This is a genomic window from Bacteroidota bacterium, from assembly GCA_018816945.1.
GTDB lineage: Bacteria > Bacteroidota > Bacteroidia > Bacteroidales.
In genome coordinates this window covers 1-40,503 of the sequence record JAHIVC010000088.1, presented here as the reverse complement: position 1 = coordinate 40,503, position 40,503 = coordinate 1, and the positions used below count along the sequence as shown (strand labels likewise).

Sequence of the window (40,503 nt, the reverse complement as noted above, 5' to 3'; positions counted from 1 at the left end):
TTTCATCATCTTTATTAAAATATTGATAATATACTCTGGTTCCCAAATCTAAAGTAAACATCACTTTTATTTCTGCAGATAGATTATATTCAGTAATTGAATAAGTTGATCTGTTTGCTAATTTATTTTCAGCATTATTAATTATAATATCTTTTCCAGATTCTACCTTATATAACATTTCACTATTAAAAAAAACTTCTCGCTTTATAGTGTCAAGCAGTAAATTCGAATAAAAACATATGCCTTCGTGTAAACTGGCAAATACATAAGTTTTATTTTTTAACTGACGGATGAAATCAATATTTTTGAAATTAAGGTAATTTGTGTTTTTAAAAATGATGTTGTTCTTTAATAAAAAAAATGAAAATCCATCCGTGGCCCACATCCCTTCATCCTCACTTTTACTTAAAATAGAGATGGTCTTACCTTCAAAATTAGAATTACCGTAAAATTTTATAAGGTCAAAGTCGGTAATAATTTTATAAACTCCATTACTCATGGAGGTTATCCAAATATTTCCATCAGCATCCTCCATAATAGATTGCGCCTGTTTAATATCTATTTGATCAAACATCACTTTATCTTTGAAACAAAACACCCCTTTGTCCATTGTTGCAATCCATATTATTCCATTCTTTGCAATCAGCACTGAAGCAACTCTCACCGTCCCCAAATGGATATTAATTTTTTCCAGAATTTCTGTATCCTTAAACAGTATTAATTCTTCTTCATCGTTGAACAAAAGATATTCATACTCCTTATTAGTACATAATCTATTGGTATTTTGAATCTTTTTTATTTGCTTAGTATCAGTATGAAAATTATCCAATGATAATAAATATTGGTTAGTCCAAAGCAGAAATTCTCCTTCTTCTGATTTATTGAAATGCAGTAGGTCTGTTCCTGTCAAATTCTCATTATACAAACTTATTTTTAACACATCTTGATTAGGATGGATAATACAAAAATTATATTGACTATCATATAGATAGATTGTAGAGTCATTGTCTTCGAAAAAATCACGAATAAAAAATGGCAACGCTACCTTCTTTAAAAGCTCAGAATTTTTATTACTGTAAAGTTTATTCTGATAATAATAATTAGCTGTTCCAAATAGATTGAAGAACCAAATCCTACCTGACTTATCCTGTTTAATTCGGATAATTTCATTCTGATCCAAACCATCATCGACATTAAAATGTAGAAATTCTTTACCATCGAATCTGACCACTCCGTCATCTGTGGCGAACCAAATAAAATTATCTCTATCTAGAAAGGAATAATAAATTGTATTAGTAGGCATTCCTTCACGAATTGTATAATTTTTAATTAAAGGGCTTTGCCCAAACAAATAATTTACACAAGTAATAAAAAGAATGAAAATAAAAAAACATCTGGCCACTAAACTATACTTTTTGAGAAGTAATTTATTAATTGTTTGAATTCGTTGATCCTTCGTCTGGATATCGATAGTTTGGTATTGTCATCAATGATAGCAAAACTTCCTTGGTAATTTGAATAGCCCTTTAGGTAGTTCATATTTATAATGAAAGATTTATGTATCCTAAAAAACACAGGTTGATCTAAAATCTTACCAAATTCACCCAACGATTTAGTAGACACAATTTTATCAAGCCCGGATAAATGTATGATGGTATAGTTACCATCAGCCTCCAGATATCGAATTAATTTTACCTCTAAAATTCTAAATCCGGATTGTTCAAAAATCGTAATTTTATCAGTATGTAAAGAAGAATCCTTTAACTGAAGTCTTAAATTGTTTAAAGATTCATTATATAATTGCTTAACTTCTTCTTTATTTTTTCTTAGGACAAGGTAGGAAATTGCTTTATTGACGGATACCTGTAAATCTTCTGAGTTGATGGGTTTTAGCAAATAAGCAATCGCATTTGCTTTAATTGCCTTCAGTGCGAATTCTTGGTATGCTGTCGTAAAGATAACTGCATAATCTTCTGCTGAAATTGTATTTAAAAAAGCAAAACCATCTTCACCTGGCATCTTAATATCCAAAAAGATCAGATCAACTTTATTTTCAGCCAATAATTGTCTGCCAACCTTTGCTGAGTTGGCAATGCCACATAGCATGACATTAGGGCAATTTTGCTTTAACATTATTTCTAATGCCTCGCAAAGATTGCGCTCGTCGTCAATTATAATAGCCTGATATGTGTCCATTATAACAAAGATATTATATTTAATCAAAAATACTTATGTACTGTGTGAATTGCCAACATTAATGATTAAATGGAGGGTTGAAAGTAATCAAAGGTTAAATGTGAAATTCGTTACTAATGGGTTACTTCAAATTTTATTACTCCAAATCCATCTATCCTTATTTTACTCCCTTAAAAGGAACAAATAATATCCGGATGGTGTAATAAAACCTTAAGCAAATTTATTCCCCCTCCCCCTTGCAATATTTTTTACTATTTAGCCTGCTCTTTGGCTAACACACCGTAAACCATAAAAAAGACTTGCAATTCATCCCCACTTCGCTTTTTGGAGGTTTATGGTTTGATTAATGGTTCATTCTGTTCATTTCCGTAAATCGACTCTGTTTCATTTTCATTGACTCTGGTTTGATCGACCAGATTTTTAGTACACAGTAATTGCATTAATTGGCGGAATTATTTCTACCATCGTCTTGAATATTCTTAGGGCTAAATTCCCGAAAATCTTCAGGCCGATTACATCTGGTAAAAAGGGAGATTCTCCTAATTAAGTCCGTATTAACTCCTAGTGAACAGGATTCAAATTCTTTCAATCTATTGTACAAATTTTGAGTATTAAATAATGTATTAATTAAAAATCTTTTTATCATGAGAACAATTTCAAAATGGATCCTTGGTGGATTTTCCGGCAAAGTTGGCACTGTTGTATGCACCAGCATCTTCTGAATTGACGTCATGCGGTTTAATCAAGCAAATATTGGGAACCCAGTTGAGCTAAGGCTGTAACAATAAATCAGATAAGAATTCGGCGGCGGTTGCACAACCGTCGTTTCATAACAAGCAGGCTTTGCCTGCGGGCATCGCTTATTAAAGCAAAAAAATCAACTTCCCGGCTTTAACCAGGCTGCCAATCATTTCACGATTGATGACATCAGCTACAACCTTAATGGCAATATCCGGCAACTTTGGCGCAATAGCGAAAACACCGGAACCAAAGATCCTCAAAATTATGCTTATGGATTTATCGACAAACTCGGTTATTTCCGAAGCGGAAGGCAGATTAAAAAAGGCTTTATCTCAATCGACCTTATTAAATTCCCAAGAAGACCTTTTTGCGACAAAAAGCGAAGGAATTGCGCTAAGCGATCCCGAAGCGTTCCTTCTATCGTGTACAAAAAAACAAAAAAATTTTCATCCACGAACCGGATAATAAATAACCCATAGCGGCTGGGGTCGCGGGGTTTTGGCGCAGATTAGGGCTTCTTGGGAATTTTATAAAGTCTTGACTTTTTCGTCCTTTTGTGTCAAGACAAAAGGACATCATAGATCACAGGGATGGCGTCCCGACTCGCTCTTGGCGAGTTCGGGAAGCCATCCCTGTTAAGCTGAGGCTGTAATAATAAAACAGATAAGGGTTCGGCGGCGGTTGCACCGCCGTCGTTCTATAACAAGCAGGCTTTGTTTGCGGGCATCGCTAGTTAAAGCAAAAAAATCAACTTCCCGGCTCAAGCGGGGCTATCGGGATTCCTGCCTGTACTGCTGTTTAGGCAGGCAGGCGTTCATCTTACAGATTTCAATTCACTATCCCGCATTAACTGCGGGACAGACTGTTTTTGAAATCTGAGTTTCACAAAAAAAGAGGCTACCTATTGATTTAGATAGCCTCCTTGTACAAATTTTAATTGTCAGATATTATTTGTTCGGTTTCATAATAATTTCAACTTCTTTTTGCTTTTTCAACAATGAAAGTTCGCTATTACAAAGGTCTCATCACCACTTCCAACACATTACCTTGTGTCAGTACTTTTTTTGCATAGTCGTGTACAGACTTGGTAGTCAATGCCTTTATTTTTTCTTCATAACCGGTAAGTATGTTTAGGCCATCGTAGTAATAGGCAAAAAGTGTTGTATTCCACCAGCCATTTTCTTTCATATTTTCCTGTATTTTTTTCAGGAAAAACTCTTTAGCTTTGTTCAAATCATCTTCGGAAGGTCCATTTTCTGCAATCTTTTGAATTTCCTTATGTACAATATCTTTTAGCATATCGGCTTTCAAAGGATCGGTGTCGAAATTAACGATCAACCTGAAAGATTTTTCCGGTAATCGTGAAACAGAACTATTAACGGCAATCGAATAGGTGCCGCCTTGTTCTTCCCGGATAGTTTCTGTATAACGAAGCTTGAGTACGTGCTCTAATACGCTCCATTTTATCCGATCATCGAAGGTGAAATCCGATTTGCCTGTCAACGCAACATAAACTGAAGTTCTCGGTGTTTTATTTTCCTTTTTAAAATCATTGATCACCTTGCCTTTAGGCGGGTTTGCACCATGATTAATACTTTTTTCATTTCGTTTAACTGTTGGCAGCGATGCAAGGTATTTTTCAACCAGAGGTTTAATTTCATCGGGGTTTATTTTTCCTACCAGTTGAAGTGTGAAGTTCCCCGGATCAGAGAACCGATCGGTGTATATAGATTTGATTCTTTCAAACGAAACTTTTTCTAATGATTTGGAATTGACGGGTATATTTCTTGGACTATGATTTTTCAGCATCACATTGATGGTATCGAAATATGCTTTTCGAGGATCAGCATCTGCATTTTGATAGTTCGCCTTCTGCCTGTCCATAAAGGTTTTAAACTCGTTGTCATTCCACCGCGGACTGGTAAAATAAAGGTGTATTAGCTGTAACGCTGTTTCCAAATCTTTTGGTGAAGTTTGTCCATTGATGTTTTCAATGTATTCGCCCAAACTAACAGAAACATTCACACGTTTACCTGCAAGCATTTTACTCAGATCGGTTAATGAAAATTCGCCAATTCCCATTTGGGAAACAACTCCGCCAAGAAACATGCCCGACATCACGTCTTCCTGGTTTAATTTTGACAAGCCGCCTTCACTAAAACCACGAATCAGCAGTTCGTCCTCTTTAATATCGGTTGGTTTAAGAATAATTTTCATGCCATTGGAAAGGGTCCATTCCTTGGTTCCAAAATCTTTGTTTTCTTTTGTGGCAGTGATTTTTCCTGCAGGAGGAAGTTTTTCAAGCAGTTTCTTACCGGATAGGTTATCTACATATGCATCAATTTTTGCAGATTTATAATTTGCCAACACATTCTGTATTTCTTTTTCTGTGGGAAGTGTAATATCACTCTTTTCAGGACCGGTTGCAGTTATTATAATATTTTCATCGGTTACATATTTTTTGGCTTCTGCATTAATTTCATCAAGTGTAATCGTGGGGATCATTTCCTTTGCAAACTCATACTCAAATTCTATTCCAGGGCTTGGATTGTTGGTTAGAAAATAGCTCATAATCGGATAGACAATTTCCCGGTTTTTTCTCTTGTCACGATCCATATACCTCGATTCAAGACCTCTGAAATAATTGGCTTTAGCCCTATCAAATTCACCAGCGGTAAAACCATATTGTTTCATTCTTGCCATTTCGGTAAGGAGCGAATTCAACGCCTTTATGCCCTCGTTGGGCTTTGCATAAGCAACACCCATAAATGCATCCTTGGCTCTGGTAAAACCAGTATAAAAGCACATGGCACCCATAAATGGAGCATTATCCGTGCGCGACAATTCACTCATTCGCTGTCCAAACATTGAATTGATGAAGTTTCTGAGATACTGAAGCCTCATATACCCGATGTTCTTATCTTCATCTTTAATATTATTGTGTTTGAAATATATCCTTACTTCAGTGTTGGTTGCCTCCTTGTCGCTTGCGATGCCAATTAGAACTTCCTTGTTATCGGGAATTAAAAAAGATTCTTTTAGTGCCGAGTTTTCAACTTTCGGGATTGTGTTGAATTGTTTTTTCACTTTCAACTCCATGGCATCAACATCAAAATCACCGACCAGAATCAGTGCCTGTAAATCGGGACGATACCATTTGTTGTAGAAATTCCTAATCGTTTCGTACTTAAAATGATTAATAACAGCAGTATCTCCAATTACATTTCGATTGGCATATTTTGAACCTTTATATATGATTGGTGCCAGTTTATTATTAATCCTTTCAGAAGCAGATCCGTACATACGCCATTCTTCGCGAATCACGCCACGCTCAAGATCAATTTCCTGATCCTCAAACGAGATGTAATGTGCCCAATCATGCAAAATCAACAAGGCGGTGTCGATTATTCCTTCCCTTGTTAAAGGTACACTCGATAGCATGTACATGGTTTGTTCAACACCGGTTCCAGCATTCACATTTTCTCCAAATTTCACTCCTATCTTTTCGAGGTAGTCTAATATCCCTTTTTTAGGAAAATTTTTAGTGCCATTAAATGCCATGTGCTCGGTAAAATGGGCCAGGCCATTCTGATTATCATCTTCCTGAATGGCACCAACATTGGTGACTATGTAAAACTCACCTCTATTTTCAGGTAATTTATTAGGAACAAGATAATACTTCATCCCATTATCAAGAACTCCTGTCCTGATTTTAGGATCAAGCTTTACGGGTGCAGAAAGATCGTATTTCTGACCATAACCAGAAACCGTAAAAATTAATAAAAACACTACGATTAAATTGAATAGCTTTCTTTTCATTTTCATAATTATTAGAATTAGGTTAAAAAATATTGGGGAGACTATCTTGCTTTGCTTAATTTATTCCTGAAATCAAATTTAAAAATAAAACCAATCTCTCCTCAGCATTTAACAGGTTTAATTAATTTTTTATAATTTTTTAACTTATGGATGAATCAACATCTATTTATACTTCAAATCACTAATAACCTAATCGTACCATAATGCAAAAATTGCAATCAATCTGTTCGGCTCAGGCTTCGCCTCAATATCACATCTATATTTCAAGCATCTGTGCTTATCGATAAATCTGCTCTTTACGTCTATTTTATTTAATTATCACTTAGTTTTTTACTAGGTTTATGTATTCTATTCTTAAACCAAACTAAAACCCAATTATGAAACTTTTCTTTGCCAACAAAAAGACAATTTGCCTGACATTTGGTCTTTTAATCATGTCCGGCTTCGGGGTAAACCTTTATTCACAGAAAGTCCCAATCGATTTCAACAGCTTTCATGGATATACAAAAACCCAAACTTATCTTAAAGAGGTTGCAAAAAAATATCCCAATATCACGCAATTGGTTGAGATTGGCCGGAGTAATTTTGACCGTCCCATCAGTTTGCTGATTATCTCAAATCAGAAAACGGGAAATACCATCGACCAATTTGTTGAACTCCGCAATACGCGAAAAGAGGGCATAAACAATGTTCCGAAAATGACATCTGATTTGGGTAAGCCGGGCTTCTGGATTTCGGGAGCAACCCATGGTAACGAATATACGGGTACAGAGGTCAGCCTTTACATTATTGATAAATTGGTAAGCGGTTATGGCAATGATGAAAACATCACACGGTTGGTCGACGAACAGGCTTTCTATATCTGTCCCATCGTTAATCCTGATGGCGTTTATAATAGCGTTGAGGTTGGGATTCCGCAACGTTATAATTCAAAATTAAAAGATGATGATAAGGATGGGAAAATTAATGAGGACGGTCCCGATGATTTGAACGGTGACGGATTTTACACCCAATTCCGTTATAAAGATCCCAAAGGTATTTATATCATGGATGACGTTGATCCCCGATTGATGATTCAATTAGGAAAAGATGAAAAAACGACTAAAGAAAGATGGTCGGTGATTCGTGAAGATAAAGACAATGACAATGATGGAAAACGTGGAGAAGATTCAGAATTCGGCATTGACCTGAACCGTAACTTCTCCGAAAAATGGTTTAAAGATGATGGGATGAAAGGCGGACAGGGAGATTATCCTTTCTCGGAACCTGAAACGCGTGCTTTAGCAGAGTTTTTTACTAATCACACTAATATCTTCATGGCTCAGTTTTACCATACCTCAGGTGGTTATACCATCCGCCCATGCGGTACCCAATCGCCCAAAAGTATGCATAAAAATGATGTTGCAGTTTATGATATGGTGATGGGGAAAAAATACCTCGAATTATTAGGGGAAGAAATTCCTAATGCTTATCTGTACCCCGATTCAATTGAATTTTATAAAGAAGAGCTAAAGAAAACCTCGAAAAACAAATATGCAATAGAACGAGGTTACGAATTTACCCGTGGCTGGACCACCAGTTACAATGAAATCTTGGATCAAAATATCCAGTTTGGATTTCAATCAGATTGGGCATTTATGCAATGGGGTGTTTATGCAACCACTACCGAATTATGGAACATCCGCAAAGACATAAAAGGTATCCCCGAGTTTACAGGCGATGATGCCTATATCAAAACCCAACGTGCTATATTAAAATACCAGGACGAAAAGTTCGGAGGAAAATTATTTATCCCATGGAAAAAATACAAACACCCCGAATTGGGCGAAGGAGAAATTGGAGGCTGGATCCCGATGTATGGCAGTAACAATGCATTCCCAGGACAACCATTGATCGATGTATGTGAAACCCATTGGCAATTCGAATTGTTCAGGGCACAGCTCATGCCCAAAGTAGTTATCAAAGAGGCAAGCGCCAGAGTACTTTATTCTGCGAATGCTGCTGAAGCTGAGGCAATGATGAAAGACAATAAGGTCAATATTAAAAAAGGAAAATCGAAAGGAAATTATAAAATTGTGGAAGTAACAGCAACCATTGAAAATATTGGTAAACTTGCCACACAACGTGCCAACGGAGAACAGCTTCCTTTAAACCGCGAAGATGTTGTTTGGCTGATTGGCGATCGGGATAAAGTCACTTTCTTACAAGGAAATGCATATCAAAAAATGGGTGTAATTCAAGGGAAACTTAAAATCCCGGGTTACAGACCCATTCCTCCCCAAGATAATTCACAACAACAAAGATTTTTTGGCATGCCAGCACCAAAAGAACCCAGAGGGGAAACACCTGAAAAGAAAGAAATGGGCTCCACGCGTGAAGTAAAGTGGTTGATTGCCGTTGAAGACAACAGTCCGCTGCAAATCGTAGTGAGTTCACAAAAAGGCGGTACACAAGTAAAATCATTAACCATTAAATAAGGAGGGAAAAATCATGCAAGTAAAATATATTATCGCAAGTATGTTGTTAACAGTCTCTCTTTGTTTAACCGTTAACGCACAGGAAAAAAAACAAACACAGCCCGGTGGCTATCATGGCGAATTGGATTTTGTAATGAGCTGGAAGCATTATTATTCCTACAATGATTGGACCAAGATCATGCACGATATGCAAAAGAAATATCCAAACCTGGCCAGCATCGAAAGTATCGGGAAATCAAGAATGGGAAGAGATCAGTACTTACTTACCATCACGGCCAAAAAAACCGGAAAGGATACCGAAAAACCTGCCATGTGGGTTGATGGTGCGATTCACGGAAATGAAGTAAACGGGATCATGTGCTCACTTTATACAGCCTGGTATTTACTTACCCGTTACGAATACGATCCCTACGTTTATGAAATGTTGAATAGAACCACTTTTTATATCCTGCCCGGATTGAATGTTGACGCGAATGCATCGTATGTCGAGTTCCCGAATACCGAAAATAACCCACGCGAAACTTACCGCCCTGAAGACAATGATGGTGATGGTTTGTACGATGAGGACCAAACAGAAGATGTGGACGGTGATGGTGAATTAACCACCATGTACAAAGAAGATCCGAATGGGATGTTCAAACTTTCAATCGATGGACGCCGTTTTGAAATGATAACCGATAAAGCTGAAAAGGTAATGCGATTTAACCGTATCGGTTCCGAAGGTTTTGATAACGATGGCGATGGAAGCATCAACGAAGATGATTTGGGCGGGCCTGATCCTAACCGGAATTTTCCTTCCGATTGGAATTTACAAGCCGGAAATCCTTATCCCATGTCGGAACCTGAAACCCGCAATGTTTTTGAATTTCAGCTGGCACATCCCAATATTTTTGCCAGTTTCCATTTTCATAATACCGGTAGGTTGATCATGTTTTCAAGACCACCACAAGCCAGAGATAGCAGAACTCCGGAACAAGTGGCACAGGCAAAAACCCGACTCGACCAACAATTGGCCGAACGCCGTAAAGAGAATAAATATGCTCAGGCTTTCGATTACCAGTTTCAAAAAGGATATGAAACCGACATGGAAACCCAAACCAAGATTGTCGAGATGGGAGCGCGCATCCTGAAAAACTATCGTCCCACTCCTTCCGGAGGTCAGGGACAAGCACAAGCCAGCTCATACGAGATGCTGGGCAATTATGCTTACCTCATCGAACTGTGGGGTTCTCCTGTATTTGCTGCCGATAAAAACGATGATGGCCGAATTACGGACGAAGAGTACGTTGAATTTGTAGATATAGAATTGAACGGTGAAGGCTGGATCAATCCTTATCAATTCAATCATCCTGATCTGGGCGAAATATGGATGGGTGGTAGTTTAAAAAAACATATCGGACGCACCCCACCTGCCCGTTACATCGAAATGGAAGCCGAAAAAAATGCCCAGTTCGTGATGTATTGCGCAAGCCAATTTCCGAAGGTTGAAATTGAAAGTATTGAAGTAACCCCTGCGGTTCATAACCTTTTATGGGTGGATGTTATCGTAAAAAACGATAAGGTTTATCCAACGGTTTCCGACCGAACGATAAAACTGGGGGATTATGTAAAGGACAAGATTTTCTTTAATGCTTCCGGAAATATCGAGTTGCTGGAAATCTCGGATGGAAATACAACAATTTCAACCAACACCAGTTCGGCAAAAGCCAAAAGCTCCGGGACAAAAGAAACGGAATTTTTATTGAGAGGTGAAGATTCGCTTAGAATCCGTTATCTGGTAAAAACCAATGGTGCCGCCGGGTGGATTGAGTTTAATACCGAATCGGTGAATGGCGGAAAAGATAATAAACGCATTGAAATAGACTCTAAGTAGGAATAGATATTAGATATTAGATATTAGACGTTAGATTCTAGACAGCTTTTTCTTGTTACTAGTTACTAGTTACTGGTTACTGGTTACTGGTTACTGGTTACTTTTTAATTGTTACTTGAAACTTGAAACTCGAAACTCGAAACTTGAAACTTGAAACTCGAAACTTGAAACTTGAAACTTGAAACTCGAAACTCGAAACTCGAAACTTGAAACTTGAATTGTCTTGAGTCTTGTGTCTTGTATCTTTTGCCTTGTTTCTATTATCATACAGATTCACAAAATTAATTTGGTTGATAATTAAGATGGCATCTCAGTTTGGGGTGTCATCTTTTTTTCTTAAGTTTACTGTGAAAATATTTTGTTTTCATTCTCCCCGCTTAAAAGTTTAAATCATGAGATATGATTGAAATATTTAGGATATACATAAACAAACAAAGGCTGTGATATATAAACCTAAATGGAGGGATAAAGTTCAGTTTATGGCCTTTTCATTAATTGCCGATTCAAAGAAAAATAAAAATTCGATAAATAATATCATCGAACCACCTAATATTTAGACCATGAGAAAATTTCTATTCTTGTCAGTTTTAATCATTCTTGCTTCCTGCAACTCTTCCACAACTAAGAAGGATGTGATGGGTTTATTTGAACCGGTTGAAATCCTGAGGGATCAATGGGGGATCAATCACATTTATGCCAAAAACCAGCACGACCTCTTTTTTGCCCAGGGATATGCTGCTGCCGAAGACCGGCTTTTCCAATTTGAAGTCTGGAGACGGCAGGCTACAGGAACTGTGGCAGAAATTTTGGGAGAACGTGAGTTAAAAAGGGATATCGGCACACGGCTTTTTAAATTCAGGGGAGATATGAATGAGGAAATGAACCATTATCATCCGGATGGGGTAGATATTATAACTGCCTATGCTGATGGTGTAAATGCCTACATAGATGAAATAAGAGCTAATCCGGAACAACTTCCCATCGAGTTTAAAATGCTGAATATCCTTCCCGAAAAATGGACACCCGAAGTTATAATCTCAAGGCACCAGGGACTACTTGGCAACATTGGTTCTGAACTGCAAATTGGACAGGCCGTTGCCAAATTAGGATCAGAACGTGTAAAAGACCTGTATTGGTTTCATCCCAAGAATCCGATCATCGACCTTGATCCGAAGATCAATAAGGAATTATTAACAGACAATATATTGGAGCTTTACAATGCCTACCGCCGAACCTTACGCTTTAGGTCTGAGGATATTGATTCGGCCTATTTAAATTCTTCAGAAGAAATGGCATTTGCGTTAACTGACGATCCAAAAGAAGATCCCTTGTCGATCGGGAGCAATAATTGGGTAGTGAGTGGTGCCCTGATGGAAGATGGTAACACTTATATGGCCAATGACCCTCATCGCACCATTGCTGTTCCTTCACTTCGGTATATGACCCATTTGGTAGCTCCCGGTTGGAATGTCATCGGCGGAGGGGAACCCGAAATTCCGGGTATCTCAATCGGACATAATGAATATGGGGCATGGGGCTTAACAATTTTCAGTACGGATGGTGAAGACCTCTATGTTTATGATCTGAACCCTGCAAACCTGAAACAATATAGCTACAAAGGCTCATGGGAGGAAATGACCTCAATTAATGAAAACATAAAAATAAAAGGAAAGAATGATGTTAAGGTTGAATTATTGTACACAAGGCACGGCCCGGTTACTTATATTGATTCTTTAAACCACAAAGCCTACGCTATCAGATGTGCATGGCTGGAACCGGGTGGTGCGCCATATCTGGCATCTCTGCGAATGAATCAGGCAAAGAGCTGGGAAGAATTTCGTGCTGCATGCAATTATAGCCATATCCCGGGCGAAAACATGATCTGGGCCGATCCGAAAGGGAATATTGGCTGGCAATCCGTTGGAATTGCGCCTGTTCGAAGAAATTTCAGTGGTCTGGTGCCAGTTCCGGGAGATGGCAGTTATGAGTGGGACGGTTATTTGCCTATCATAGAAAAACCGCATTTGTTGAACCCGGAGAAAGGTTTCTTTGCGACTTCAAATCAATATGTTGTTCCTGATGATTATGAAAATTGGGATGCCATAGGGTTCTCCTGGTCAGATCCTTACCGGGGAGATCGTTCAAATGAAGTACTTGGATCGGGGAAAAAATTTGATATGGAAGATATGAAAGCATTGCAGGTCGATTACTTATCAATTCCTGCCAGAACATTAATTCCTTTACTTGCCAATCTTTCAATGACAGGCACATCATCTGAAGCCAGGGATTTTTTGACAAACTGGGATTACAAACTCGAACCGCAGTCGATTGCAGCCGGTATATATGTGGCTTGGGAAAACAAGATTAAATCACTCGCCCATGACAAATTTATCCCTGAAGATGGAAAGGATGTCATTTCAGGCATCCAACTCACAAAAATTATTGACTGGTTAATGAATCCCGATATCAAATTCGGTCCGAAACCGATATCAGGCAGAGATCAATTTTTAACAGAAGCTTTCAATAATGCAGTTGAATCACTCGAAAAAATGCTTGGTGATGATATGAACAGTTGGCAATACGGTCAGGAAAAGTACAAACATACCTACATGGTTCATCCTTTGGGAGGATTGGTAAACGATGAACTTAAGCTGAAACTGAACCTTGGTCCGCTACCCAGGGGAGGAAACGCCTATACCACAGGCTCTACGGGTGGTGGCAACCGACAAAGTAGCGGTGCCTCTTTCCGTTTAATCGTAAATACAGGAGATTGGGATGCAGCTGTTGGAACAAATGGGCCGGGCCAATCGGGCAATCCTGACAGTCCTTTTTACAGTAATTTATTTGAACCATGGGCCAGGGATCAGTACTTTCCGGTTTATTATTCGTTGGATAAAATAAAAGAAGTAGCTGTAACCAAAACAGTTTTAAATCCTAAATAATGATGGCTTTTTAGCAAAAATAATTTAGAAATTGGATTTATTGTAAGAATGAAAGAAATTGATAAAATTGAGATTGAGTAAATGAAAATCAACGTGCATTGCCCCGATAGGGGCAGCACATCGGTAAAGAGAAATACAGCGGATACAGGTGTTTTATAATCTCGATGCCATAATATCAGTTGGTTATCGCATAAAATCGCATGTTGCAATGAAATTTAGGCACTGGGAAACACAGCATCCGAAATTATGAAAAAACGGGAAGATAGCTCAAAGCAGAAATTGGGGTTAACTTTACCAAATTCTTTACAAATAAGTACCGGCTAAATGGTAAATGTGTAACAATATTTAAGAAATATGGATAACTCAAAAATATTTAAAATGCCATTTGCAAGTGTCTATCCTCATTATATTCAAAAAGCAGTGAAGAAGAGCCGTAGCAAGGAAGAAGTAGATACCATCATTTGTTGGTTAACAGGGTATAATCAAAAAATGTTGCAGCAACAAATCGATAATAAAACCGACTTTGAATCTTTTTTTGCAGAGGCACCACAAATAAATCCCAATGTTTCAAAAATTACGGGAGTCATATGCGGATATCGTGTGGAAGAAATCGAAGACAAACTCATGCAGAAGATCAGATATTTAGACAAGTTGATAGACGAGTTGGCAAAAGGTAAAACAATGGAAAAGATTTTAAGAATGTAGAAAGAATCGTTTATGCAAAAATCAATAGTGTGAAAATCGAATACCGGAAAAATAAAATTGGAAGCAACCTTTTCACCACAAAATGAATCATTGAATAAACATAATTACCATGAAACTAAAATTGATCAAAACGCATAATATAATTATTGCCTTCCTGCTTTCAATTTTAGGGTTTGGAACAGCTTGCTCAAAAGGAGAAGTCAGAGTTGCTTATGGAACGCCAAGTGCAGGATTTAAGATTTATGGCAAAGTCACCTCAGAAGATGGGGAGAGAATACCAGCAATAAGAGTTGTTATGTTGGCTGGTTATACCTATCCTGTTTCTGACACTAGCTTTGCCACCTATACAAATTCAGATACGTGCTATGCAGATTTTTACGGTAATTACCAGGTGAGGCTTACTGATTACAGAGGAACAATGGATTTTAATTTAAGTTTTAAAGATATAGATGGGATCGCTTTAAAATCCTATCAGGCCAAAGACACAATTATTAAATTTGTTGATCCTCAGTTTGAAAATGGAGATGGTTGGTTTGTAGGTGAAGCATCTAAAGAAGTGAATATCGAGCTAAAAAAAGAAGGAGAATTATAGATTATATAAACAATTCTATTACCAGTTAATCTAATCATGAATTAAAATGAAACAGTTTACCCAGAAGCAATACAATTTATTTATTGCATTTCTTTTGACCATTTTAGGATTCGGAACTGCCTGCTCAAAAGAAGAGGTCAGTCCTGGTTACGGAACTCCAAGTGCAGGATTCAGGATTTATGGTAAGGTCACTTCAGAAGATGGGGTGAGAATACCAGCCATCAGGGTTATTATGTCGGCTGATTATTCCTATCCAATTTCTGACACAAGCTTTGCCACCTATACAAATTCAGATACAAGCATTGCAGATTATTATGGTAATTATCAGGTGAGACTTATGGATGATAGAGGCAAAATGGATTATAATTTAAAATTTGAGGATACAGATGGGTTAGCTTTAAAATCCTATCAAACCAAAGATACAATCATTAAGTTTGTTGATCCGAAGTTTGAGAATGGAGGTGCATGGTATGTAGGTGAGGCATCTAAAGAAGTAAACATCAAGCTAAAAAAAGAAGGAGAATAATATATTGTACAGGCAGTTTAACAACCTATAAACCTAATTAATGCATTAAAATGAAACAATTTACCCTAAAGAAATACAATTTATTTATTGCATTTCTTTTATCCATTTTAGGATTTGGAGCATCTTGTACTAAATTCAAGATTTCACCAGGAATTGAATATGGAAGTCCACACGCAACTTTTAAAGTTTACGGAAAGGTTACTTCTGAAAATGGCATTAATATACCCGCAATTAGGGTTATTATGAAATCTGAACAAATCTATCCATTGCCGGATACGGTCATTTCTGATTATTACGGGAATTATGAAGTACGTATTGCCGATTTTCCAAGTGATCATAATTATACCTTAGAATTTAAAGATATTGACGGTAGTGCTCATGGAAGCTATCAGGCAAAAGACACAACCGTTAAATTCATTAACCCCGTATTTGAAGGAGGAGAAAGTTGGTATAAAGGCGAAACTTCCAAAGAAATGAACATCAAACTGAAAGAAGAATAATGAGTTTAAAACTCTCACTGCGTAAAAAAATCGCACTGGAACTTTTCAAAAAGTACCGGAACAATGCAAAAAAAACCCATCAACTGAGTTATATTTTTTGGGAATGCACGCTTAGGTGCAACCTCAACTGTTTGCATTGTGGCAGCGATTGCACCAAAGATGCGATGGTTAAAGACATGCCCATTAAAGATTTTATCGGAGCCATTGATGACATTAAAAGCATCGTTGAACCGAACAATACCATGATCGTTTTTACCGGAGGTGAACCACTTTTGCGAAAAGACCTGGAAGTTTGCGGGAAACAATTATACGACCGGGGTTTTCCCTGGGGGATGGTTTCAAACGGGCTTCATCTTACACCGGGCCGGATCAACTCTTTACTGGAAGCAGGGCTAAGGTCGGTTACCATCAGTCTGGATGGCCTGGAAGAATCGCATAATTGGCTGAGGGGCAATCCACATAGTTTTGAAAAAGCAGTCAATGCAATCGGGCTCCTGGCAAAAATCCCCGACCTGAGATTCGATGTGGTGACCTGTGTAAATCAAAAAAACTTTCATGAACTGGGAAAAATAAAAGAACTGCTCCTTTCAAAAGGGTTAAAAGAGTGGCGCATATTTACCGTTTTTCCTATCGGAAGAGCTAAAGAATATGAAGAATTGCAATTAAATCCGGTTCAGTTTAAGCAACTTTTCGATTTCATGGCAGCCGAACGTAAAAAGGGAGACATTAAGCTTAATTATGGCTGTGAAGGATTTTTAGGTGCTTATGAGGCCGAAGTCAGGGATAGTCTGTTCTTTTGCAGGGCCGGTATCAATATTGCTTCCGTACTTATCGATGGTTCCATTTCAGCCTGCCCGAATTTAAGGGCCAATTTTATTCAGGGGAATATCTATCAAGATAGCTTTAAAGATACCTGGGAAAACAAATACGCCAAATTCAGGGATCGAAGCTGGACAAGGACCGGTGAATGCGCCGATTGTGAATTTTTTAAATACTGTGAAGGAAACGGCATGCACCTTCGCAATGAAGAAAATGGGGATTTACTGTTTTGTCATTACAAGCGGATTAAAGAGGGAGAAAACCTCAGTATAAAATAGAATTATTGTCATTTGCCTGAAATTCCTGTTACACAGGTATATAAGTGGTATTTAAATTGATACTTCTCCCTTCTTAACTTTTGACTTCTCCCATCTCAACTTTTGACTTCTCCCATTTCTACTTTTGACTTCTCCCATTTCTGCTTTTGACTTCTCCCATTTATATTTTTGAGAAGTCTCAATGATAATTTACTCAAATAACTTTCCTACCGATCACCTTACATTAATCAAAAACCATTTAATAAAGGCATCATAATTTTTTATATATTTGACTTTCTCCCCGTTTAAAAATTTAAATCATGATGAATGATTAAAAATTTTATAAATAAAATTATACGAAACATGAATGATACATGCGAATACGGGATGTATTGTTCTGTAAACATGAATATATATAATAGTTAGGCAACATAAATAAAACTATGACAGATACCAATACTTCAATGTACAGATCTGAAGTAATAGAGAAAGCGATCAATATTGAATGGATAATAAATTCAATAATTTCACAACATTACTTTAATCGTGTAGACATGAAATTCTTACTTGATTTTTTGTATGACGAATATTGTAGTTTCGCTTTAAAAAGAAGAGTTTTATTAAAAATTGTCAATGACTTTGATCCGAAAATGGAAAGTCATCTGAATAGATTAATGAATATTAGAAATTACTTTGCTCATTGTAATCAGGAGATATTTGATGCTGGAGAAACTTTGACACAAGAATCTAAAGGTAAAATTCTCGATCCAAAGAAACCTGAAAGAGAAATTGACTTTGAAAAACTTCACAAGGAATTCATTTCAATTGAGACATTGGTTTCGAAATATTTATTTGAAATCTACCAAAGAAAAGGAGGTCAATTTGATAAATAAATATACGTTGCCTAACAAAGAACTGAGCTGAAATCCAAACAATTTTACCGGCCATTGAAACACCCAAATGTTTAAAAAATTAATTATCTTAGATTCCTTTTTAAACCTAAATAAAACAATCGTATGAAAAAAGAAATTCACAACAATGCTTCCTCCGGAGCTGTTTACGGACTGGGATTTATCGGTGCTGCCATTTATTTCATTTCAACTGCCGCTGGTTTTTGGATGGGTGTGCTTGGTTTCCTTAAAGCAATAGTTTGGCCGGCCTTTATGGTTTACGAAGCTTTTAAGTATATGGGAATGTAGAACCATTCATCCATATGTTTCCATTCACGATTTTCACCACTTACCTATATTAACCCGTAAAAAAACCACAAATATGGACCGTACCGATTTTATTAAAAAAGCCGGTTGTGGGATGATTGGCCTCACAGCGGCTCCATTTCTTGTCAATAGTGCTATTGCTCAGGAACAGGATCAACCTAAAAAACGAAAACGATTTAAAATCGAAATCGAAATTTATGAAGCCCGGGAAGATACCTGGTGCCATAAAAAGGGCGACAAATTTGAATATCCGGCCGATTTTGGTAAAATTTGCCCCTGGCTTCGCTCGAGTTTGAACGATTTTTTAAGATTGTTGGAAAACGATGTAACCCTTACCTGGAAATACGAAGGGACACCCTACGAAAAACTGATTAATCAGGATGGGATTACAACCGAATATGTAAGATGTCCCGATCCAACTTCTGATTTAGTGGCTAAGATCACACGCACAGAAATCACGGCTTAAGGCTGAGATTAAGGTAAAGAAGTATATTGATCTTTCCGGTTTAATTAAATTTTTGCCGAAACACATATGCAACGCAACCATATGTTGTAATTTTACATCTATGATATATTATTAACCAATTTATCATTACAATGCAAAAGTCATCCTATTTAATAATTGCCGGATTAATTACCCTGTTTTTTATTGCTGCATGTGAAAAAAAAGCGTCAGACGAGGATCAAATCATTTCAGGAAGGCTTATTTCCAATTCCGAATGTAAAAGTTTAAAATCGAACTACTTGACTTCAAGCACACCGGATAGTATATCAAGTGTCGAGTATAATTACAGCGCATCCAACAATAAACTAATGCTTAAACATATCAATGCTGGTTTCAATTGTTGTCCTGGAATTTTAACCTGTGTTTTTAGATTGAATGCTGATACCATTATCATTCAGGAATATGAGGAAGCTGCTCAGTGTCATTGTGATTGTTTATATGATTTAGAAATCGAAATAGATGGCGTTAAAACCAAAAAATATCAGATTAAATTCATAGAACCTTATGCAACAAATCTGGCACCATTAATTTTTGAATTGGATCTGACATCTAATATTAGCGGATCCTATAGTGTGGTCAGAAAACAATATCCATGGGGAATTAGTAATACTACAGAATAATATTTGCCAAATTTATTTTTTCCCGGCTCTAAAGTCTCATTCATTTTTTATCTTAATTTAGTATGAATAATCAATCAAAATATTTTGATTGATTATTCATACTATAATTGACAAAATGATTTCTCCACTTTTCAGCCATCTTTTAATTCCCTTCATTATTGCTATGTTTTTGGCTATTACCATGGGTGGAAGTGGAACTGGACCTTCCTTTTCAGCTGCTTATGGGGCAAACATTATCCGTAAAAGTTTAATCCCCGGTCTATTTGGGATCATGGTTTTTTTAGGAGCCATTATTGCAGGTAAGGAAACCGCAAACACAATGGGAAAAGATCTTTTGGCACCCGAGATGATGACCATGACAATTGTTTCAATAATATTGTTTTCTGTTGCCATCTCTCTTTTAATTGCAAATTTAGCCGGAGTACCTCAATCTACGAGTCAGTCTACAGTGTTAGCTGTCGTAGCCCCGGCAATTTACTTTAACAGTTTAAATAATGCGAAATTATTATTTGAAATAATCCCTGCATGGTTCATCCTGCCCATTATTTCATTTTTTATCAGTTTATTTTTAGGCAGATACATTTATCGCCCCATGCGCAGAAGGGGTTTAACCATGTCGAGGGCGCAAAATGAGAACATGAAACCCATTTGGGATGCCTTGATTTTAATCATGTCCTTGTATGTTGCATTCGCAATTGGAGCAAACAATGTTGCCAATGCTGCCGGCCCGATCGCATCCATGACAGCAAATGAACTTAACATCTCGATCGATAAAAATTTTACATTGATCATGATTATTTCCACTCTGATCGTTGCCCCAAGTTTTGGGATCGGAAGCTCTGTTTTCGGTAACAAAATTTTACAAAATACCGGAAAAGAAATTGTGCTTTTTGGTAAATTTGAAGCGGTTATCATTGCCTTTGTTTCAGCCAGTTTATTACTACTTGCCTCAATTGTAAATGGCATTCCTTCATCTTTAGTTCAGGTAAATGTTGCAGCAATATTAGGCATTGGGGTGGCTAAGTTAGGCACAAAGAATATTTTTAGAAAAACACAGGTAAAAAGGTTCTTTCTGATGTGGATTATCTCACCTACGATAGCATTTTCTCTCTCCTTATTATTAACCTTTCTTGCTGATAAATTTGGGTACCTTTAAGATTCATGCTTTATGGAAACAAATAGCTGAAGTATTTTCAGAATCGGTTCAACCCAAACTATTTATTAAATCAATTATTTAATTATATTCGTTCTATATTATTCACCAAATAATTAAAAACATGGACGAATTCAAAAAATTTATCAGTAAAGGCAACGTGATCGAGATAGCCGTTGGTTTGATCATGGCTACCTATTTCGGCGCAATTGTTAAGTCGTTGGTTAACGATATCCTGATGCCCCCTATTGGGATATTGTTAGGAGGAATTGATTTTTCAGCCTTTAAAATTGTTATTCAACCGGGGGTGGCCGAATCGGTTAAAGGTGCCGGTGACAGCATTGCAGAGGTAGCAATTTATTATGGCGTTTTCATTAATACAATAATCACTTTTCTGATTGTTTCATTTGCCATTTTCTTACTTGTTAAGGTTTATAACAAGATGAAAGAGAAAATGGAGAAGAAAGCAGCAGAAGCACCGACAATACCTCCGGCACCTACCAAAGAAGAAGTACTACTGACCGAAATCCGTGATTTATTAAAGAAATAAAAATATAAATGTGCTTAAAAAATGGATGTCTGAAAAGACAGATTGATTTGGAACTTGTCACATCGAGACGTTCGTTGAGCGTTGTCGAAACGAGTCGAGATGTATGGTTACCAATCGAAACAAGATTTCGACACATTTCGACTTCGCTCAATGTTCAGCTCAATCTGACCAGCTATTAAGTCTTCTCAAACATCCACTTTTATACATCATTTTCCAGTTTACAAATTCTTCTCCGGATATAAATTGTTCCATTGTTCCGGTTGATTCTTCAACTTTTTATCAAACCACGAAATGATGGTATAATGCCATTTGATGCGTTTTTTGTAATCCAAAATATGGTGGTCCTGACCATCAACTAAAACCATTTCAACATCCTTTCCCAACACATTTAAGGCTGCATAAAATTGCAAACTTTCGCCAACTGGCACATTGGTATCACTGTTTCCATGCAGTAAGAGTATCGAATTCCGGAATTTATCCGCATTATATAGCGGACTGTTTCCCACATAAATATCCTTACGGTTCCAGGGATAACTGTTTTTTGTGGCCCCTGCACTGTATGAATATCCCCAATAACCTTCGCCCCAGTAACTGGTAATAGAACTGATTCCGGCATGCGAAATGGCAGTTTTAAAAATATCGGTTCTGGTTTGTAGCAACATGGTTGTATAACCACCATAAGAAGCTCCAATACAACCTACATTGGAAGCATCAGCTGATGGATGTGATTTCAGGAATGCTTTCGTTCCGTCAATAATATCATCGATGGCATCAAAACCCCATCCATTTACATGTAAGGCTGAAAAATCCTGTCCGAAACCTGTAGCTCCACTGGGTTGCAACAGATAAACAATATAACCGTTAGCTGCCCAGTTATTCAAAGGATAACGCCCACCGAATGAACGTTCAACAGGAGAAGTTCCACCATAATAATTAACAATCACAGGGTATTTTTTATTTTGGTCGTAGTTTGGCGGATAATAAACCCGGCCATAAATGGTTGTTCCGCTTTTATTTACAAAATTCCAATCTTCGGTTTTGCCATATTTCACCTCTGCAAAGCGTTCTTTTGAAGGATCAGACAACAAAGTGCTCTTACCCTTCTTTAAATCTAATGCGTAAAGTTTATTGGGAGTTGAAATACTGGTTCCTGTATATACTGCCACTGGTTTACTGTAAGCAATATCAATATTGCCCAATACCTCAACCGATAACGGAATCTGCGTAAATGTTTTTGTTTTCAGATCGTATTTATACAAATTTTGATAGTCTTTTTCGGCTACATCTAAATATATTTCATTGGCATTGTTCCAATAAGCCGAATTGATTGCCGGATCAAAATTTTTCGTAATCGGTTCTACGCTCTTTGTTTGCAAATCATAAAGGTATAATTGCCCATCGTAACTGTTTGGGATTCTTCCTTCACTCACATTTACCCCAATATTTCCAAAACATTCCGGAGCTCCCAGTACCAATAATTTTGATCCATCAGGAGAATAAGTGCAGTTCCCACCATAAAGTTTGTTTTCCCAAATCGTAGTTAAATTCATGGTTTTCATATCCATTTCATAAAGAGTTTGCTTTGAGAAAGGAACTTCATTATAATCCATTCGGGAGGTCGAGAACAGAATTTTTGAACCATCAGCTTTGATATCGTGTAAATAAGCAGAAAAATTCCCTGCAGTTAATTGGGTGACATTTCCTGTTTTTATGTCAATTTTATGCAAGAATGAACGATTCCTGTAATAGGGCAATCGATCATCTGATCCAAAAACTCGCTTTAAATCGCCCGGTTTTTCTGCAGAGATATTATCCGAATAAATAATAAAATCTTCGGTTGGCGACCAGGTAAAACCCGAAATATTCGTGATGTCTTTCGCGATGGAGGTTTCCTCCGAACTGGCAATGTCATAAACAAACAGTTCTGATTTTTCATCAAAATTAACCGTATAACTTAATCGATCTGTTCGAGGCAACCAGCTTACATTCGCAATATCCTTATTCCTTATAGTTGTGATGTTTTTTTGGTTTTCAAGATCATAAATTTCTGAATAGCTTTTACTCTTCCCACTTCCATGCGCAACTTCCGAATAACGAATCAAGACATATTTGCCCGATGGGGAAATTTTAGCAGAAGAAACTGTTTTTGCTTCCAAAACATCATTGATATTATAGAGTCTTTCGGAATTTAAACTCGTACTTGCAACTCCTTCGGAATATTCAAAATTAGCAACAAGCTTCATAACCTCTTTCGAAGCCAGGGCCTTTAGCCTGATCTGATGATTTCCAGTTTGCAGTTCAAGTTCGATCTTATTACTTCTTAAATCTGAACTGCTACTTGTTTTGATCAGTTCATTATCCAGATAAAGTTCGTAAGCAGCGTTCAAACTAAGGTTTAACGATCCTTTCATCCATCGATCGACAAATAAATAGCTTTGGAGAACAAGTAAATCATTCTCTGCCTTCTGGTTCAAAACGATACTGTCGGCAGCAATTTCGATATTTGTCCAGCTTAAAGATTTGTTCGTAAAGTCAATTTGGGTTTTGTTAAGCAAATCTGCTACTTTGAAAGTTTTACCATCCACACTTTTTACTTCTGCAAAAGCGGGCATAGTTATTTGTTGGGGATTGGTAATCATCCACTTTTTCAATTCTATGGTTTTTTGAGACCATAAAAATTGAGTCGTGATTGTCAGAATAAGAATTAAGCTAAGTTTTTTCATTGTTTGTATGGTTTAATAAATGATGAGGTTTTAAGTCTATAATATTGGGTTAAATAATACTACTTGTTGCTGAAATCGTCGTGTAATACCTGCATGAATGCCTTGGGAAAATTCGGATCAAAAGGTTTCCCATCATTTGCCGGATTCAAAACAAAATTACGGATCCCCTGATCAAAATAGTAATTCCCTTCGGAGGTTACATAACCCCAGCCTGTATCAAGTATATAAAAGGCATGTGGATTAGATATAAAGAAATCGTTCGAAAACTTTGCTGAATCTGTTTCCCAGCCAAGTTGATGAATCAGGGTTGTTCCAAAATCGGTTTGCTGGCAGATCGTTTCAATTTTTTGCAACGAATCAACCACTCCTCCGGTCCAGATTAATGGAATCAGGTGTGATGCAGGTTCTGTTATATTCGTTGGTCCAGGCACCAAACTTCCGTGATCGGATGTTACAATGAACAAAGTATTTTTCCAGTGCGGTGATTTCCTGAATTCATCGATAAATACCCCCAAACAACTGTCGGTATAGGCCACTGAATTCAGATATTTTTCATTGTTTGAAATCCCTGTGAATTTCGAGTACGGTACATCATAAGGCGGATGACTGCTAATGGTATAAATGGTTTTCATGAAAGGTTCCTGCTCGCTCTTCAGGTCTTCCAGGGCTCGTTCAAAAACAAAGCTATCAGGAACTCCCCATTTCGACATTCTTCCCAATTCGGCCGGAAAATCAGATTTAGTGGTTAATTTTCCGTATTTCCCCTGCAGTACGAAGGTTTTTAGATTGTAAAAATTTATATCACCTCCATAATAGAAAGATGTGCGGTAGTTTTTTCTATTGAAATATTCCGGAAGCAAAGTCAAGCTTTGTGATTTTTCGGGATAAACCATGATAGAAGTAGTCAGCAATGATGGGTAGCCCCCAAGAAGAGCAGAAATACCACGATCGGAACGGTTGCCCGCAGCATAAAAATTTGTGAATACGATACTTGTATTACACAGAGAATTCAGGGTTGGTGTAATATCCTGCAATCCACCTAAAGGAGCGATTACTTTATTCGAGAAACTCTCCAGAATTATCAGGATGACATTGGGTTGTTTTTCAGGATCAAGTCTGATTAGTTGCGGTCTGGTAATAACGGTGTCGTTTTTTACAAACTCTTCAAAAAACCGGATACTTTCTTCCTCTGACATATAAATACATGGATTAGAAAGCCGATCTCTCTTCTCAACAGATTTGGCAAAATTCCATAAAAAGTTAGTTGCAGCCTGATTGACGTATAATTTCGAACTAAAAGCCACCGAACTCAAGTTCAAAGGTGATGTGTCCAGCCCTCCACGCATTGGGATAATTAAACTTGCTACCAGAAATAATTGAATCAAAGCAGCAGTCAGGTTTATTTTGCCCTCCGGGAATAAGCCGGATGTAAACATCTTTCGATACAGGAAAAGAAAACCGGCTATAAACCCGGCTATAATAAACAATCCCAATAATACAATCGAAAGGGTTAACGATGACTGCAAGGCAACGGAATCTTTGAGGTAATTGAAAATGGTCACATTAACACGGGTGCCCCAGTGCGGATACAGCCCTAGATCCGGAACGATAAGCATAGCAGTGATGAAAAGAAACAATAAAGTGTAAAACCACATAAATCGATTGAGGAACCTTGAGGATATTATTGTTCGGAATACGACCAACAGCCCCGGAATTATCAAAAGATAACAGGCCGTTGATACATCCATTATTAATCCGTATCCAAATATCCCAACTATTTCGCCAAATGACAAGTGTTTCGATTGATCAAAATTGTATAGTATGAACAGGATTTTAGCCAGCCAGAATATCGCTATCCAGTATATGAAATATTTCAATAGCTGTTTGTTGAATATCAATAATGACTTCATCCTGTTATATCCTGTTATGATGTGTAAAGGTTTACAAAGATATAAAAACTGTATTTCGGCTGACCCATCCTTGCATTTAATTGAGTCAACATAGAAATGGAGTTTGAGAATCTGGTTTTATCACGCGGATCTTGATTTAAATGATATATCAACAAATATTCATCTGAGGTAACTAATCAGTGTCAAGAATTAGCGGTTGTGAAGATATCTTCTTAGTGATTCTTAGTGTCTTCTTTGTGGTTCTTCGTGACACAGCTATTGCACAAAGTTACCCAAAGTAGCTCAAAGAGACACAAAGCAAAGAAAGATATCAATCAAATACCTTAATTTTCTTGACTTGCTGTAAACTGATTAGTTACCATTTGAGTAATAAAAAAAATTCTTAAAGTTGACAATCCCAGTAGCAAGCCATAGAGTGTTTTGCCAACTTTATTTTAACAAACTGAAAATCGAATTTTCTTTTATTAACCCCTCTGCCTTCGGCATCCCTGCCTGCGGCAAGGCAGGTCCCCTATAAGTAGGGGAGAAAATTTGGAAACCCCGATGCAAGCATCGAGGAATTTTAAGATTAAATCAATTTATTTGTTTCGATTTAATTATAACTATCTTTGTTTTTATTTATTCTAAATAAGAATAGCTTAGAAACAAACACTAAATTTGCCATACTGCTAAATAAACTGAAATGAGCATTGCTGTCATGACCAATCAAGTATCTTTTACGAGCTTCTTGAACTCCTTAAAACAAACATTTAAAAGTGCATTTTACGAAATTGATAACATCGAAGAATTTGTCCAAAAACGAGGCTTCCCTGATTTAGTTTTAAAAAAGATTATGGCCGCGAATCCATTTTCTGTGGCAATCCCAACAGTGTATGGTGGAAGAGGTGTTAAAGTTAAAGAATGCCTGGGTGTTTTGGATGCCGCTTCTTATGAATCCCTTCCATTGTCTTTGGCGTTTGGAATTAACATCGGCTTGTTTCTCGAACCCGTGGCAAAATATGCAGATGAGTCGATTAAAAAAGATATCTTTAATCGATTCATGACCCAGCAAAATATGGGCGGGCTCATGATTACTGAACCAGATCATGGAAGCGATGCACTAAACATGAAAACTACCAATGTCAAAAAAGGTCCGAATTATCATATACAAGGCACCAAGCATTGGCAAGGCTTAACGGGAATGGCCGATTACTGGCTCATGACCTCACGTCAGAAATTTAATAATGGGGATCTGGCACGTGATATTGATTTCTTTATATGCGACGAACAACAGCCCAACCAAGTAATTCAGGTTGCTGAGTATTATAACAATATAGGACTCTACCCTATTCCATATGGAAAAAATATCATCGACATACATGTGCCTGAACAATTCAAACTTAAACCTGAAACTACCGGACTTAAACTGATGATGGATTTATTGCACCGGAGTCGTTTCCAATTCCCGGGCATGGGGATGGGTTTCATCCGCAGGATGCTAGATGAGGCTATTGATCAGACTACTTCGCGATTTGTCGGAGGAAAATCTTTAATGTCACTGGATCAGGTGAAACATCAGGTTTCGCGTATTCAAAGTGCTTATACAGTTAGTTCAGCAATGTGCTCGCGAAGTGCAGGTTTTAGCGGTATTGAAAATAATCTGGCCGATTCGGCCGTAGAAGCCAACAGCATGAAAGCTTACATTACCGATTTGATGCAGGAATCAGCTCAAACACTGACCCAACTTAAGGGAGCAAATGGTTATAAAACCGAGAGTGTGGGTTCAAGGGGTATAATGGATTCCAGGCCTTTTCAAATTTTTGAAGGCTCAAACGAAATGCTTTATACCCAGATTTCGGAAATGGTAATCAAACTGATGGGGCGAAATAAAATAGCTAATCTTTCTGAATTTTTAAAAAATTACCATCTTACAGAAAACATTGCCGATTACTTTAAATCCTTGTTGGATTTTAAAGTCGACATCAACTTACAGCAGCGAAAAATTGTTGACCTGGGTAAAATTATCAGTCGTGTAATTTCTGCAAATCATGTGGCAATCTTGGGAGCAAAAGGCTTCCGGTCCGATTTAATCGGTGATAGCCTGGAAAGCATCAAACATGAAATTTCAATGTTGGTGAGTTCTTATAAATTCAAAACCACAATCTCACCAATCGAGGAATATAAAGATAAAAGCTCGTGGCTGGCATTTTGTTAAACTTTACTTTACGTGAGACATTCGTTATTTTATTGAAGTTATTTATATCTACTGCATCACTTGAAGTTATCATCATTTTTGCATCAAATAATATTTCCATCCTTGCCGATACACTCAATGCCTGTCACTTTTTTATTAAATTTACGCTCAATTGAATTCAAACGCTATCACAACAAACATGAAAAACAATTCTATAAATTCCCGCATTCTTTTAGTGGTTTTATTTTTATTCACCACACTTCTTCCACTTCAAGCTCAAACCATAAAACTTAAACTGATTGAAACCAGTGATGTTCATGGCGCACTTTTTCCATGGGATTTTATCAACAATAAGCCCACCTCTACTTCCCTTGCACAGGTTTATACTTACGTGCAAGAACAAAGAGCAGATAAGAGCCAATCTGTCATTTTGCTGGATAACGGCGATATTTTGCAGGGTCAGCCATTAGTATATTATTCAAATTTTGAAAAAACAGAAGCCGAACACATCTGTGCCCGGGTCATGAATTATATGAATTATGATGCGGCCACTGTTGGTAATCATGACATAGAAGCCGGGCATCCGGTATATGATAAATTGGTAAAAGAATTTAAGTTTCCATGGATGGCAGCTAATGCAGTGAACACAGAAACAAATCGCCCCTATTTCAAACCCTATACAATCGTCAACCGAGAGGGAATAAAAATCGCGATTCTTGGTTTGATAACCCCGGGAATTCCGATGTGGCTTCCTGAAAAAATTTGGAGTGGAATCGATTTCCAGGATATGATTTTAAGTGCCAACAAATGGGTCAAAATAATTAATGAAACAGAGCATCCCGATGTGTTAATTGGTCTTTTTCATGCCGGAATAGATGCGAATTATAATGGTCAAACGGCTGATATGGATCGAAATGAAAATGCGGCTCAGCTGGTTGCCGAACAGGTGCCCGGATTTGATGTGGTTTTCGTGGGACATGATCATAATAGTTGGAATAATTGGGTGAAAAACTCTGAAGGAAAAGATGTTTTGATACTTGGAACACTTAGTGCAGCCAGAACAGCAACCGAAGCCACCATTATTTTAAATAAAAACAAAGAATCCGGTAAATGGGAAAAAGAAACTACCGGGAATGTAATTCAAATTAAGGATTTTAAACCCGATGAAGCTTTTATGAATCAATTTGCCCCCGAAATCGAAGAAGTAAAAGCTTATGTAGCAAAACCGATCGGTACATTTACAGAAACAATTTCAACACGCGAATCCATGTTTGGTGACTCTCCTTTTGTTGATCTTATTCAACACATTCAACTTGATTTAACTAAAGCTGATGTATCCTTCGCGGCCCCACTATCATTTAATGCCGAGATTAAAAAAGGGGAAATTTATGTAAGCGATATGTTTAATTTGTACAAATTCGAAAATCTTTTATACACCATGAAAATGAGCGGACAAGAAATAAAGGATTATCTCGAATATTCATATGGACAATGGTTTAATCAAATGGATAATTCTGATGATCATTTACTTAAATTTAAGCGGGATGAGCATGGGGAAATTACGCTCTCTCACGGAAATCCTCAATTAGCCGTAAGTTATTATAATTATTCGTCCGCAGCCGGAATCAATTATACAGTTGACCTTACAAAACTGGCAGGTGAAAAAATAGTCATCTCGTCAATGTCTGATGGGAAACCCTTTGATTTAAAAAAGAATTATACCGTAGCTTTAAATTCATATCGGGGCAACGGTGGTGGTGGCCATTTAACGGTTGGTGCAAAAATTCCAGCGAATGCAATTACCGGAAGAATTATCAATTCAACGCCTAAGGATCTTCGTTACTATTTGATGAAATGGATTGAAAAGGAAAAAATTGTCTCACCTAAAGCTTCGGGCAACTGGAGCGTAATACCGAATGAATGGTGGCTAAAAGGTAAAGAAAAAGACATGAAGCTTATCTTTAAATAAGCATTCTTTTAAATTGACAGTCGAAAAATAGATAGAATGACAATATTCAGAATATTTGCACTCTTTTTTGCACTTACCTTAATAAGTGCTTGTTCGACTAATAAAAAGCCGCCTGATATCAGTTCGAATAAAGTTGTTCCATCAACTCAGCAGATTTTATATCAACAGATGGAGATGGTCGGGTTTATTCATTTTTCGATCAATACATTCACGAATAAAGAGTGGGGATATGGCGATGAAGATGAACAATTATTCAATCCAACCGAACTTGATGTGGATCAATGGGTGCAAGTTGCTAAATCCTGTGGGATAAAGGAACTGATCCTAACGGCAAAACATCACGACGGATTCTGTTTATGGCCCAGCCAATATACTGATCACAGTATCAAAAACAGCGGGTACAAAAATGGCAACGGAGATGTTGTAAAGGAATTCGTTGATGCCTGCAGAAAACATGATCTTAAGATTGGCTTATATCTTTCGCCATGGGACCGAAATCACAAAGATTACGGAAATCAAACCTACATCACTTATTACAGAAATCAATTAAAGGAATTACTTACGCAATATGGTGAAATTAATGAAATCTGGTTTGATGGAGCCAATGGCGGTAATGGGTTTTACGGCGGTGCAAATGAGACCAGAAAAATTGATAATAAAACTTACTATGATTGGGATGGAACCATAAAACTGGTGAAAGAATTACAACCGAATATTTTAATATTCTCTGACAGTGGACCGGATATTCGATGGGTAGGGAATGAAAATGGATCGGCAGGTGAAACATTTTGGTCGACCATTAATCGGAATAAAATAAGAACCGGGGCGGCTGACGTTAATTATCTGAACACTGGTGAGTCTGAAGGTAGCAATTGGATTGTTGGTCAGTGCGATGTTTCGATCCGGCCCGGATGGTTTTACCATGAAGCTGAAGATACTCTGGTGAAATCGTCTCAGGAACTGGTTGATATTTATTATAAATCGGTTGGCAGAAATGCGGTATTCCTGCTTAATCTGCCCCCCGATAAAACGGGTAATATCCAATCAAATGATGTGAAGGCTATTCAGGAATTTAAAAAGATTATTGATGACACTTTTAAAGTCAATTTGGCATCGAATGCTGAATGTAATGCTGATAATTTCAGGTTAACCAATGAAAAATTTGCTCCAAAAAATGCACTTGATGAAGACCCGGAAACTTACTGGGCAACGGATGACAGTATTAGCTCTGCCGAACTGATCATCGATTTAAAAAACAAAACTGATTTTGACCGGATACTGATCCAGGAACCGATTAAGTTTGGACAGCGGATCAGTAAATTCGAGGTTCAAGTTTATAATCAAAATAATTGGGAAACAGTATTTGAAGGGACGACCATTGGCTATAAAAGATTGATCAGGATTAAACCTGTTACCGTATCGAAGATAAAGTTGAAAATCATTGAGGCAAATAATATTCCGGCAATTTCTAATTTCAGCCTATTCAAATCATCTGAGAAAGAAACGGCAAGTTTCTAGTTTACTTTCCAAAAAAAAATAAGGGATGGCGTCCCTAATGGGACGCCATCCCTCGTTTACACTATCAAAACCAAAATTGTTTATTTACTCCAATCCGGCAATCGGCCTTTGGTTACTGGCGCATTCATGGTTCCAAGTTTTTGATCCATCTTTTCGAATTCAGTTTTTAAGGCTTTTACTTCTTCCAAAATGGGGGCAAACTCATCGGCAGCAATTTCGTAATTACGCTTTGATGAACCGGGCACGTTTGATGTAGAACCGATGATATCATAAATGGCACTTCCGGCTCTCCTGTTTAAAGCGTACGGTGCATCCAGATCAAGCTCTCCGTATGTTCTGTCACCATTCAATTTTATCCTAACTGCTTCGAGTTTATCCTCAAGCACGATAACTTCTTTTAATAACTGAACCGCTTTTTCACCTGCAAATGCTTTGGTCGCAGCTTTGTATGGTGCAATCCGATCATTCAATTCCCTGATCACCGCAGAAGTTGCTCCAAGCGCTTCAACCAATTTAACTGCTTTTTGTTTAAAGGCTGCCAGTTCCTTTCGGTCCTTTGCAGGAAGCGTCCTATTATTTAATTCATTAATTTTAAATGAAATAGGGCCGGACAGTTGGGCAATTTCGCCTTTTACATTTTTTGCCAGGCTTACTCTATAGGTTCCAGGTATAACAAAAATCCCGGATGACTCTAATCCCTTTGTTTGTGCAGCATCGCTTGCATCAACTGTATTCATTGCAGGATATTGCATATCCCAAATGATTTTATTCAATCCTTTTTTAACAGAACTTCTTAGTTCTCTAACGAAATTTCCATCCTCATCAGTGATGGTAAAAATCAGGTATGATGGAAACTCCTTGCCTTCTGCTTTGAATTCTTCCATGCTTGGATAAGGGATATTCTCACCTTCCTTGAATGCTTTGGCTTCACGTTTGGTTCGCTCTGCTTTCAAACTAATCACATCCTCTTTTATCCAATAAGTAAAAATGGCTCCTTTTTCAGGATTTGGGGCACTAAAATAATCTTCTCCCTGAAATCCTTTTTCTTCACTTCCCAAACCACCTAAAGGTTTCCAGGTATTAAACATCAAAGCATCTTTAACTGCAAACAAATGTCCATCTTTGCTTGCCAGTTCCTGGCTTAATTCGCGTAATGGTGCATAGTTATCCAAGATGTAAAAACCTCTTCCAAATGTTGCCACTACCAAATCGTTCTCGCGTTCCTGAATCATCATATCCCTGACATTGGCTGTTGGAATGCCTGCTTTTAGCGCTTTCCAGTTTTGTCCGCCATCCAGCGTTACAAAAACACCATATTCGGTTCCCGCAAATAAAATATTGGCATTAACATGATCTTGTTCTAAAGCATAAACAGAGCCTTTTTCAGGAAGATTAGCTGAAATATTTACCCAGGTACTGCCCTGATCTGTGCTCTTATAAATATAAGGTTTGAAGTCGCCCGCTTTATGATTATTGAAGGCTGCATATACAGTATTTACATCATGCTTGGATGCTAGAAGATCGTAAACATAGGTATATTCAGGTACTCCGGGAAATTGGTTAATTTGTCTCCAGGTTTTACCATCATCATCGGTAATGTTGATCTGACCGTCATCAGTTCCGGCATAAAGCAATCCTGCCTTTAATCTGGACTCATCCAGTGATACACAAGCACCATATCGGGAAGTAGAACCATTTTTTGCAATGGCATCCATGGGCCAAATTTTACCCATTACCGGCCATAAATTACGATCTATATTCCGATCTAGTTCTCCGCTAATCACTTCCCAGGAATCACCCCGATCTGTGCTTTTAAAGAGTTTATTGGCAGCAAAATAAATGGTTATTCCGTGTGGACTGACCAATAATGGTGCATCCCAATTCCAGTTATATTCTGCTTCGCCTTTACCCGGTTTTGGTTGAATTGACACCGATTCACCACTTCTTTTATCAAATCGATCAAGATTTCCATACTGAGATTGGGTATAAACAATATTAGGATCTATAGGGTCTGCTCCTGATTCGAAACCATCACCGGTCGATGTTACGATCCAATCGGACGTTACGATTCCATGTGCACTAATATTTTGAGATGGGCCTAATAAACTGTAGTTATCCTGGGTTCCTCCCATCACATTATAAAATGGCAGGGCATTATCGACATGTACCTTATAGAACTGAGTTACAGGTAAATTTGTGAAAAATCTCCAATTTTGCCCATCATCAAATGATTCATAAAGACCACCGTCTCCACCTTCAAGGGTATGAAGTGGGTTTTTTGGGTCGATCCATAAAGCATGGTTATCCCAATGTTTGCTTTTCTCGCCGCGGTTTCTGAATGTTTTACCTCCATCATCAGAGATCAAAGTGAAAACATTCATTATGTAAACACGATTTGGGTTTACCGGATCTGCAATTACTTCCTGATAATAATTTCCACTGGTAACCGTATTGCTCATTTTTTCCCATGAAGCTCCCCGATTGGTACTTTTAAAAAATCCGGATTGACCTACTTTGGCTTCAACCACGGCATATAAAATTTCCGGATCGGCAGGCGAAATGTCCATTCCAATTCTACCTTTGTCACCACTTGGTAATCCTTTATTGATCTTAATCCAGTTTTTACCTGCATCTGTTGATTTATAAATTCCTGATTCAGGACCTCCACCAAGATAAGTCCATTGGCGGCGCTGACGTTGGTGAGCAGTTGCATAAAGTACTTTAGAATCTCTTGGATCCATATGGATTTCATTAAATCCGGTGTACTCGCTCACTTCTAAAACCTTTTCCCATGTTTTTCCACCATCAATTGTTTTATAGATGCCTCGATCGCCACCTGCACTCCAAACCGGGCCATAAGCTGCAACATAAACAATATCCGAATTATTGGGGTCAATAGTAATCATTCCGATATGCTCAGATTTTTCTAAACCAACTTTTTCCCAACTGGCTCCTCCATCAATGGTTTTATATAGCCCATCACCATATGATAAACTTCGCTGATTATTATTTTCACCTGTTCCAACCCATACTATATTGTGATTATTCGGGTCCATTGCTAAACAACCAATGGAATAAGAACCTTGATCGTCGAAAACGGGAGTGAAAGTGATTCCCCCATTTGTGGTTTTCCACACTCCACCTGCTGCTGCTGCAACATAAAATTCACTGTTATTTTCAGGATTAACCGCTAAATCAGACAGTCGACCTGAAGTTAGCGCAGGCCCAATACTCCTGAATTTAAAAGTATTGAGCGAAAAGTCTTTTAAGACATCGGTTTGTTCTTTATCCTGTTTTTTATTCTTTTTGCTTTGCTGCGCCTGACTAACAGGAACAATGGTCATGATGGCCAGCAAAGAAATTAAAATGTTAAGTTTTAAGGTTTTCATCAGCTAATAATTTTACATTAAACTTGCCTGCAGCAAGCACGTTGATCGGATGCGTATCGCATATGATGTTTTCATCCTTATTTATGTTTAACGAATATGCTCGTTTCATCATATTAAAGTTATTTTTTGAGGAGGAAAGTTACAATATTTTTCAAAATAGAACATTGTTGTTTCTGGCACTATTTGTTGTAAAAAAATGTAATTTCGTAGATATTTTACGACTGAGTATAGCTGGCATATTCTTAAATTCAAGTTTTTTCACTGATGAAACAAATATAAAAATTCATAAAACTATTTTTAAACTAAATCACTAAATCAAAGATCATGAAGATACATTTAATTTTTAGTCTGTTACTTTTAACAAGCCTTTCACCTTCACTAATTTCACAGGAGCAAAAAGATAAAACAGCTCTTATCATTATCGACATCCAGGAGTTCTATTATCCCGGCGGATCTTCTGAATTATTCGAACCTGAGGCAGCAGGTAAAAAAGCCCGACAAGTTCTTGAGCGATTCCGGGAAAACGGAGATCTCGTAATTCATGTTCGCCATAATGCTGCAAAAGGGGGAGATATTCATAAGGATGTTGCCCCTATTGAAGGAGAAAAAGTGATTAGCAAAGATCAGGTAAATAGCTTTCGCGATACCGATTTGTTAGCTTATCTGAAAGAAAATAATATTACTGATTTGGTTTTGGTTGGCATGCAAACCAACATGTGCCTCGAAGCTGCAACCCGTGCCGGTGCTGACTACGGCTTTAAATGCACCGTTATTGAAGATGCCTGCGCAACCAAGGATCAAAAATTCGGGGATCACTTGGTTAAAGCCAAAGATGTTCATTATGTGGCATTGGCAACCTTGAGAGCCTATGCTAAAATTACGAATACTGAAACTTATTTGGGGAAATAGGATGATTTTTAACTCGTTTTATTTTGATATATAGTAGTCATTAAGTGGTAATTCAGTAGTCATTCAGTAGTAATAAGTGGTAATACAATAGTTATGTGATTGAAATACAATAGTGTAAAATCATGAACACTCAAACACTTAAACACGTTAACACTTTAACACGTTAACACTTTAACACTCAAACTGTCTTATCTGTAAATCTCAGTCTATACTCCAACCCTGAAGTAACTGATATAAAACTGATACCTACCAATAACTTCAGCAGATAAAATAATGAAGGAAATAACATAGAATATTAATTTAAATTCTTCAAAACTCATACCGGGCCGTGAAATAATTTTAATGAGATAAATTAATCCAAACATTGCGATAAGCAACAAAACCATCCTAATGACAAAAAGTATAAAGAATACCCCATGATTATATTCCATTTGTTCGATGCCTGTGAATTTGTATCGAGATAATTGATAATGATGGTATCCCGACGCAAATAAAATAATGATAACAACGATCAGCATAAAAAGGAATATGTTTGACAAAAAAGTTTGTCCCATCGAATCGGAATTCAGAAAATTGATCAGCATAATCATTCCAACCGAGCTTAATAAAAACGCAGAACCAATAAAACTTAGTGGTGTAAAAAAGGTATTCCAACTTGGAACTGTTTTAATCATATAGATCCCAGACATGGCCAGAACGAGCAATATTCCGCTTATCATACTAAAAATCATAAAAAATCGTGAAAGGCTAACGGGCCAATCCATGGATCTGCTTATTAAAAATAATAGAATCCCAAATCCGAACATGAAGAGGGTAAGTATTTCCCTGCTAATCCATGAACCTCGCAAATTATTTAGAGAATGATAAGAATGCAGCGGGCTGCCGAGGTGTAAAAAAGAAATTAGTGTCGCGAAGACTATCAGTATTAAGATGATTAATTCGGGTGATCGCAAACTTAAACCGGCAGTAAAGCCTGAAAAAAGTGATTGATGCATAAAATACACAAAGCCTAAAGCCAATACCAGGCCTACACTTAGTTGGCTCAATAATGTAAACGAGATTAATGACCATTCACCATTATGCATGTTTGACTTCCTCCATATTTACAACTTCAGGATTTATTTTTTTAGCCATATCGGCATCTTTATGAGGGTTCATAACAAATGATGGCCGGGTGATTTCAGGATTTGGTAAGGGATAGATATGTTCCTTTTCTCCATATTTTTCAACCAATTTCGTGTATTCTCCAAAATCCAGACTTCGTGTCGGGCAAGCATCCACACAGCTTGGGGTTTTTCCTTGATCAACATAGTCGATACATAAATCACATTTTCCCATCACCCCCTTTTCTTCGCTGAATTGAGGGGCCCCATAAGGACAAACCCAAGAACAATATTTACAACCCAAACAAATACTTTGATCGATCGTCACAATACCATCTTCCCGTTTCTGAATAGCTGAAGAAGGGCAATTTTTCATACAAATCGGGTCCTCGCAATGATTACACGAAAGTGAAATATTGTAAGCATAAATATGAGGTACCCAGGCATTTCCTTTTTGTTCCCAATCTCCTCCGCTTACTTCATAAACACGTCGCCAAAGCGTGCCAAGTGCAAGATCATTCTTGTCCTTACAAGCTACCTGACAAGTCTTGCAGCCTGAGCAATTACGCGAATCGAAATAAAAAGATAATCTCTCCATGTTATGCTTTAAATTTAACGGCCTCAGCCATGATTGTATGCTGTGCGTTGCCAAAGGCCATTGGCGTCCATCGCTCAGAAGTCAATGTATTTATTGATCCTCCTACATCATTCCCATCTTTATCCGGTTTCCACCATGCACCTTGTGGGATTGAAATCACCCCCGGCATAATTCTTCTTGTAATCCGGCAAGGAAGAACCAACGCTCCCCTATCATTATAAACTTTCAACAGGTCGCCATCCTTCACTTTTCGCGTTTTTGCATCTATTTCATTGATAAAAATTCGCTGAGGAAATGCTTCGCTTAACCAATTGTTATTGTCATGTGTTGAATGTACCCTTGGCATATAATGAGGTCCGATTACCTGCAATGGAAATTTTTCAGCTTCAGCGCCAAACGGACTTTCCCACTCCTGAATATATTTTGGAACAGCAGGAATTTCGGCAGGATTATTTTTCTCAAATAACTGTTTCGAAAAAATTTCAATTTTACCGGATTCGGTCTGTAAAGGATATTTTTCAGGATCATTTCTGAAATCGATAAAGGCAACTTTAGGTTCAGTGACAGGAAGTGAATAAACACCTACATTGCTTTCTTCCATTTCTGCTAAAGTTGGAATATCAGGAAAACGAGATGATTTATAAACTCCAATCAAATGTTCGATCCATTGTTTTTCATCGCGTCCCTGAGTATATTCTTCTCCATTTCCTAGTTTTTCGGCAATTGCGGCACAGATGGCATAATCACTTTTTGTTTCCCAGGGTGTTTCCAAAATTTGAGGTTGTAAAATTAACTCATCCCCATATTTCCAGCCATCTTCCATTCCCCAGGTTTCAAACTGAGTGCAGGCAGGAAGTAAAAGATCAGCAAATTGCGCAGTAGCTGTTAAAAAATTATCCTGAACCACAAAAAATTCAACTTTCGACTCATCTTTGATTATTTCGATGGAACGGTTTATATTTCCATGCTGGTTAATGATAGCATTTGAAGCAACCGCCCAAATCATTTTAATATCCGTACTTAATCGATCAACGCCGGTCACGCCATCTTCAGCTCCCATACCTTTCCCACGGATGACAGCTTCTGACCATAAAAAACATGGAATTTTCGCCTTAACAGGATTTTTCAAGGTAGGGAAAACATTCCAGAATGGGCCACCATCATCTGCCTGAAGTGCGATACCGCTGGCCCATCCTCCTGAAATCCCGACATTAGCGGTTATGGCAGCAAGCACACAACCTCCACGAACAACTTGTTCGCCATAGGCACGTCGCTGCATTCCATATCCCTGATAAAGCATGGCGGGTTTTGTATTGGCATATTCCCTGGCAATTCTGGCAATGGTTTCCTTCGGAATACCTGTAATTTCTTCAGCCCATTCGGGAGTTTTAGGATGATGATCCCGGATTCCGAGGATATATTCTTTATAATTTTCTTCTTTTTCGAAACCTTCCGGCATTTGATTTTCATCAAAACCAATGCAATATTTGGAGATAAAATGCTTATCCAATAAATCTTCCGTTATCATCACATAAGCCATCGCACTCATCATGGCCATATCAGTTCCCGGACGAATTGGAATCCATTCATCAGCCAGCGAAACCGCACTCATGGTCATCCGTGGATCAATGCAAACCAGTTTTGCTCCATTTTCGCGGGCCTTACGCAAAAAATATTCCGTATTTGTTCCGTCTCGCAGCTCGGCAGGATTCCATCCCCACATTAATATGTATTTGCAGTTGAGCCAGTCCTGACGCTGATTTCCGGTGACCCTGGTTCCATAAACTGTTGGTGTAGCCTGATTAATGCACGCCCAACTATACGAATTGTAGTAACCAAGCGCACCACCGTACATATTAAGTAATCGATCGGCAGGCCATTTTCCGCAAGTTTGATTATATCCACCCGTTCCGTATGGAATATATAAAGCTTCATTGCCGTATTTCTCTTTAATTCGATTGATATTTTCAGCCATCAGATTCGTAGCTTCGTCCCAGCTAATACGTTCAAATTTCCCCTCTCCCCGCTTTCCAACCCTTTTCATTGGATATTTTAAACGATCCACATGATTCTGACGTGGACGGTAACCACGACCACGAATACAGGCCCTTAATTGCGGATCACTGATATCATCTCCGGGACGATCATCCGTTTCAATTCGGGTGATGACGCCCTCTTTAACATAAACTTTTAGCAAACATCTGCCACCGCAATTGTGCGAAGGACACCCTACCCGAACCATTTTTTCGTCTCCCGAAAATGTGGAGGCAAGTTTCTTGATTTGTTCCGAAGTCATCAGTTTAGCGAGCAAGGATTTACCCGCAATTATTCCACCAGAACCCAATGCACTAATTTTTATAAATTTTCGCCTTTCCACAAACAATCAATTTAATAAATAGAAATCTGATCAAGAAGATGTAAAATTAGAAAAAACAGTATTCCAATTTATGCTGGTTGCTAATATGAACTTATTCTTAATTACAAACCGTTTTCCTCTTTAAGGGAGGACATCCTCTTGAGGATATTGCCCTACTTGACGAATTGCCAAGCACAATGGTTTGGGATGGCGTTGTGATTTGGGGTGTGTCGTCCTAAAAAAAGTTTACAGATTAAACATTTAAAGTTACTGATTTTTTATAATAGTTTTTCCATCTTCTTTTTAGTTTTCCTGATGTTAAATGTGCTTGTTCAGGAGTCAGCATATTACAGCTAAGATGCG

At 37.7% G+C, this 40,503-nt stretch carries 30 protein-coding genes; 20 read left to right on the top strand and 10 right to left on the bottom strand.

The window, feature by feature from the left end:
* The 3 genes from KKG99_13520 to KKG99_13510 all read right to left on the bottom strand — a co-directional run.
* The coding region (locus tag KKG99_13520) for a hypothetical protein (protein ID MBU1014014.1) at positions 1-1,303 on the bottom strand (1,303 nt) is incomplete at its 3' end.
* A 98-nt stretch (positions 1,304-1,401) separates the two neighbouring features.
* Positions 1,402-2,196: a LytTR family DNA-binding domain-containing protein gene (locus tag KKG99_13515; GenBank protein MBU1014013.1), complete on the bottom strand. Its 795-nt coding sequence runs from the start codon at positions 2,194-2,196 to the stop codon at positions 1,402-1,404.
* An 863-nt stretch (positions 2,197-3,059) separates the two neighbouring features.
* Positions 3,060-3,197 carry a hypothetical protein gene (locus KKG99_13510; protein ID MBU1014012.1) on the bottom strand — a complete coding sequence of 46 codons (138 nt, stop codon included), beginning with the start codon at positions 3,195-3,197 and terminating at the stop codon, positions 3,060-3,062.
* A 10-nt stretch (positions 3,198-3,207) separates the two neighbouring features.
* Here KKG99_13510 and KKG99_13505 point away from each other — a divergent pair, with 10 nt between their 5' ends.
* On the top strand, positions 3,208-3,402 hold the full coding sequence (locus tag KKG99_13505) for a hypothetical protein (protein ID MBU1014011.1): 195 nt from the start codon (positions 3,208-3,210) through the stop codon (positions 3,400-3,402).
* Positions 3,403-3,948: 546 nt separating this feature from the next.
* On the opposite strand, the gene KKG99_13500 is transcribed toward KKG99_13505, so the two are convergent.
* Positions 3,949-6,756 (bottom strand): insulinase family protein, encoded by a 2,808-nt coding sequence (locus KKG99_13500; protein ID MBU1014010.1) that lies wholly within the window; start codon positions 6,754-6,756, stop codon positions 3,949-3,951.
* A 377-nt stretch (positions 6,757-7,133) separates the two neighbouring features.
* On the opposite strand from KKG99_13500, the gene KKG99_13495 reads away from it, so the two are divergent.
* From KKG99_13495 to mscL, 15 genes are all read left to right on the top strand, one after another.
* Positions 7,134-9,233 (top strand): hypothetical protein, encoded by a 2,100-nt coding sequence (locus KKG99_13495; GenBank protein ID MBU1014009.1) that lies wholly within the window; start codon positions 7,134-7,136, stop codon positions 9,231-9,233.
* 13 nt (positions 9,234-9,246) lie between these two features.
* Positions 9,247-11,106 carry a hypothetical protein gene (locus KKG99_13490; GenBank protein ID MBU1014008.1) on the top strand — a complete coding sequence of 620 codons (1,860 nt, stop codon included), beginning with the start codon at positions 9,247-9,249 and terminating at the stop codon, positions 11,104-11,106.
* Between the two features lie 560 nt (positions 11,107-11,666).
* Positions 11,667-14,048, top strand: coding sequence for a penicillin acylase family protein (locus tag KKG99_13485; protein ID MBU1014007.1), 2,382 nt, complete (start codon positions 11,667-11,669; stop codon positions 14,046-14,048).
* 133 nt (positions 14,049-14,181) lie between these two features.
* A complete protein-coding gene (locus KKG99_13480) occupies positions 14,182-14,298 on the top strand; it encodes a virulence RhuM family protein (protein MBU1014006.1) in 117 nt (38 codons plus the stop codon).
* A gap of 104 nt (positions 14,299-14,402) precedes the next feature.
* Positions 14,403-14,753 carry a DUF2200 domain-containing protein gene (locus KKG99_13475; protein ID MBU1014005.1) on the top strand — a complete coding sequence of 117 codons (351 nt, stop codon included), beginning with the start codon at positions 14,403-14,405 and terminating at the stop codon, positions 14,751-14,753.
* A 109-nt stretch (positions 14,754-14,862) separates the two neighbouring features.
* Positions 14,863-15,345, top strand: coding sequence for a radical SAM-associated putative lipoprotein (locus KKG99_13470; protein MBU1014004.1), 483 nt, complete (start codon positions 14,863-14,865; stop codon positions 15,343-15,345).
* A gap of 46 nt (positions 15,346-15,391) precedes the next feature.
* Entirely contained in the window at positions 15,392-15,871 is a 480-nt protein-coding gene (locus tag KKG99_13465; GenBank protein ID MBU1014003.1) for a radical SAM-associated putative lipoprotein, read from the top strand.
* 50 nt (positions 15,872-15,921) lie between these two features.
* Positions 15,922-16,371, top strand: coding sequence for a radical SAM-associated putative lipoprotein (locus tag KKG99_13460; protein MBU1014002.1), 450 nt, complete (start codon positions 15,922-15,924; stop codon positions 16,369-16,371).
* A complete protein-coding gene (locus KKG99_13455; protein ID MBU1014001.1) occupies positions 16,371-17,468 on the top strand; it encodes a TIGR04133 family radical SAM/SPASM protein in 1,098 nt (365 codons plus the stop codon). The genes KKG99_13460 and KKG99_13455 overlap by 1 nt, the downstream gene beginning before the upstream one ends.
* 422 nt (positions 17,469-17,890) lie before the next feature.
* A complete protein-coding gene (locus KKG99_13450; protein ID MBU1014000.1) occupies positions 17,891-18,340 on the top strand; it encodes a sister chromatid cohesion protein PDS5 in 450 nt (149 codons plus the stop codon).
* 123 nt (positions 18,341-18,463) lie between these two features.
* Positions 18,464-18,646, top strand: a complete 183-nt coding sequence (locus KKG99_13445) for a hypothetical protein (GenBank protein ID MBU1013999.1) — start codon at positions 18,464-18,466, stop codon at positions 18,644-18,646.
* 73 nt (positions 18,647-18,719) lie between these two features.
* Positions 18,720-19,130, top strand: a complete 411-nt coding sequence (locus tag KKG99_13440; GenBank protein MBU1013998.1) for a hypothetical protein — start codon at positions 18,720-18,722, stop codon at positions 19,128-19,130.
* Positions 19,131-19,261: 131 nt separating this feature from the next.
* A complete protein-coding gene (locus KKG99_13435) occupies positions 19,262-19,789 on the top strand; it encodes a hypothetical protein (GenBank protein ID MBU1013997.1) in 528 nt (175 codons plus the stop codon).
* A gap of 118 nt (positions 19,790-19,907) precedes the next feature.
* The gene (locus KKG99_13430; GenBank protein ID MBU1013996.1) at positions 19,908-20,945 is read left to right on the top strand and encodes an inorganic phosphate transporter; all 1,038 of its coding nucleotides are present in this window, start codon (positions 19,908-19,910) and stop codon (positions 20,943-20,945) included.
* A 121-nt stretch (positions 20,946-21,066) separates the two neighbouring features.
* Positions 21,067-21,492 (top strand): large-conductance mechanosensitive channel protein MscL, encoded by a 426-nt coding sequence (mscL, locus tag KKG99_13425; GenBank protein MBU1013995.1) that lies wholly within the window; start codon positions 21,067-21,069, stop codon positions 21,490-21,492.
* Between the two features lie 218 nt (positions 21,493-21,710).
* Here mscL and KKG99_13420 read toward each other — a convergent pair whose 3' ends face one another.
* Together KKG99_13420 and KKG99_13415 are read right to left on the bottom strand one after the other, a co-directional pair.
* On the bottom strand, positions 21,711-24,215 hold the full coding sequence (locus tag KKG99_13420; protein ID MBU1013994.1) for a prolyl oligopeptidase family serine peptidase: 2,505 nt from the start codon (positions 24,213-24,215) through the stop codon (positions 21,711-21,713).
* Positions 24,216-24,274: 59 nt separating this feature from the next.
* Positions 24,275-26,092 carry a sulfatase-like hydrolase/transferase gene (locus tag KKG99_13415; protein MBU1013993.1) on the bottom strand — a complete coding sequence of 606 codons (1,818 nt, stop codon included), beginning with the start codon at positions 26,090-26,092 and terminating at the stop codon, positions 24,275-24,277.
* Positions 26,093-26,807: 715 nt separating this feature from the next.
* Between KKG99_13415 and KKG99_13410 the strand changes: the two genes are divergently transcribed.
* From KKG99_13410 to KKG99_13400, 3 genes are all read left to right on the top strand, one after another.
* Positions 26,808-28,319 carry an acyl-CoA/acyl-ACP dehydrogenase gene (locus KKG99_13410; protein MBU1013992.1) on the top strand — a complete coding sequence of 504 codons (1,512 nt, stop codon included), beginning with the start codon at positions 26,808-26,810 and terminating at the stop codon, positions 28,317-28,319.
* A gap of 178 nt (positions 28,320-28,497) precedes the next feature.
* Positions 28,498-30,267, top strand: a complete 1,770-nt coding sequence (locus tag KKG99_13405) for a bifunctional metallophosphatase/5'-nucleotidase (protein ID MBU1013991.1) — start codon at positions 28,498-28,500, stop codon at positions 30,265-30,267.
* A 36-nt stretch (positions 30,268-30,303) separates the two neighbouring features.
* Positions 30,304-31,785, top strand: coding sequence for an alpha-L-fucosidase (locus tag KKG99_13400; protein MBU1013990.1), 1,482 nt, complete (start codon positions 30,304-30,306; stop codon positions 31,783-31,785).
* A gap of 80 nt (positions 31,786-31,865) precedes the next feature.
* On the opposite strand, the gene KKG99_13395 is transcribed toward KKG99_13400, so the two are convergent.
* Entirely contained in the window at positions 31,866-35,174 is a 3,309-nt protein-coding gene (locus tag KKG99_13395) for a glycosyl hydrolase (GenBank protein MBU1013989.1), read from the bottom strand.
* 324 nt (positions 35,175-35,498) lie between these two features.
* Between KKG99_13395 and KKG99_13390 the strand changes: the two genes are divergently transcribed.
* A complete protein-coding gene (locus KKG99_13390) occupies positions 35,499-36,083 on the top strand; it encodes a cysteine hydrolase (GenBank protein MBU1013988.1) in 585 nt (194 codons plus the stop codon).
* A 206-nt stretch (positions 36,084-36,289) separates the two neighbouring features.
* Here KKG99_13390 and KKG99_13385 read toward each other — a convergent pair whose 3' ends face one another.
* From KKG99_13385 to KKG99_13375, 3 genes are read right to left on the bottom strand one after another with little or no spacing between them, the layout of a single operon-like run.
* Complete coding sequence (locus KKG99_13385; protein ID MBU1013987.1) at positions 36,290-37,168, bottom strand: dimethyl sulfoxide reductase anchor subunit; 879 nt, start codon at positions 37,166-37,168, stop codon at positions 36,290-36,292.
* Positions 37,161-37,784 carry a dimethylsulfoxide reductase subunit B gene (gene dmsB, locus KKG99_13380; GenBank protein ID MBU1013986.1) on the bottom strand — a complete coding sequence of 208 codons (624 nt, stop codon included), beginning with the start codon at positions 37,782-37,784 and terminating at the stop codon, positions 37,161-37,163. The genes KKG99_13385 and dmsB overlap by 8 nt, the downstream gene beginning before the upstream one ends.
* A gap of 1 nt (position 37,785) precedes the next feature.
* Complete coding sequence (locus KKG99_13375) at positions 37,786-40,167, bottom strand: molybdopterin-dependent oxidoreductase (protein MBU1013985.1); 2,382 nt, start codon at positions 40,165-40,167, stop codon at positions 37,786-37,788.
* Positions 40,168-40,503: the final 336 nt, after the last annotated feature.

Bases quoted from the DNA above. Each gene is read 5' to 3' on its own strand.
- KKG99_13515 (MBU1014013.1), bottom strand. From the start codon at position 2,196: ATGGACACATATCAGGCTATTATAATTGACGACGAGCGCAATCTTTGC.
- KKG99_13505 (MBU1014011.1), top strand. From the start codon at position 3,208: ATGGATTTATCGACAAACTCGGTTATTTCCGAAGCGGAAGGCAGATTA.
- KKG99_13500 (MBU1014010.1), bottom strand. From the start codon at position 6,756: ATGAAAAGAAAGCTATTCAATTTAATCGTAGTGTTTTTATTAATTTTT.
- KKG99_13495 (MBU1014009.1), top strand. From the start codon at position 7,134: ATGAAACTTTTCTTTGCCAACAAAAAGACAATTTGCCTGACATTTGGT.
- KKG99_13490 (MBU1014008.1), top strand. From the start codon at position 9,247: ATGCAAGTAAAATATATTATCGCAAGTATGTTGTTAACAGTCTCTCTT.
- KKG99_13485 (MBU1014007.1), top strand. From the start codon at position 11,667: ATGAGAAAATTTCTATTCTTGTCAGTTTTAATCATTCTTGCTTCCTGC.
- KKG99_13475 (MBU1014005.1), top strand. From the start codon at position 14,403: ATGGATAACTCAAAAATATTTAAAATGCCATTTGCAAGTGTCTATCCT.
- KKG99_13470 (MBU1014004.1), top strand. From the start codon at position 14,863: ATGAAACTAAAATTGATCAAAACGCATAATATAATTATTGCCTTCCTG.
- KKG99_13465 (MBU1014003.1), top strand. From the start codon at position 15,392: ATGAAACAGTTTACCCAGAAGCAATACAATTTATTTATTGCATTTCTT.
- KKG99_13460 (MBU1014002.1), top strand. From the start codon at position 15,922: ATGAAACAATTTACCCTAAAGAAATACAATTTATTTATTGCATTTCTT.
- KKG99_13455 (MBU1014001.1), top strand. From the start codon at position 16,371: ATGAGTTTAAAACTCTCACTGCGTAAAAAAATCGCACTGGAACTTTTC.
- KKG99_13450 (MBU1014000.1), top strand. From the start codon at position 17,891: ATGACAGATACCAATACTTCAATGTACAGATCTGAAGTAATAGAGAAA.
- KKG99_13445 (MBU1013999.1), top strand. From the start codon at position 18,464: ATGAAAAAAGAAATTCACAACAATGCTTCCTCCGGAGCTGTTTACGGA.
- KKG99_13440 (MBU1013998.1), top strand. From the start codon at position 18,720: ATGGACCGTACCGATTTTATTAAAAAAGCCGGTTGTGGGATGATTGGC.
- KKG99_13435 (MBU1013997.1), top strand. From the start codon at position 19,262: ATGCAAAAGTCATCCTATTTAATAATTGCCGGATTAATTACCCTGTTT.
- mscL (MBU1013995.1), top strand. From the start codon at position 21,067: ATGGACGAATTCAAAAAATTTATCAGTAAAGGCAACGTGATCGAGATA.
- KKG99_13420 (MBU1013994.1), bottom strand. From the start codon at position 24,215: ATGAAAAAACTTAGCTTAATTCTTATTCTGACAATCACGACTCAATTT.
- KKG99_13410 (MBU1013992.1), top strand. From the start codon at position 26,808: ATGAGCATTGCTGTCATGACCAATCAAGTATCTTTTACGAGCTTCTTG.
- KKG99_13405 (MBU1013991.1), top strand. From the start codon at position 28,498: ATGAAAAACAATTCTATAAATTCCCGCATTCTTTTAGTGGTTTTATTT.
- KKG99_13400 (MBU1013990.1), top strand. From the start codon at position 30,304: ATGACAATATTCAGAATATTTGCACTCTTTTTTGCACTTACCTTAATA.
- KKG99_13395 (MBU1013989.1), bottom strand. From the start codon at position 35,174: ATGAAAACCTTAAAACTTAACATTTTAATTTCTTTGCTGGCCATCATG.
- KKG99_13390 (MBU1013988.1), top strand. From the start codon at position 35,499: ATGAAGATACATTTAATTTTTAGTCTGTTACTTTTAACAAGCCTTTCA.
- KKG99_13385 (MBU1013987.1), bottom strand. From the start codon at position 37,168: ATGCATAATGGTGAATGGTCATTAATCTCGTTTACATTATTGAGCCAA.
- dmsB (MBU1013986.1), bottom strand. From the start codon at position 37,784: ATGGAGAGATTATCTTTTTATTTCGATTCGCGTAATTGCTCAGGCTGC.